Origin of the sequence: Klebsiella sp. K4, from assembly GCF_014596785.2 — a bacterium.
Lineage (GTDB): Bacteria > Pseudomonadota > Gammaproteobacteria > Enterobacterales > Enterobacteriaceae > Klebsiella > Klebsiella pneumoniae.
Map to the genome: position 1 here is coordinate 3,531,903 of NZ_CP115021.1, position 57,406 is coordinate 3,589,308.

The following is a 57,406-nucleotide window of genomic DNA, read 5'->3' on the forward strand; positions in this document are numbered from 1 at the left end:
AAACTGGCAAAAGGAATCCACTCACCTTGCCCTAAATCAAATAATATCAATATATTTAACTGGCTCCGGGATGGCGATTATCTCTAGAATAACGCCGCTTTATTTTTATCGTCATCCCTTATCACGATAAATAAAGACCGGCACGGTCCGCTCGTGCGCGTAAACAATTTAATTGAGGTGGTTATGTTCAGAAAATTAGCAGCCGAATGCTTCGGCACCTTCTGGCTTGTATTTGGCGGCTGCGGTAGCGCCGTGCTCGCCGCGGCTTTCCCCGAGCTTGGTATTGGTTTTGCCGGCGTCGCGCTGGCATTTGGCTTAACGGTATTAACCATGGCGTTTGCGGTCGGCCATATTTCCGGGGGGCATTTCAACCCGGCGGTCACCTTAGGCCTGTGGGCCGGCGGCCGTTTTCCGGCAAAAGAGGTCATTGGCTATATTATCGCTCAGGTGGTCGGCGGAATTATTGCCGCGGCGGTGCTGTACGTGGTTGCCAGCGGTAAAGCCGGCTTTGATGCCGCCGCCAGTGGCTTCGCCTCCAACGGCTATGGCGAACACTCCCCGGGCGGCTTCTCCATGCTGTCGGCTATCGTCATTGAAATTGTCCTGACCTGCGGCTTCCTGCTGGTTATTCATGGCGCGACCGATAAACATGCGCCGGCGGGCTTTGCCCCCATCGCCATCGGCCTGGCGCTGACCCTCATCCATTTGATCAGCATTCCAGTCACCAACACCTCGGTCAACCCGGCGCGCAGCACCGCGGTGGCAATTTTCCAGGGCGGCTGGGCGCTGCAGCAGCTGTGGCTGTTCTGGGTCATGCCAATCGTCGGCGGGATCCTCGGCGGCGTGCTGTATCGCACCCTGCTGGAAAAACGCGATTAACGCTTTTCAAAGCCCGGGTCTCCGGGCTTTTTCTTTCTGGCGACAGCTTTACTCGGCCCGGTGATTTGGGTAGTGTCATGGGCGCTATTCTCATCATGCAAGGGCTGCATCGTTCATGTTTTCGGGACTCTTTATTATTCTGTTGCCGCTGGTCGTCGGCTATTTACTGCCTCTTCGTCACTCCTCCGCGCTAAAGCTGATAAACCGCATGCTCAGCTGGATTGTCTATGTAATCCTTTTTTTTATGGGTATCAGCCTGGCGTTCCTCGACAATCTGGCCAGCAACCTGCTGGCAATATTGCATTACGCCGCGGTGAGCGTGGTTATCATTTTACTGTGTAATATCGCCGCCCTGCTGTGGCTGGAAAGTAAAATGCCATGGCGCAGTCAGCATCGTCAGGAGAAATTACCCTCGCGCCTGGCCATGGCCCTGGAATCGCTGCAGCTGTGCGGTGTGGTCGTGCTCGGTTTTCTGCTCGGTCTGACCAGACTGCCTTTTTTACAGCACGCGACAGAAGCCAGCGAATATACGTTGATCTTTCTCCTGTTCCTCGTCGGTATCCAATTACGCAATAATGGAATGAGTCTGCGACAAATAGTCCTTAACCGCCGGGGAATGATCGTCGCCGTGGTGGTTACGGCCAGTTCATTACTCGGCGGGATACTTAACGCCTTTATTCTCGGTCTGCCGTTAAAGACCGGTCTGGCAATGGCCAGCGGTTTCGGCTGGTATTCGCTCTCCGGTATTTTACTCACCGAATCCTTTGGCCCGGTCATCGGTAGCGCGGCGTTCTTTAACGATCTCTGTCGCGAGCTGCTGGCCATCATGTTAATTCCGGGCCTTATTCGCCGCAGCCGCTCCACGGCGCTGGGGCTGTGCGGCGCCACCTCGATGGACTTCACCTTACCGGTACTGCAGCGTTCCGGCGGCGTCGAAATCGTCCCTGCCGCCATCGTGCACGGTTTTCTGCTTAGTTTGCTGGTCCCGATCCTGATCGCCTTTTTTACCGCCTGAGCACCCGCTGGCGGCAGCCCTCCTGCCGCCAAATTTGCGCTAAATCAATCTCCCTTTAAGTTGTCTGAGAAATACCTTTTCACCCGTTGCCGCGCGGCATAACCTTAAACATGTATATCAAATATAACTTTAAAGGTGTGACCATGTTTTGTGTGCAATGTGAACAAACCATTCGTACCCCAGCCGGCAACGGCTGCTCTTACGCGCAGGGGATGTGCGGTAAAACAGCGGAAACCTCGGACCTGCAGGATCTGCTGATTGCGTCACTGCAAGGCCTGTCCGCCTGGGCGCTTAAAGCGCGCGAATATGGCATTATCGATCATCAGGTCGACAGCTTTGCCCCCCGCGCCTTCTTCTCCACCCTGACTAACGTTAACTTCGATTCCCCGCGCATCGTCGGCTACGCCCGCCAGGCAATTGCCTTGCGTGAGGCGCTGAAAGCGCAATGCCTGGCGATCGATGCCAGCGCCGCGGTCGACAGCCCGGTCGCCGACCTGCAGCTGGTCAGCGACGATCTGGGCGACCTGCAGCGTCAGGCGGCGGACTATACCCCGAATAAAGATAAAGCCGCCATCGGCGAAAATATTCTCGGTCTGCGCCTGCTGTGCCTGTACGGTCTGAAGGGTGCGGCGGCCTATATGGAGCACGCCCACGTGCTCGGCCAGTACGACAACGCTATCTATGCCCAGTACCATAAAATCATGGCATGGCTGGGCACCTGGCCTGCGGATATGAATGCGCTGCTCGAATGTTCGATGGAAATCGGCCAGATGAACTTCAAAGTGATGAGCATCCTCGACGCCGGTGAAACGACCAAATACGGCCATCCGACGCCGACTCAGGTCAACGTTAAAGCCACCGAAGGGAAGTGCATCCTGATCTCCGGCCACGATCTGAAGGATCTGTATAACCTGCTGGAGCAGACGGAAGGCACCGGCGTCAACGTCTATACTCATGGCGAAATGCTGCCGGCTCACGGCTATCCGGAGCTGCGTAAATTCAAACATCTGATTGGCAACTACGGCAGCGGCTGGCAAAACCAGCAGGTGGAGTTCGCCCGCTTCCCGGGCCCCATCGTGATGACCTCTAACTGCATCATCGACCCGACCGTCGGCGCCTACGACGACCGCATCTGGACTCGCAGCATCGTCGGCTGGCCGGGTGTGAACCATCTGGAAGGTGAAGACTTCTCCCCGGTCATTGCCCAGGCGCAGCAGATGACGGGCTTCCCGTACAGCGAAATCCCGCATCTGATCACCGTCGGCTTTGGCCGTCAGACCCTGCTTGGCGCGGCGGATACGCTGATCGATCTGGTCAGTCGTGAAAAACTGCGCCATATCTTCCTCGTCGGCGGCTGCGACGGCGCCCGCGGGGAGCGTAACTACTTCACCGATTTCGCCACCAGCGTGCCGGATGACTGCCTGATCCTGACCCTGGCCTGTGGCAAATACCGCTTCAACAAACTGGACTTTGGCGATATCGAAGGGCTGCCGCGCCTGGTCGACGCCGGGCAGTGTAATGACGCTTACTCGGCGATTATTCTGGCGGTCACGCTGGCGGAGAAACTAGGCTGTGGCGTCAACGATCTGCCGCTGTCGCTGGTGCTCTCCTGGTTCGAACAGAAAGCGATCGTCATCCTGCTGACGCTGCTGTCGCTGGGTGTGAAAAACATCGTCACCGGTCCGACGGCGCCTGGTTTCTTCACCCCGGATCTGCTGGCGGTCCTCAATGAGAAGTTTGGTCTGCGTTCCGTGACCACCGTGGAACAAGATATGCAGCAGCTGCTGAGCGCTTAAGGAGTCCCTGATGACTATGCCAACCTCCCAGTGCCCGTGGCGGATGCAGGTTCACCACATTCACCAGGAAACCCCGGACGTGTGGACCCTTTCGCTGCTGTGCCACGATTACTATCCGTACCGCGCTGGCCAGTACGCTCTGGTTAGCGTGCGTAACTCGGCGGAAACGCTGCGCGCCTATACCCTCTCCTCGACGCCGGGGGTCAGCGAATACATTACGCTGACCGTTCGCCGTATTGACGAGGGTACGGGTTCGCAGTGGTTGACCCGCGAGGTCAAACGCGGTGATTACCTTTGGCTGTCCGATGCGATGGGCGAGTTTACCTGCGACGATAAAGCGGAAGATAAATTCCTGCTGCTGGCCGCCGGTTGCGGCGTGACACCGATCATGGCGATGCGCCGCTGGCTGGCTAAGCATCGACCGCAGGCCGACGTACAGGTGATTTATAACGTGCGTTCGCCGGAAGATGTAATCTTTGCCGAAGAGTGGCGCAACTACCCGGTCACCCTGGTAGCGGAGCACAACGCGACGCACGGTTTTGTCGCCGGCCGTCTGACCCGGGAGCTGCTGCAGAGCGTGCCGGATTTAGCCAGCCGCACCGTGATGACCTGCGGCCCGGCGCCTTATATGGAGAAGGTCGAGCAGGATGTTGCCGCCCTGGGCGTCACCCGCTTCTTTAAGGAAAAATTCTTCACCCCGGTGGCTGAGGCCGCCACCAGCGGGCTGAAATTTACTAAACTGCAGCCGGCGCGCGAGTTTTACGCGCCGGTGGGCACCACGCTGCTCGACGCGCTGGAGAGCAATAAAGTGCCGGTGACCGTCGCCTGCCGCGCCGGCGTCTGCGGCTGCTGCAAAACCAAAGTGGTTTCCGGGAAGTACAGCGTCACCAGCACCATGACGCTGACCGACGCCGAAATCGCCGACGGCTATGTGCTGGCCTGCTCCTGTCATCCGCAGAGCGATCTGGTTCTCGCCTGAGGTCAAAATCCCCGGTGGCGCTACCGCTTACCGGGGCTACAGCGCTGTGCGATTTGGTAGCCCGGAGAAGGCGCAATGCGCCGCCTCCGGGAAAATCCCTGGCGACAATAAACAAACGCTCAGGCGACATGAGATAAACGCTTTCCCGGACTGAAAAAATTGCAAATCGCCAACAGTATCGACTTTACGCCCCAGGACGAATGAGGCATTTTTACCGCCAGGCCGACTGACCGGCCAGCGAATAACGCCCCGCGCCGAGTAGCGCAATCGCCAGTGCGCCAACAAAGAAATAGACCAGATTCTCAATGGCCCACGCTCCCACCGCATCAAGCGCAAACGTCTTATCTAAGCCGACCATCAGCCACGCCACCACCATGGTGAACGCCAGCACCAACGCCGCCGGGCGGGTCAGGACGCCGAGAATTAACAAGCAGGGAGCGACCACTTCCCCCACCAGCACACCGTAGGCGATAAACCCGGGCAATCCCTGCGCCGCCAGCATCCCGCTAATGCCATCCACACCATCTATCAGCTTATGGATTCCATGGAAAAGCATTAAGCCGCCGACGGCAAGTCGTAACAAGAGTTTACCGGCGTCATCATGCGACAGCCTGCGATTTACTGTGTTTAACAATCCTTTAACCATTTGATGTGCATCCTGTTTTGCATCCTGTGTACTTCCAGAGTATGCGCAGCCGGAGAGGAATAAAACCAGCAAAAAATCAGGGGTAATCGGTTACATTGCGGTCAGTTTCATCTAAGCTTGAAGGCGTTATCAAAAAAAGGAGATGGAGATCATGAAACAGACCGTGGCGGCATACATTGCCAAAACGCTGGAACAGGCCGGCGTGAAACGTATCTGGGGCGTCACCGGAGATTCCCTCAATGGATTGAGCGATAGCCTTAACCGCATGGGCACCATCGACTGGATGCCCACCCGGCACGAAGAGGTCGCCGCTTTCGCCGCTGGCGCGGAAGCGCAGCTGACCGGCGAGCTGGCGGTCTGCGCCGGCTCCTGCGGACCGGGCAACCTGCACCTGATTAACGGTTTGTTTGACTGTCATCGCAACCATGTCCCGGTGCTGGCCATCGCCGCCCACATCCCATCCAGCGAAATCGGCAGCGGCTATTTTCAGGAAACCCATCCTCAGGAGCTGTTCCGCGAGTGCAGCCATTACTGCGAACTGGTCTCCACGCCGGAGCAGATCCCGCAGGTGCTGGCAGTGGCGATGCGTAAGGCAGTGATTAACCGCGGCGTCTCGGTGGTGGTGTTGCCCGGCGATGTGGCGCTGAAGGCCGCCCCGGAAAGCGCCAGCAGCCACTGGTATCATGCGCCGCTGCCGACGGTCACCCCGGCGGAAGAAGAGCTGCGCAAGCTGGCGCAGCTTATTCGCTACTCCAGCAATATCGCGCTCATGTGCGGCAGCGGTTGCGCCGGCGCCCACCAGGAACTGGTGGAGTTCGCAGCCAAAATTAAAGCCCCCATCGTCCACGCCCTGCGCGGCAAAGAGCACGTGGAGTACGACAACCCGTACGATGTGGGCATGACCGGGCTGATTGGCTTCTCCTCTGGCTTCCACACCATGATGAACGCCGATACCCTGATCCTGCTGGGCACCCAGTTCCCCTATCGCGCCTTCTACCCAACCGACGCGAAAATTATCCAGATCGACATCAACCCCGGCAGCATCGGCGCACACAGTAAGGTCGACATGGCGCTGGTGGGCGATATTAAATCGACGCTGAAGGCGCTGCTGCCGCTGCTGGAAGAGAAAACCGATCGCCACTTCCTCGATAAGGCGCTGGAGCACTATCGCGACGCGCGAAAAGGGCTCGACGATCTGGCTAAACCCAGCGATAAAGCCATTCACCCGCAATATCTGGCGCAGCAGATCAGTCATTTTGCCGATGAAGATGCCATTTTCACCTGTGATGTCGGCACCCCGACCGTCTGGGCGGCACGCTATCTCAAAATGAATGGTAAACGCCGCCTGCTGGGCTCGTTCAACCACGGCTCAATGGCCAACGCCATGCCGCAGGCCATCGGCGCCAAGGCCACTGCGCCGGAGCGGCAGGTAGTGGCCATGTGCGGCGACGGCGGGTTCAGCATGCTGATGGGCGATTTTCTGTCGCTGGCGCAGATGAAGCTGCCGGTGAAGATTGTCATCTTTAACAACAGCGTGCTGGGCTTCGTGGCGATGGAAATGAAGGCCGGGGGCTATCTCACCGACGGTACGGAGCTCCACGATACCAACTTCGCCCGCATCGCCGAGGCCTGCGGTATCAAAGGTATACGCGTTGAAAAAGCCTCCGAGGTGGATGAAGCGCTGCAGACCGCCTTCCGCACCGACGGTCCGGTGCTGGTCGACGTCGTCGTCGCCAAAGAGGAACTGGCGATCCCGCCGCAGATCAAGCTGGAGCAGGCCAAAGGCTTTAGCCTGTATATGCTGCGGGCGATCATCAGCGGGCGCGGCGATGAGGTCATCGAACTGGCGAAAACCAACTGGCTCAGGTAAAACAGAAGCAATACGTTGAACCAGACCAAGGAAAAGCCGTGATCGATTTACGCAGTGATACCGTTACCCGTCCCGGGCGCGCCATGCTGGAGGCCATGATGGCCGCCCCGGTCGGGGACGATGTGTATGGCGACGACCCTACCGTCAATGAACTGCAGCGCTATGCCGCCGACCTGGCCGGCAAAGAAGCGGCGCTATTTCTACCCACCGGCACCCAGGCCAACCTCGTTGGCCTGCTCAGCCATTGCCAGCGCGGCGAAGAGTATATCGTCGGCCAGGGGGCGCATAACTATCTGTACGAAGCCGGCGGCGCGGCGGTCCTCGGCAGTATTCAGCCGCAGCCGATCGACGCCGCGGCGGATGGTTCGCTGCCTCTGGATAAAGTGGCAGCGAAAATCAAACCCGACGATATCCATTTTGCCCCCACCCGCCTGCTGAGCCTGGAAAACACCCATAACGGTAAGGTGCTGCCGCGCGACTATCTGCAGGAAGCCTGGGCGTTTACCCGCCAGCGCAATCTGGCGCTGCACGTCGACGGCGCGCGCATCTTTAACGCCGTGGTGGCCTACGGCTGCGAGTTACGCGATATCGCCCAATACTGCGACTCCTTCACCATCTGCCTGTCAAAGGGGCTTGGCGCTCCGGTAGGCTCGTTGCTGCTCGGCAGCGAGGCGTACATTCGCCGCGCCGTCCGCTGGCGGAAAATGGTCGGCGGCGGGATGCGCCAGGCGGGCATCCTGGCCGCCGCCGGGCTGTACGCGCTGAAAAATAACGTGCAGCGCCTGCAGGAGGATCATGACAACGCCGCGTGGATGGCGGAGCAGCTGCGCGCTATCGGCGCCGACGTCACCCGTCACGATACCAACATGCTGTTCGTTCGCGTCGGCGAAGAGCAGGCCCCGGCGCTCGGCAAGTTTATGCAGGCGCAGGGGGTATTGATTAACGCCTCGCCTGTTGTCCGTCTGGTCACTCACCTGGATGTCAACCGTCAGCAGCTGAGCGAGGTGGTCGCCCACTGGCAGGCTTTTTTACAACGCTAAGGAGTCAGGCGTGTCGCAATCAGTTCTGGTGCTCGGCGCCAGCGGCTATATTGGCCAGCATTTGGTGCGCGCATTAAGCGCGCGGGGCTATCCGGTGCTGGCGGCGGCACGCCATATCGACCGATTGCAAAAACTCGCTTTGCCCGGCGTTACCTGCCGGTCAGTCGATCTCAATCAACCGCAGGACCTGCCTGCGCTACTCACCGGTATTGATACCCTTTATTATCTGGTCCACGGCATGGGCGAAGGCGGTGATTTTATCGCCCATGAGCGGCGGGTGGCGACGTATGTGCGCGATGCCCTGCGTCAGTCATCAGTGCGCCAGGTGATATTTCTCAGTTCGCTGCAGGCCCCGGCGCAGGAGCAATCCGACCATCTGCGCGCTCGTCAGATTACCGGCGATCTCCTGCGTGAGTCGGGCGTGCCGGTGACCGAGCTGCGGGCCGGGATTATCGTCGGCGCCGGCTCCGCCGCCTTCGAGGTGATGCGCGACATGGTTTATAACCTGCCGGTGCTAACCCCTCCGCGCTGGGTACGTTCGCGTACTACCCCTGTCGCGCTGGAAAACCTGCTCGTTGACCTGGTTGAGCTGCTGAATCATCCCTCCGATGCGCACCGCGTCTTCGAAGCCGCCGGTCCGGAGGTGTTAAGCTATCAGCAGCAGTTCATTCGCTTTATGGCCGTCAGCGGTAAACATCGCCCGCTCATTCCCATTCCCCTGCCGACGCGCTGGATCTCGGTGTGGTTCCTCAATGTCATCACCTCGGTGCCGCCGACCATCGCCAAGGCGCTGATTCAGGGGCTGAAGCACGATCTAATCGCTGACGATCGGGCGCTGCGGGCGCTGATCCCGCAAACGCTGATCCCCTTCGATCAGGCGGTTCGCCGCACGCTGAAAGAAGAAGAGCAGTTAGTAAACTCCAGCGACTGGGGCTACGACGCTCAGGCTTTCGCCCGCTGGCGACCAGAGTACGGCTACTATCCGAAGCAGGCAGGTTGCACCGTCGCCACTCAGGCAAGCCGCCAGGCCCTGTGGCAGGTCGTTAACCAAATCGGCGGTGAAGAGGGGTATTTTTTCGGCAATCTGCTGTGGAAAACCCGCGGCGCGATGGATCTGCTGGTCGGCCACCGGCTGGCCAAAGGGCGGCCGCAGCGCGCTTATCTGCAAACCGGCGATACGGTCGACAGCTGGAAGGTAATTATCGTGGAGGAAGAAAAACAGCTCACCCTGCTATTCGGTATGAAAGCGCCCGGGCTGGGCCGATTAAGCTTTACCATTAACGATAAAGGCGATCGTCGTGAACTGGACGTGCGCGCCTGGTGGCACCCGCACGGTATGCCAGGCCTGATCTACTGGCTGCTGATGATCCCGGCGCACCTGTTTATTTTCCGCGGTATGGCGCAACGCATCGCCCGGCTGGCCGAACAAATCTCAGGCAGAGTCGAAGGATAAGCGTTATTCTTTCATGATTCTCATTGCATAGTCGGGAGAATCACGGAAAAATGCGCACGAAATTCTTTTCTGGGACAGTAGAGTGATATGAAGGTACTGGTTACCGGTGCGACCAGCGGATTAGGCCGCAACGCAGTGGAATATCTGCGCAACAAGGGCATCAGCGTGCGAGCGACCGGGCGCAACGAAGCGATGGGCAAGCTTCTGAGCAAAATGGGGGCGGAATTCATCCCGGCAGATTTAACCGAGCTGGTCTCTTCGCAGGCTAAAGTGATGCTCGCCGGTATCGATACCCTATGGCACTGCTCCAGCTTTACCTCGCCATGGGGCACTCAGCAGGCTTTCGATCTCGCTAACGTCCGCGCCACCCGTCGTCTGGGCGAATGGTCAGTGGCATGGGGAGTGCGCAATTTCGTCCATATCTCTTCGCCATCGCTCTATTTTGATTATCACCATCATCGTGATATCCAGGAAGATTTCCGTCCACACCGCTTCGCCAACGAGTTTGCCCGCAGCAAGGCGGCCAGCGAGGAGGTGATCAACCTGCTGGCGCAGGCTAACCCGCATACCCGTTTTACCATTCTGCGGCCGCAGAGCCTGTTTGGGCCGCACGACAAAGTCTTTATCCCCCGGCTGGCGCAAATGATGCAGCATTATGGCAGCGTCCTGCTCCCGCGCGGCGGCAGCGCGCTGGTCGACATGACCTATTATGAAAACGCCGTACATGCGATGTGGCTGGCGAGCCAGCCGGCCTGCGATCATCTTCCCTCCGCCCGCGCGTGGAATATCAGCAACGGCGAACCGCGCACCTTGCGGAGCATCGTGCAGAAATTGATCGACGAGCTCGGTATCAAATGCCGGATCCGCTCAGTTCCCTATCCGATGCTGGATATTATCGCCCGCAGCATGGAGCGCTTTGGCGATAAAACCGCCAAAGAACCCGCGTTTACCCACTACGGCGTCTCCAAGCTTAACTTTGATTTTACGCTCGATATCACCCGCGCGCAGGACGAGCTGGGCTATCAGCCGGTGGTGACGCTTGACGACGGCATCGTGCGCACCGCCGCCTGGCTTCGCGACCACGGTAAACTACACCGCTAACCCTGGCCATATTTTTCTAACAGCGCCTCGGCTATCGCTTCGGTTTGCGCATCCGCTACCCCATCCCAGCGCTGCGGACGGAAGTGCATCTGGAAGGCGATAATCACCCGCTTCTTCTGCGCGGGGGTCATCTCCGGCGTCACCTGATAGCCATAGCGCGAGAGCAAATCCAGTACGATTTCGGGGTCCACTGGCTCGCTGGCCGGCCGCCCGTTGAGATAAAAGGCCACCCGCTGCTCGTCAGGCCAGGCGCCGATCCCCTGCTGCGCCAGCTGTTGCCAGGGGAATAACGGCCCCGGATCGTCTTTGCGCTGCGGGGCGATATCCGCATGGGCGACCACATTCTGCGGCGCGATGTGGTAGCGGGCGATGATATCGCGCGCCAGCGGGATCAGAGCCGCAATCTGTTCCGGATGAAAGGGGGTAAAACTTTTGACGCCCGCCGTCTTCTGCCAGCCGCGGTTCTCCAGCTCAATGCCAATGGAGGTATCGTTAATGCGCGTACTGCCGCGCCAATAGCTTACCCCGGCGTGCCAGGCTAAATCCTCTTCCGGCACCAGCTGCCAGATCCGCGGTTTATGCTGATAACGCGGGGGCTGTTCAGGAATTAAATAGTGGGAGCTGACCTCTTTATCGGTCAACGTGGCCAGCGAGACATCAAAATTGTCAGCCGTATAGTGGATCACTAACACCTTTATTCGCGGATAGGCAGCCTGCGCCGGATGACGGGTGTCCAGCTGGTATCCGTCGCGATCGATAATGCCCTTTTCCCCAGCGCAGCCGGTTAGCAGCAGCGCCAGCAGCACGATCCGCATCATCCGTTTCATCCCTTCTCCCTTGCCCGGCAGCGTCTCCGGGTTAATAAGACCATTGATTACGTCCTTTATTTTTCGCCTGATACAGCGCACTGTCCGCCCGGGCGATCAGCGTCTCTATCGGGACCGTGCCATCGGAGGCGACGATCCCGATACTCACGGTGACCTCCGACGCCACCGCCGAAGCGGCGTGCGGTAGGCCTGCCTCGCGGATCTTCTGCTGAATGCGCTCGGCAATAGCGGTGGCATGCGCTAAGGACACCCCGGGCAACACGACGACAAACTCTTCGCCGCCGTAGCGAGCCACCAGATCGCCCTCCGCCCGGACCGCCATTTTAAGCACCTGCGCGACAGAAGATAAGCACTCATCACCAGCCTGATGGCCATAGCGATCGTTATAGCGCTTAAAATAATCGACATCGATCATCATCAGCGCCAGCGGCGTTTTTTGCTGCCAGATCGCCGCCAGGTAAGCATTGAGCGCCCGACGGTTAGCGGTTCCGGTTAAGGCATCCTGGTTGGCGATACTTTCCAGCCGCTGAATAAGCTGCATATTCTCCTGGTGGGTATCCCAGGCTTCGTCATACCAGAGCTGCAAAATACGTCGGCCATACAGCAAAATCGCGGTAAAAATGGCCCAGAGGATCAAAAAGCGGATCTCGGTGTGATAGTGGAGCTGTATTCCCGCCAGCAAGGCGGTCACCCATAGCGGCAGCATAAAAGCGGTTATGCCGGGCCAATGGTGATACAGCGCGGTGAGGCCGGTAGTCATTAATATCACCAGCAGCGGCCAGGCAAAGGGCAAGGTCCAGAAAAAAATAAAACAATAATTACTCAGGGACCAACACAGACTGAGCGCCAGCAGCAGCCCGGTGATGATATTCAACGTATATCGTCCCTGCGCCAGTCGCGGCGTGAGGGCAATAATCACTAAAATGGCCGAAATGATAATAACCGCAATCAACGCCGCTTCGATATAAGGAATAACCGCCCGGTGCGTCAGTAGCCTCTTATCAAAATAGGTAAAGATAAAATTGCGGAAGAAAATCATTAACGCAAAAGCGATATTGACAAAGGCCAGCCAGGGCATACTCATGGACAGCGCATGGCGCTGGACATTATCTCTGGTGGCCCACAACGCGGCTCGCTGCTGCCGGGCGCGCTCTCGCTTATTTGTTAACATCTTAACTCCCTGGTGACCTGCATGACCATGGGCGCAGCCCCTGCTTTTCTATATGATAAACCATGTTACCGGGAATGTCTGTCAGCGCACTATCCCCTCAGCTCCGGCCTCTCAGGGTGATTTTCAGCTAACGACCGAAGAAAATAGCCTGGTCCGCTCCCGATGGGTAACCGGCTCAAAAAACAAGCATCAGCACTGCGAAATACGTCATCTTTTCGCTAAAAAGCGTTAACTAACCGTCATTAAATTGCAGCATTTTGCTTACAAAAAGCAGTGTGAGTTCAATCTGAATCATTCATTGGTGAATGCAAACAAGAGCATGATGATAGCGAGATAAACAATAGGGGCTAAGAATATTAAATATGCAGCTTTAGTGGCAGGTACAGCATTGTTTTAAGCGGCCAATGCCGTCTCCGCAGAGATTTTAACAAAACAGCTTTTGATAAAGTCCATACGCAATATACCAAAATCGGCGCCATTTTCTCTACTGGTCAAACCGCATCCAACGATGCCCGTGAAGAGCTGATTAAAAAAACAAATGAACAAGGGGGGCGTCATTGTCCCCTCCTCCGGTAATACGGATAAAAAAATGCACGTCGCCACTCGCATCTATAAGAAGAAATAATTACCCTTATCTTTCAAAAGCCATTTCCCTATTTTACGGGGTAATATTTCTTGTTCACGGGAAAATTAAGTTTATTTTTATACTGCCCTGCCTTTTAGCGCCTGACGGAATTCTGTCATCCCCGTGCCGATTTCCCGCCCTAAGGCTGTAGCCACATCAAGGTCTTAGCTCTTTGCGTCAAGTACAATCCGCACGCTATACGCTATGCTTTAACGGAAACTGAAAACGTAGTTCGCTTATAAGGAAATCATCATGCGCTACAAACTTTTTGCTGTACTTCTCCCTTGCGCGCTGGCGCTCAGCGCCTGTACGACCGTCACCCCGGCCTATAAAGATAATGGCACCCGCAGCGGCCCCTGCGTCGAAGGCGGCCCTGACGACGTAGCGCAAAAATTCTACGACACCCAGATCCAGAATCGTACTCAGGATCCGGCGGCGCTGCGCCCCTATCTGAGCGACGGCCTGGCGCAGTTACTCAATGACGCCCGCCAGGATCCCGCCAACAGCAAATTACTGCAGGCTAATCCGTTCTCCAGCAGCGGCACCCCGGCAGACAGCGCCGTGGTCGCCAGCGCCTCCACCATCCCGAACCGCGATGCGCGCAATATTCCGCTCCGCGTCGATCTGAAACAGGGCACCCAGAGCTGGAAAGATGAAGTGCTGATGATCCAGGAAGGCCAGTGCTGGGCCGTCGATGACGTTCGCTATCTCGGCAACAACAGCCATGCGCCAGCCGGGACGCTGCGACAGAGTCTGGAGAAACGCTGATTCCGGAGTTGAAGCGACGCCGCTGAAACGATAACCCCGGTAAAATGTCGGTATTCGCCCCAGGAATGCCGACATTTGCGCCCCCCTCACCCACCAGGCCATATTTTGTGCTAACTTTAAAGCTAAACGTGGTTTAGATTTAACTTTTAACGCATAAATATTGCATAACTATTCTGCCAAAGGTAGTATTTGCGGCCTCAATAGCTATTCGTATCAGACTGCCCAGATGAGTATTAAACTAAACGGCATTAATTGCTTCTACGGCGCACACCAGGCGCTGTTCGACATCACGCTGGATTGCCCGCAGGGGGAAACGCTGGTGCTGCTCGGCCCCAGCGGTGCCGGGAAGAGCTCGCTGCTGCGCGTACTCAACCTGCTGGAGATGCCGCGGTCCGGTTCGTTATCCATCGCCGGCAACCAATTCGACTTCACCAGAGCGCCGTCCGATAAAGCGATTCGCGAACTGCGTCAGAACGTCGGCATGGTCTTCCAGCAATACAACCTGTGGCCGCACCTGACGGTACAGCAGAACCTGATCGAGGCCCCCTGTCGCGTACTGGGGTTAAGCAAGGATCAGGCGCTGGCTCGCGCAGAGAAGCTGCTGGAGCGCCTGCGTCTGAAGCCGTACAGCGATCGTTACCCGCTGCATTTATCCGGCGGCCAACAACAGCGGGTGGCCATCGCCCGCGCGCTGATGATGGAGCCGCAGGTTCTGCTGTTCGATGAGCCTACCGCGGCGCTCGACCCGGAAATCACTGCCCAGATCGTCAGCATCATCCGCGAGCTGGCTGAAACCGGCATTACCCAGGTTATCGTCACCCACGAAGTTGAAGTGGCGCGCAAGACGGCCAGCCGGGTGGTGTATATGGAAAATGGCCATATCGTCGAGCAAGGGGATGCCTCCTGCTTCACGCATCCGCAAACTGACGCGTTTAAAAACTATCTTTCACATTGATGTTTTTCGGGGAAATGACGATGAAAAAAGTACTGATTGCCGCCCTGCTCGCAGGCATGAGCCTCTCCGCTTCCGCCGCGCAGACCATTCGTTTCGCCACCGAGGCCTCTTACCCTCCGTTTGAGCTGGTGGACGCCAACAACCAGATCGTCGGTTTCGATGTCGATCTGGCGAACGCGTTGTGTAAAGAGATCGACGCCACCTGTACCTTCACCAACCAGGCCTTTGACAGCCTGATCCCGGGACTGAAATTCCGCCGTTTCGACGCGGTCATGGCCGGGATGGACATCACGCCGGAGCGTGAAAAGCAGGTGCTGTTCTCTACCCCGTATTATGACAACTCGGCGCTGTTCGTCGGCCAGCAGGGTAAGTTCACCAGCATTGACCAGCTGAAGGGCAAAAAAGTGGGCGTGCAGAACGGCACCACCCACCAGAAATTCATCACCGATAAACATCCGGAAATCACTACCGTGCCTTACGACAGCTACCAGAATGCGAAGCTGGACCTGCAGAACGGTCGTATCGACGCGGTCTTTGGTGACACCGCCGTGGTGACCGAATGGCTGAAGAGCAATCCGAAGCTGGCGGCCGTGGGCGATAAAGTGACCGACAAAGCCTATTTCGGCACCGGGCTGGGCATTGCCGTACGTCAGGGCAACACCGACCTGCAGCAGAAATTTAACGCTGCGCTGGAAAAAGTGAAGAAAGACGGCACTTACCAGACCATCTATAACAAATGGTTCCAGAAGTAAGACTGAATGAACGAAATTTTTCCATTAGCAAGCGCCGCCGGGATGACCGTCGGCCTTGCCGTTTGCGCGCTCGTCATCGGCCTGGTCCTGGCGATGCTCTTTGCGGTACTGGAGTCAGTGAAATGGCGCCCGGTAGCCTGGCTTGCAACCGGCATAGTGACCATCCTGCGCGGGCTACCGGAAATTCTGGTGGTGCTGTTTATCTATTTCGGCTCTTCCCAGCTGCTGCTGACGCTCTCTGACGGTTTCACCATCCCGCTCGGGTTCACGCAGATCCCGGTGCAGATGCAGATTGAGAACTTTGACGTCAGCCCGTTCCTCTGCGGGGCGATCGCCCTGTCGCTGCTGTATGCCGCTTACGCCTCGCAAACGCTGCGCGGCGCGCTAAAAGCGGTTCCGCAGGGCCAGTGGGAGTCCGGCCAGGCGCTGGGGCTGTCGAAAACGGCCATATTCTTCCGTCTGGTGATGCCGCAGATGTGGCGCCATGCCCTGCCCGGACTCGGTAACCAGTGGCTGGTGCTGCTGAAGGACACCGCGCTGGTGAGCCTGATCAGCGTCAACGATCTGATGCTGCAGACCAAAAGCATCGCCACCCGCACTCAGGAACCCTTTAACTGGTATATCATTGCGGCGGCAATCTATCTCGTCATCACCCTGTTGAGTCAATACATCCTTAAGCGGATTGACCAGCGTGCGACGCGCTTCGAACGGAGACCAGGCTGATGCTCGACTATTTACCCGAACTGCTGAAAGGACTGCATACCAGCCTGACGCTGACCGTGGCGTCGATTATCGTGGCGCTGATCCTGTCGCTGATCTTCACCATTATCCTGACCCTGAAGACGCCGGGGCTGGTATGGATAGTGCGCGGCTATATCACCTTGTTTACCGGTACGCCGCTGCTGGTGCAGATCTTCCTGATCTACTACGGCCCGGGACAGTTCCCTTCGCTGCAGGATTATCCGTGGCTGTGGCATCTTATCTCCGAGCCGTGGCTGTGCGCCCTGATCGCTCTGTCGCTCAACAGCGCCGCCTACACCACTCAGCTGTTTTATGGCGCCATCCGGGCGATCCCCGACGGGCAATGGCAGTCCTGCAGCGCGCTGGGGATGAGTAAAAAGGATACTCTGGCGATCCTGCTGCCGTACGCCTTTAAGCGTGCGCTATCGTCCTATTCCAACGAAGTGGTGCTGGTTTTCAAGAGTACCTCTCTGGCCTACACCATCACGCTGATGGAAGTGATGGGCCACGGCCAGCTGCTGTATGGACGCACCTACGACGTGATGGTGTTCGGCGCCGCCGGGATTATCTATCTCATCGTTAATGGACTGCTGACGCTGCTGATGCGCCTGGTGGAACGCAAAGCGCTGGCCTTCGAGCGACGTAGCTAGCACCTGAGCATATTGCATAAAAAGCAAACAGCAAGGCGGATAAGTCTAACACTTGTCCGTCTTTTTTTATGCCCATAAAAATATTTAATCAAATTTATTGAATATAAATTCATTTAATGGCATTGTCACTCTATGCCGCAGACACGGCGAATAATCATAAGATAGACAGACGGGAGTTCCACGATGAAAAAGTTAGTTCTGGCTGCACTGCTCACCTCTTTCGCGTTCGGCGCTGCTGCCGCGGAAAAAATCAGCTTTGGCGTCTCCGCAACCTATCCGCCGTTTGAATCGATGGACGCTAATAACCAGATTGTCGGCTTTGATATCGATCTGGCCCACGCGCTGTGCAAACAAATGCAGGCAGAATGTACCTTTACCAACCACGCGTTTGACAGCCTGATCCCGGCGCTGAAGTTCAAGAAATATGATGCGGTGATTTCCGGAATGGATATTACGCCGGAGCGGAGCAAGCAGGTGGCCTTCACCGACCCGTACTACGCCAACTCGGCGCTGGTGATCGCCAAAAAAGATGCGTTCCATTCTTTCGATGACCTGAAAGGCAAACGGATCGGCATGGAAAACGGCACCACCCACCAGAAATATCTGCAGGATAAGCATCCTGAGGTGAAGACCGTCGCCTATGACAGCTACCAGAATGCGATTATCGATTTGAAAAATGGCCGTATCGACGGCGTGTTCGGCGACACCGCGGTGGTCAACGAATGGCTGAAAACTAACCCGCAGCTGGGGGCAGCCACGCCGAAAGTGACCGACCCGCAATACTTCGGCACCGGACTCGGCATTGCCGTGCGCCCGGATAACAAGGCGCTGCTGGAGAAACTGAACGCCGCGCTGAAAGCGATTAAGGCCGACGGTACCTACCAGAAAATTAGCAACCAGTGGTTCCCGGAGTAACTTTTTTCGCCGGGTGGCGCTGCGCTTACCCGGCCACCGCTCTTCCACGATGGCCGGGTAAGGCGTAGCCGCCACCCGGCGATTTCTCAAAGTGGCACGAAGAACCTGAACCGCGCCCCGCTTACCGACTCCACCAGTCTGATATCGCCCCCGTGCAGCTCCAGCATTCGTTTCACAATCAGCAACCCTAACCCACCGCGATCCTCCCGCGATGCCTGGGTAGACAACGCCGACGGCCGCTGGAACAGATCGTCACGCAGCGCGGCATCGACGCCCGCTCCGTTGTCTGCCACTTCGACCTGAAGCTGTTGATTCTCCTGCCAGACCGCCAGACGGATCTCCCCGCCGACGGGAGTATGCCGCATCGCGTTATCGAGCAGGTTGGTCACCACCCTCTCAATCATCGACACATCGGCGTTAATCAGCGGCAGCGGTCCCGGTACATCAATATGCAGGTTCACCTCGCGCGTGCGGGCAGTTAATTCAAACTTCTGCGCCACGTCGGAAATCAGCTCCCCCATCGCGAAACGCTCGCGCTGCGGCTTAATGCCTCCATGCTCCAGTCGCGCCAGCTCAAACAGCTGCTGCGAGAGATGGCGCACTTTGTTCCCCTGGCGCAGGGCGATGGTGAGATACTGCCTGCGCTCCTCGGCGGTCAGCCATTCATCCTTCAGGGTCAGCGTTTCCAGATACCCCAGCAGCGAAGTCAGCGGCGTGCGCAAATCGTGAGAGATATTGGCCACAAATTCACGGCGCTGGCGATCGCTGTCGGCCAGCCGATCCCACTGATCGGCAATCTGCCGGGCAAGGTCAATAAAGCGGTTCTCGAGCACCGCCACCTCGTTACCAGGCCGGGGCTCCGGCCTGCGGGCCGCCAGGGTTTTGATGGCGCTGATGCTGTCCTGGCCGCTCGCCGCCACCTGGGCGGTGAGCAGGCGGACCGGCCGGGTGACCCAGAACCATGCCAGCCCCCCTGCCAGCATGCCAAACAGGGCCACCAGCAGCAGCGTCCACAGAACAATGCTCCACAGCGTTTTTTGCCAGGCGTCGGCCGCCAGCTGATTAAACGTCTCCCCCTGCAAAATGATATACAGGTAGCCGCGCAGTTGGCCGTCGACGCGCAGCGGGGCGGCGCTGAAGACTTTTCGTCCGTCGGGACTGCGCGGATCGTCGCCATACACCGGCGACGCACTGCCGGTGAGAAAAGCCTGCACCGGCGCCATGTCGATACGCTGGCGCTGGATATGGCCCGGCGGCGCCGCATCGGCCAGCAGGTCGCCATCCGGCGACAGCAGATAGAGCTCCACGCTGGGATTAAAGGTCATCAGTCGGTCAAACAGCGACTTCAGGGTTTGCCGGTTGACCTCGCCGTGGGCGTCCAGCAACGGCTCGCGGGCGACAATCTGTTGAGCCAGCCCGGACGACAGACGCTGCACCATGGCGTTGCCATACTGCGCGCTGCTGTGTAACTGGACGGCGCATACCGCCACCGCGCATAGCATCAGCAGGGAAACCACCACCAGCGCCAGACGCTGGCTGAGGCTCAGGCGGCGGATCACGGGGCGGCCTCTTGCGTCACCGGGGCGAACTTATAGCCTTTTCCCCAGACGGTAAGAATGATGTCCGGCTCGGCCGGGTCACGTTCGATTTTACTGCGCAGGCGGTTGATATGGGTATTGACGGTATGCTCATAGCCCTCGTGCTGATATCCCCAGACCTGCTCCAGCAGCGCCAGGCGGGAAAACACTTCCCCTGGGTGGCGGGCGAAGTAATACAGCAGGTCGAATTCACGCGGCGTGAGGTCCACCGTCTCGCCGCGCAGCTTCACTTCGCGCGACAGCGGGTCGATGCTCAGGCCATGGCAGGACAGGCGCCCGGCGTCCATCAGCAGATTCTGCCCCATCGCCTCCTGGCGACGAAACAGCGCTTTGACGCGGGCGATAAGCTCCAGCAGTGAAAAGGGCTTCGCCAGATAGTCGTCGGCGCCCATCTCCAGGCCCAGCACGCGGTGCATTTCGCTGGTGCGAGCGCTGATGATAATCACCGGCAGGTAGCGGGTCATCTGGCGGATACGCCGGCAGATCTCCAGACCATCGACGCCGGGCAGCATCAAATCGAGGATCACCGCATCCCAGACCTGCGTCTCCAGCCGGGCGAGGGCCTGGCCGCCGTCGGCTTCATGGACGATCTGATAGCCCTCATCCTGAAGATTGAGCCGCAGCAGCGTGGCTATATCCTCGTCATCTTCCACCAGCAGAATGGTTTTGGCCATTAGATTCCCCCCACCAATAACAAAACATGCTGCGTCAAGCTTACCCGATTTCAGCGGCGCAAAGCCTTCACATTTTGTTTAAACTTCGCGGACCAGCAGGGTCAGCACTTCGTAGTGGGCGGTGTGGGGGAACATATCAAACAGCTGGACCCGCTCAACGCGATAGCCGCTAAGACGAGCGATATCGGTCGCCATGGTGCGGGCGTTACAGCTGGAATAGATAATATAGGGCGGCGCCATGCGGCTTAAATAGTCGCATAGTTCAGCGCCAATACCGCGGCGCGGCGGGTTAACCAGCACCAGCTGCGGGGCATCCGCTTCGTGAGTGGCGAACTGCGTCGAGTCCAGCGCCTGAAAATGCAGATTGCTGAGCCCCAGCTGCGCGGCTGACTGTCTGGCGCAGGCGATGGCTTCCGGGGCGATCTCGATACCGGTCAGGCGCATCGTCGGCGTCGCGCAGTGCAGGCCAAAGCCCCCAACGCCGCAAAACAGATCCCACATATGCTGGACCGGCAGCGCGCGCACCCAGTCGCGGGCCGTGGCGTACAGCCGGCTGGCTACCGTCGGGTTAGTCTGAAAGAAGCTTTGCGGGCGGATCCACAGCGGCACCCCATTAAAGACCTCCCCCAGCGCCTGCTGTTCGGTGAAGAAGATCTCCTGCTCGCCTTCCATGATTGCCATATGCACCGGCTGGATATTCGCCGTGATCACGCTGAGCTGCGGCAGCTGTGCCTGTAGCCACGGCAGCGCGGCGCGCAGCTGAGCCACCTTGGCCTCTGAGCGCAGCACGAAGCGCAGCATCATCTCCCCCTGCTGGCTGGCGGTCAGCAGCAGGTATTTCAGCTCCCCGCGTTTGCGCGCGACGTTGTAAGGTGTTAACCCGGCGCGGGCGATAAAGGGCTTCAGGGCAGCAAAAACCGGGGCAAACTCGGCGGGATAGAGCGGGCAGTCGGTGAGGTCCACCGGAGTGCCATCGCGGTGCAGCATCCCCAGCAGCGGACGCTCAACGCTGCCGCTGACCACCATTTTAGCCTTGTTACGGAAAGCCGCCTCCGGCCCGCTGACCGGCTCGCCCCAGGCTGCGACCGGGATCGCCGCCAGCAGCGTGCGCAGATCGGCCATTTTATCGGCGAGCTGTTGCGGGACTGGCCGCTCCAGCCATTGACAGGAGCGGCAACGGCCGGCGTCGTAGAGTGCGCAATGCATAATTGACCTTCAAAAATCCAGGGGCGGGGATTGTATCACCGTTATTGCAGGCGGAAAAAGCGACGGCAGTTCGCCGGCACGAACAGCAGCGTCAGAACCAGCAGATCCGGCAGTTTTTGCATCACCAGCGAGTGGAAAATTTCTCGTTTTGATTCCCCGGGAATGCTGAACAGCTCCGGATACCCGTAGCCCAGCGATGCCGCCCACAGGTAGCCGGCAGCGATAATCTGCGTCAGCAGATAGATCCAGCGCGCCCAGTTGCGCCCTTTCACCAGCGAGAAGGCGCACCAGATCTCGATAAACACCAGCGCCAGGCTGCCGAGGAAGACCAGCGTCAGGTTCCAGGTCTGAACGCTGCGGTGTATGAATTCGTTCAGCCCCTGCAGGCCCAACAGATTGAGGATCATCAGCAGATCCAGGCCGCGAATCAAAATAATAGCAAAGGCCGCCACCTGCACCAGCGCAGGGACGTTAAGGCGGGCATGCGATGAGCGAGTTTTCGTAAACAATCCCAACGTAATGTCTTCCATGAAAACGGCGCCACAGGGTGGCGCCGACCGGAGGCTGCTGTACCGATTTTAGGTGGTTCAGCCTTGTCTTGCACGCTGGATATCGCGCACTCGCTGCTTTTCTGCGCGGGCCATCAAATACCAGGCGATAAAACCAACAATACCGACCACGCCGAGGATGAGCGTCGCCAGGGCGTTGATCTCCGGGTTGACCCCCATGCGCACGCTGGAGAAGACCAGCATCGGCAAGGTCGTGGCCCCGGGACCGGAGACAAAGCTGGCGATCACCAGGTCATCCAGCGACAGCGTGAAGGCCAGCAGCCAGCCGGAGATCACCGCCGGCATAATCATCGGCAGCGTGATGACGAAGAAGACCTTCAGCGGCGCGGCGCCAAGATCCATCGCCGCCTCTTCAATAGAGTGGTCCAGCTCGCGCAGGCGCGAGGAGATCACCACCGCCACGTAGGCGGTACAGAAGGTGACATGCGCCAGCCAGATGGTCAACATGCCGCGGTCCGACGGCCAGCCGATGGCATGTCCCAGCGCCACGAACAGCAGCAGCAGCGAGAGACCGGTGATCACGTCCGGCATGACCAGCGGCGCGGTGATCATAAACGCGAAGCCGTTGGAGCCGCGAAAACGCCCAAAGCGCACCATCACCACCGCGGCGATGGTACCGAGGATCGCCGCCGCCGTCGCCGCGCAGGCGGCGATGGTCAGGCTCAATCCTACCGCGCTCATCATCGCATCATCGTGGAACAGTTCGCTATACCAGCGCGTCGACCATCCGGCCCAGACCGTTACCAGCTTCGAGCTGTTGAACGAGTAGATCACCAGCATCAGCATCGGGGCGTAGAGGAAGGTGAACCCGAGCACGAGGATCAGAATGCGCCACGGCGAGCGTACTACCGGCAAGTCGTTCATCCCTGCTCTCCCATCTGTTTTTGCTGGTGCTTGTGGAACCACATGATCGGCACGATCAGCAACAGCAGCATGACAATCGCCACCGCCGAGGCGACCGGCCAGTCGCGGTTGTTAAAGAACTCCTGCCACAGCACGCGGCCAATCATGATGCTGTCCGGCCCGCCCAGCAGTTCCGGGATCACGAACTCGCCGACCGCCGGGATAAACACCAGCATGGAGCCGGCGATAATGCCGCCTTTGGTGAGCGGGACGATCACCTGGAAGAAGGTCTTCAGCGGCCGGGCGCCGAGATCCAGCGAGGCCTCCACCAGCGAATAGTCGATGCGGGTCAGCGCGGTGTAGATAGGCAGCACCATAAACGGCAGATAGGCATACACGATACCGATGTACACCGCCAGGTTGGTGTGCAGGATCTCCAGCGGCTGATCGATAACCCCTAACCACAGCAGGAAGTTATTCAACACCCCGTTGCTCTTCAGCAGCCCCATCCAGGCATAGACGCGGATCAAAAACGAGGTCCACGACGGGAGGATCACCAACAGCAGCAGAATATTACGCGTCGACGGCTTGCTGTGCGCCACCGCCCAGGCCAGCGGATAGCCCAGCAGCAGGCAGCAGATCGTCGAGATACCCGCCACCTGCAGCGACTGGAGATAAGCTTCAAAATAGAGCGGATCGTCAGTCAACTGTAGGAAGTTGGCAAAGTTAAGCGTCAGCGTCAGCTGGCCGTCCGCCCACTCCATCAGCTCGGTGTAGGGAGGGATCGCCCGCGCCATCTCGGCAAGACTTATCTTGAACACGATCAGGAACGGTAGCATAAACAACAGGATCAGCCACAGATAGGGCAGCGCAATCACCAGCTTGCGGCCATGCGCCATCTGCAGGCGCGCCGCCCACAGCGCGAAGCCGCCCGGTTTTTTCGCCCCTGACGGGGATTCAACGGTATTCATCGCCCTCTCCTCACACCGTCAGCACAACGCAGCTGTCAGCATCCCAGCATAAACGCACCTCATCGCCCCAGGTGGGCGTCCCTTTCCGATGGCGGTGTTCATTCTGCAGCTGGGCGCTGATCATCTGCCCGCTTTGCAGGCGCACATGATAGATAGAGAGATCCCCCAGATAGGCGATATGAATCACCTCGCCGACGGCAAAATTGTAGCCGTCCGCCGGCGGTTCATCGCACAGCATGATCTTCTCCGGACGCAGCGCCACCCAGACCGGCACGTTGTCCACCACCGAGGCGTCGGGGTCGACCTTCAGCGGATGCATCAGTCCCGGCGAGCTTAGCACCAGACCGTCTTCCAGACGCTCCTTCACCAGCCCTTCAAAGACGTTCACCGAGCCGATAAACTCGGCGCTGTAGCGGGTGGTCGGGTGCTCGTAAATCTCTTCCGGTTCGCCAATCTGCACAAACTTGCCGCGATTCATGATGGCGATACGGCCCGCCATGGTCATCGCCTCTTCCTGATCGTGGGTTACCATCACGCAGGTCACGCCAACGCGCTCAAGAATATCCACCACCTCGAGCTGCATGCGATCGCGCAGCTTTTTATCCAGCGCCCCCATCGGTTCATCAAGCAGCAGCAGCTTGGGCCGTTTCGCCAGGCTGCGCGCCAACGCGACGCGCTGCCGCTGGCCGCCTGAGAGTTGGTGCGGCTTACGTTTGGCAAACTCCTGCATATGTACCAGGGCCAGCATCTCCTGCACCCGGGCGGTGATTTCCGCCTTAGGCAGGCGGTCCTGCTTCAGGCCGAAGGCAATATTCTGCTCAACGGTCATATGGGGAAACAGGGCATAGGACTGGAACATCATATTAATAGGCCGCTGATAGGGCGGCACGCGCGCCAGATCCACGCCGTCGAGCATAATCTGCCCGGCGGTCGGTTGTTCAAAGCCCGCCAGCATGCGTAGCAGCGTCGATTTCCCGCAGCCTGACGCGCCCAGCAGAGCAAAAATTTCGCCTTTGTAGATAGTGAGACTGACGTCGTCGACCGCATGCTGGCCATCAAACGACTTGGTTAAGTTACGGATTTCCAGTAGCGGGGTCAGCGCTTTGGGGGCTTTCGCCTGTGGGCGGGGCATTACGTCGTTCAATCGGGTGCTCTCCGGCAAAAAAACGATCACCATATGGTCCGGTGCCATACTTCGTGCTTAACAGTGCATTTGCACCATCCTGGTGCTTCTACTCGCCGGGCGCGCTGCTATTTCCCGGCGAGTGCAGATCTGATTTGGCCCGTGTTCGACGGGCCATCAGGAATTATTTACCGCTCTTCACTTTGGTCCACGCGCGGGTGCGCACGCGGTCAATCTTCGGATCCTGCACCTTCAGCGTGAACAGTTTGGCGAACACATCCGCTGGCGGATAAATCGCCGGGTTGTTACGGATAGTCTCGCTGACCAGCGGCGTGGAAGCCTTGTTGCCGTTGGCGTAGAACACCTGGTCGCTGATTTTGGCGATGACGTCCGGACGCATCAGATAGTTAAGGAACTGATAGGCTTCATCTTTATTCTTCGCGTCGGCCGGCATGGCAAAGACGTCAAAGAACGCCAGCGCGCCTTCCTTCGGAATAAAGTAGGAGACATTGACGCCGTTCTTCGCCTCTTTCGCGCGGTTGGCCGCCTGCCAGACGTCCCCTGCCCAGCCGATCGCCACGCAGATGTCGCCATTGGCAAGGTCGTTAATATATTGCGAAGAGTGGAAGTAGCGAATGTTCGGCCGCAGCTTCAGCAGCAGATCGGTCGCCGGGCCGGTGTAATCATCCGCTTTGCTGCTGTTCGGATCTTTGCCGAGGTAGTTCAGCACGGTGGCGAAAATCTCTTCCGGCGCGTCGAGGAAGGAGACGCCGCAGCTTTTCAGTTTTTCGAGGTTCTCCGGCTTCAGCACCAGATCCCAGCTGTCCACCGGCGCATCTTTGCCGAGAACGGCTTTCACCTTATCCACGTTGTAGCCAATGCCCGTCGTCGCCCACAGGTAAGGCATGGCGTATTTATTCTCCGGGTCATGCTTGGCGACCAGCTTCAGCACTTCGGGGTCAAGGTTCTTCCAGTTGGGCAGCTTACTTTTATCCAGCGGCTGGAACACGCCCGCCGCCAGCTGGCGTTCGAGGAAGCTTGCCGACGGCACCACCAGGTCGAAACCGGTGCTACCCGCCATTAATTTGCCTTCCAGTACTTCGTTGGAATCAAAAACGTCATACACCACTTTAATCCCGGTCTCTTTTTCGAAATTCGCTACCGTGTCCGGCGCGATATAATCAGACCAGTTATAAACATGCAGGGTTTTTTGTTCGGCGGCGAGCGAACCGGCAGAGACGGCCATCAGCGCACCCGTAACCAGACCTGTTAACCATTTTTTACCAAAGGCGGTCATATCTCTTTTCCTTCTCAACGCCCGTTAACTTACGGGCTCAAATATACGCATTTCTACGCATGCAAAAATCATGCATATTTTTTCATTGCCTGAGAAAAGGAGAGCGGATCTCTCCCGGAGTGGTTGCTCGCAACTGGAAGCATCGCCAGAATAACTGTAGCCAGAATAAGAGGCTATAGCCCAGGTAAAAAAACGCCTTTTATCAAATTTTTATGCAATAACGGTCTACGTGATAAGCCAAAACGGCCTGAATGGCGGTGAATAATGCTTTAAAGAAAGGTTAAATGCAGAATAAAAGCGGGTAATACGCAGCCGCTGCGGTAGTGGCTGCGCTAATTTTAGGCAGGTTTAGTGAAGAAAATGGTATTGTACGTTTTCCGCCGCAGGCTCTTCTTCTTCGCCTTTGTACAGCAGCTGATTTGCGCCGGCTTCGAGGATTACCATCGAGATCTGCTCTTCGCTTTGGCGGAAGAACCAGGCGAACTGCTCCATGGTCACCCCTGGGCCGATAGACAGCGACTGGCAAACCACCAGCTTGGGCAAATTATCGTCCTGAATGTCGATAAACGCCTTCACGGTTAACGAGCTGGCGTTGATGGCCGAGAGATCCGCCGACAGCGCCAGCAGGGCAGACGGCTTCACCTCCGCCAGGGCGGAAAAGAGCACCACGTTGTCCACCAGGTCAATTTTGGCATCAAAAATACCGTCGAAATTTTGCATATGCGGCAGGTGCAATGCCTGACAGGAATCGCACTCAAAAAAGCTGATGCCGATTTCGTCCAGCCAGCGACGTAGCGTATCCAGACCTGGAACGACCAGTGAATCCATAGTGCCTGTGACCTCTTACAGTGGAAAAACGACGCCATAGCTTACGCAAAAAAAGCGCCGCATACCATGGCCGTCTTGCATCCGGCGGTTAGCCGCCTATTTTCAAACAGAATTCCGGCGTCGCCTGGCGCTCGATCCAGGCGATCATCTTGCCGGCGACATCCACGCCGGTGGTGGTTTCCACCCCTTCCAGCCCCGGCGAGGCATTCACCTCCATCACCAGCGGCCCGCGGGCGGCGCGTAAAATATCGACACCGGCGGCGTCCAGCCCGAGAGTTTGCGTTGCCTTGATGGCAATGGCCCGCTCCTCGTCGCTAATCTGCGCCACCGTGGCCATGCCGCCGCGGTGCAGGTTAGAACGGAAATCCCCCTCTTTCGCCCGCCGCTCGATCGCCGCCACCACCTCATTGCCGACCACCAGGCAGCGGATATCGCACCCTTTCGCTTCGGCAATGTATTCCTGCACCAGAATATGAGCGTTCAGTCCGCGAAAGGCGTCGATCACGCTCTCCGCCGCCTGGCGGGTCTCCGCCAGCACCACGCCGATCCCCTGGGTGCCCTCCACCAGCTTCACCACCAGCGGCGCGCCACCCACCATGGCGATCAGATCGCTGGTGTCATCCGGGGAGTGAGCGATGCCGGTCAATGGCAGATCGATGCCCTGGCGCGCCAGCAGCTGCAGCGAGCGCAGCTTATCGCGAGCGCGGGTGATGGCGACCGACTCATTCAGCGGATAGCTTCCCAGGAGCTCAAACTGGCGCAGGGCCGCGGTGCCATAGTAGGTGATCGCCGAGCCAATGCGCGGGATCACCGCATCAAAGTGCGGCAGCTGACGCCCTTTGTAATGGATCGACGAGGCCACCGGGCTGACGTTCATATAACAGGAAAGCGGATCGAGGATCTCGATCTGATGACCGCGCTGTTGCGCTGCTTCGCGCAGGCGCCGACATGAATAAAGCGTTCCATCCCGGGATAATATGGCAATTTTCATCCTGCACCTCTGCGAAAAGACCCGCTCTGGCGGGCCTCAGCTATCGAACACACTTTCACCTTTCCTGCGGCCGGCGGCGGATATCACCTGGCCGGAGCAGCAGTGTACACGTAATCAGCGCGTTGCCCACCCCTGCTTATGCAGATAGTCAAGAATAAACGGACGACTCTCTTTCACGATAGTGCGCCGGATATGGTCGCTCCAGGTATCGCGGCGGGCGTTGCTGCCGCGCGACAGATAATAGTGCGCCAGCTGTTCGTCATACTCCGCCAGCAGCGCGTTATCCAGCGGCTGATAGCGGTTATCATGCACCAGCATGGCCGCCGGCATCCGCGGCTTGATGTCCGGGTTATCCGCCGGCCAGCCAAGGCAAAGACCGAACAGCGGCAGGACGTGCTGCGGCAGCTCCAGCAGCTCTGTGACGGCCTCAATGCTGTTGCGCAACCCGCCGATATAGACGCCCCCTAGTCCGAGGGACTCGGCGGCGATCAGCGCGTTTTGCGCCAGCAGCGCCGTATCGACAACGCCGATCAGCAGCTGTTCCGCCAGCCCCAGCTGCGCCTGTGGGCAGATCTGCAGGTGGCGATTAAAGTCGGCGCAGAAGACCCAAAACTCCGCCGCCTGGGCGACGTGCTGCTGGCCGCCGGTCAGCGGGACCAAACGTTCACGCAGGGCCGGGTCAGTAATACGGATGATGGAGGTGCACTGTAAAAAACTCGAGGTAGATGCCGCTTGCGCGCTGGCGATAATCTCTGCGCGCTGTTCGTCGCTCACGGGGGCATCGGTGAAGTGGCGGATGGAACGGTGGCTGCGCAGCAGCTCAATGGTCGGCGTCATTACGTTTTTCTCTGTCAGACAAGGATTCAGGCTTTGGAGAGTGCGTTAACTGCGGGGCCACGATCTGCGCCATCCGCCACATAACGACGAGGGCGGCGGGGATCATCAGCACGATCCCGGCAAAGAGCATCACCAGCGCCGCGGTCGGGCTGGCAATGGGCGCAGGCAGCTGGACATACTGGTTAAGGGAGAGCCAGGCGAGGGTTAACAGCCCCATCCCGAGGATCTCAACCAGCAGTATGCTTTTCGGCAATGGGGCAAATTTTCGCATCACGCCTCTCCGGTTGATAAACGCGGCGCGCCAGCCAATTCCACCGCGCCGTCGGGCCAGTATACGGGTTTTGACAGTCCGACATTTATCAAACATAGCCGTAAACCATCGAAGTAAAAGGCAGAACCTTCTTTCCCTCCCCGCCCGTTCCAGGCATCATAAGCGCCATTCGCCATCCGGCTGAGGTTTAAGGAGAGAAGCAATGTTTACCGTTATTTTTGGTCGTCCAGGCTGCCCTTACTGCGTTCGCGCTAAAGAACTGGCAGAAAAACTGACCAACGAGCGTGATGATTTCAACTACCGCTACGTGGATATTCATGCCGAAGGCATCAGCAAAGCTGACCTGGAAAAAACCGTTGGCAAACCGGTTGAAACCGTGCCGCAGATTTTCGTCGACCAGAAACACATCGGCGGCTGCACCGATTTTGAAGCCTGGGCAAAAGAGAATCTCGGCCTGTTTGCCTGAGTCAATTTATTTGCTCGATGAATGACTGCGCCAGGTATCAAGCCAGGCGCAGATAAACAAAAAGCACAATGCCCCAAGCGCGCACCAGAACACGGCGCTCAACACCCACGCCATCTCCTGCCAGAACGTCCGGTGGGTCACGAAGAACAGCCGCATCGTCACCATGCAGACCGGCGCCGCCAGTATCGCGCCGAGCAAAGGACGCAGCACCCGCCGTCCGGGAGAGAGACAGCTCGCCGCCGCCCCTGGCAGCAAAAAGAAGAGCAGGCCCAGCTCCGGGTTGCCGCTGGCGCGAAATGCCCCTTTCATATGTAACAACAACGATAAGCACACCACAATGAACAGAACGAAGCCACAGATAATGCCGGCCCAACTACGCTCAGATTTCACCGTATCCTCCTGATGTTGCCTCTAACTCACGTCCACGTCGCCCAGTCAGATAAAGCATTTCGGCAATCCATGCCAATAACTCCCCTACCAGCCTAAAAACGATTGTCACTAGCCGCCGCATCCAGGAAGGATTAAACTAGCGGTATATTTTTGCTGGTTATAACAGGGTGCCAGAATAGGTTCGCGACAACGCGAACGCCTGAGCAACCTTAGACCAAATAACCATTTCCTTCAACAACTTACTAGTAAATGAGAAGTTGGCTTTCGTGAATATAAACGTCGCAGATTTGTTAAACGGGAATTACATCCTGTTATTATTCGTTGTACTTGCATTAGGACTATGCCTGGGAAAACTGCGTCTCGGCTCAGTACAACTTGGTAATTCCATTGGCGTTTTAGTCGTTTCTCTATTATTAGGCCAGCAGCATTTCGCGATTAACACCGATGCCCTTAATCTCGGCTTTATGCTGTTTATTTTTTGCGTTGGCGTAGAAGCCGGGCCCAACTTTTTTTCTATTTTTTTCCGCGACGGGAAAAACTACCTGATGCTGGCGCTGGTGATGGTCGGCAGCGCGATGCTGATCGCCATGGTGCTGGGTAAAGTGTTCGGCTGGGATATCGGGCTCACCGCCGGTATGCTGGCAGGCGCCATGACCTCCACCCCGGTGCTGGTGGGCGCGGGCGACACCCTGCGCCATTTCGGCCTGCCCAGCGATCAGCTGGCGCAGTCGCTTGACCATCTAAGCCTCGGCTATGCCCTGACCTATCTGGTTGGTCTGGTGAGCCTGATCGTCGGCGCCCGCTATATGCCCAAGCTGCAGCATCAGGATCTGCAGACCAGCGCCCAGCAAATCGCCCGCGAGCGCGGCCTCGATACCGATTCCAAACGTAAAGTCTACCTGCCGGTGATCCGCGCCTACCGCGTCGGCCCGGAGCTGGTGGCCTGGGCGGATGGCAAAAATCTGCGCGAACTGGGTATTTACCGCCAGACCGGCTGCTATATTGAACGCATTCGTCGCAACGGTATTCTGGCCAACCCGGACGGCGACGCGGTGCTGCAGATGGGTGACGATATTGCGCTGGTGGGCTACCCGGACGCCCACGCCCGCCTCGACCCGAGCTTCCGCAACGGTAAAGAGGTGTTCGACCGCGATCTGCTCGACATGCGCATCGTCACTGAAGAGATTGTGGTCAAAAACCACAACGCCGTCGGCCGCCGCCTGGCGCAGCTCAAGCTTACCGACCACGGCTGCTTCTTAAACCGGGTTATTCGCAGCCAGATCGAGATGCCTATCGACGATAACGTCGTACTGAACAAAGGCGACGTGCTGCAGGTCAGCGGCGACGCCCGCCGCGTAAAAACCGTGGCCGACCGCATCGGCTTTATCTCCATTCACAGCCAGGTGACCGATCTGCTGGCCTTCTGCGCCTTCTTTATCGTTGGCCTGATGATCGGCATGATCACCTTCCAGTTCAGCTCCTTCAGCTTCGGCATCGGCAACGCCGCCGGCCTGCTGTTCGCCGGCATCATGCTTGGCTTCCTGCGCGCCAACCACCCAACCTTCGGCTATATCCCGCAGGGGGCGCTGAACATGGTGAAAGAGTTTGGTCTGATGGTGTTTATGGCCGGGGTCGGTCTCAGCGCCGGGGCCGGGATCAATAACGGGCTGGGCGCCGTCGGCGGCCAGATGCTGGCGGCAGGGCTTATCGTCAGCCTGGTGCCGGTGGTGATCTGCTTCCTGTTCGGCGCCTACGTGCTGCGCATGAACCGGGCGATGCTGTTCGGCGCCATGATGGGGGCCCGCACCTGCGCCCCGGCGATGGAGATCATCAGCGATACCGCGCGCAGCAATATTCCAGCGCTCGGCTACGCAGGCACCTACGCCATCGCCAACGTGCTGCTTACCCTTGCCGGGACGCTCATCGTGATCATCTGGCCAGGGCTACAATAATTTTTTGAGAAAAAAGCCGTCACAGGCAGAACTTTTTCTCAGGGCATCAGTCATAAGTAATGCCACTGCTTTTCTTTGATGTCCCCATTTTGTGGAGCCCATCAACCCCGCCACTTCGGTTCAAGGTTGATGGGTTTTTTGTTGCCTGCGTTTAGCCATTCCGGGTGAAACGCCGCTTCAGCGCCCCTCTTCCTGCGCCCTCTCCCCCGCCAGCTGCCCGACCAGCAGCCGGATTGCCGCCTTCGACAGCGGCGCGCGGTCGGTGACAAAGTGCAAGGTCATCCCTTCAATAAAGGCGTCGAGACCGCGGGCGGTATCGGGGGCGAACCACTGCTCCAGCGTCTGCTGGCTGCGCCGCATCCAGTTCTGCATCACCGCCTTCAGCGCCGGCTGACTGCTGCAGAACGCGTACAGCTGGTACATCAGCTCCATATTGCGCGCCGTGGTCACCTGGGCGCTGAAGATCAGATCCGCGATGGCATCGCAGGCTTGTTCCCGGTTCGTTACCCCGACGAAGCCTTGCTGATACTGCGCCGACATCTCGGCGGTAAACAGGCTGAACGCCTCCTCAATTAACGCCTCAATGCCGCTGAAATAGTAGGTCAGCGATCCCAGCGGCACATTCGCGCAGGTGGCGATTTTACGGTGCGTCACCGCATGGATGCCGTGCGCCGCGATGGTATCCAGCGTCGCCTGCAGGATGCGCTCGCGGCGCTGCGGATCGTTTGGTCTACGGGCCATGATTTTCCTCTTCCGGTTTATGTACAAATGTACACTTACTTGCTACTGTTGTCTTCACTCTTCTCCTTTAAGGCGTTTACGGATGACGACGCAATCCTCGCGCAGAGCGCTGCAGCTTCGGCTATGGGCGCTGTTTATGTTCTTTTTCATCCCCGGCTTGTTAATGGCCTCCTGGGCCACCCGCACGCCGGCGATCCGCGATCTGTTGGCGCTATCCACCGCAGAGATGGGCGTGGTGCTGTTTGGTCTGTCGGTGGGGTCGATGAGCGGTATTCTCTGCTCGGCGTGGCTGGTGAAGCGCTTTGGTACCCGCAAGGTCATCCGCACCACCATGTCCTTCGCCGTGCTTGGCATGCTGGTGCTCAGCCTGGCGCTGTGGGTCACTTCCGCCCCGCTGTTCGCCTTCGGTCTGGCTATCTTCGGCGCCAGCTTCGGCTCCGCAGAGGTCGCTATTAACGTCGAAGGCGCGGCCATCGAGCGGGAGATGAATAAAACGGTGCTGCCGATGATGCATGGCTTCTACAGCTTTGGCACCCTGTTCGGCGCCGGGGTGGGCATGGCAGTGACCGGATTCGGTCTGCCGGCCGCCCCGCACATCCTGGCGGCTGCGCTGGTGGCTATCCTGCCCATCGCCATTGCTATCCGCGCCATTCCCGACGGCACCGGTAAAAATGCCGCCGAAGTCGCCCACGGTGAGGCGAAAGGTCTGCCGGTGTGGCGCGACGCGCAGCTGCTGCTGATCGGCGTCATTGTCCTGGCGATGGCCTTTGCCGAAGGCTCGGCCAACGACTGGCTGCCGCTGCTGATGGTGGATGGCCACGGCTTTAGCCCCACCTCCGGCTCCCTGATTTATGCCGGTTTCACCCTCGGCATGACGCTGGGCCGCTTTACCGGCGGCTGGTTTATCGATCGCTACAGCCGGGTGGCGGTGGTCCGCGGCAGCGCAGTGATGGGCGCCCTCGGCATAGGCCTGATCATCTTCGTCGATAACCCCTGGGTGGCGGGCATCTCGGTGCTGCTGTGGGGCATTGGCGCCTCGCTCGGCTTCCCGCTGACCATCTCCGCCGCCAGCGATACCGGGCCGGACGCGCCCAAGCGCGTCAGCGTGGTGGCGATCACCGGCTATCTCGCTTTCCTCGTCGGGCCGCCGCTGCTGGGTTTCCTAGGCGAACACTTCGGCCTGCGCAGCGCCATGATGGTGGTGCTGGGTCTGGTGATGGTGGCGGCGCTGGTCGCACGCGCGGTGGCTAAGCCACAATCTGAACCCGTTATGGAGAACAGCTAATGAGCATCAAACTGATTGCGGTGGATATGGACGGCACCTTTTTAAGCGATGCCAAAACTTACAACCGGCCGCGCTTCCTCGCCCAGTACCAGCGAATGCGCGAACAGAATATTCGCTTCGTGGTCGCCAGCGGCAACCAATATTATCAGCTGATCTCCTTTTTCCCGGAGATCGCCCATCAGATCGCCTTCGTGGCGGAAAACGGCGGCTGGGTGGTGAGCGGCAATGAAGACGTCTTCAACTGCCAACTGCCGGTTCACCACTTCAACGCCGTGGTCGACCATCTGCAGACGTTGCCGAATATCGAAATCATCGCCTGCGGGAAGCGCAGCGCCTACACCCTCAATCGCTACAACGACGCGCTGAAGACGGTGGCGGCGAAGTATTATCACCGCCTTGAACTGGTGGATGATTTTAACCATCTCGATGACACCATCCTCAAATTTGGTCTCAACGTGCCAGACAGCCTGATCCCGGAAATTCAGCCGAAGCTGCACGCGGCGCTGGGGGACATGGTCACCGCGGTGGCCACCGGCTACGGCAGCATCGACTTAATTATCCCGGGTGTGCACAAAGCCAACGGGCTGCGCATTTTGCAGCAGCGCTGGGGCATTGAGGATCACGAGGTAGTGGCGTTCGGCGACAGCGGCAACGATATCGAAATGCTGCAGCACGCCGGGTTTGGCTTTGCCATGGCAAACGCCCGGGAAGACGTCAAAGCCGTCGCCCGCTATCAGGCGCCGCATAACAACGAAGAAGGTGTCCTGCAGATTATTGATAAGGTGTTGGATCGCGAAGCGCCGTTCGCCTGATAAGACCCGGATGCGAGCGCATCCGGGTTGAAAACAACTACCCCTGCTGCGAATTGCCGACGCTTTTATCTTTCAGAAAGTAAATCATCAGCCCCAGCCATAGTACCCCACCCAGCAGGTTAAACAGGCTGAACAGCCCGTTGCCGCCCAGCTCGTAAGCATGTTTGCTGAGCTCGATGCCGACGGTGAAGATCAGCATCTGCAGCATTCCCATCGCCGCCGAGACCGTGCCTTTACTCATCTCGCTGGCGAACAGGGTTAAACGCACCAGGCCGGCGTTCGCGAGGCCAATCCCGAAGGCGTAGAAGCTCAGACCGGCAGTCATCCACAGATAAGCGTGGGAAGAGACCACGGTCGCCGCCGCAGAGAGGATCAGGCCAAACATGATCGGCCAACCGCCCATGATAATCAGCGAGCGCACGGTCCGACGCGCAGTCAGGCGCGCCAGCACCAGGTTGCCGGCAATCAGCGCCCCGAAAATCGGCACCTGCAGCATGCCGTACTCATAGCTGGTGGCCTGTTCGCCGCTGATAATAATCACCGGCGACTGGGCAATCCACGCCAGCAGCGGCAGGCTGACAAAGCCGGTGGCCAGCGCGCCGGCGACGAAGCGCAGGTTCTTCAGCACCAGCCGATAGTCGCGGCCCAGCTCTTTCACCGACAGCTTTTCGCCCAGTCGCGTCGCGGTCTCCGGCATCGCCCGCTGCAGGCCGAAGAACGAGATGGCCGCCAGCACGGCGAACAGGACAAACATCATCTCCCACGGCAGGACATGCACCCAGGCGGCGCCCACCAGCGGCCCCAGCAGCGGGGCAATCAGCGCCACGTTAGCCATCAGGGCGGTGATTTTGATACACACCGCCTCCTCAAAGGACTCCTGTATCGCCGCATAGCCTACCGCGCCAATAAAGCACAGGCTGATCCCCTGCAGGAAGCGCAGCAGGGTAAACTGCTCAATGGTCTGCGCCAGCAGCGTCGCCAGGCAGGTGACGATGAACCATACTACGCCGGTCAACATCACCGGACGGCGGCCAATACGATCCGACAGCGGCCCCAGCAGCCACTGTAAAAACATGCCGCCTGCCAGATAGGCAGTCATTGAGGTAGGTACCCATTCGTTGCCCACCTGAAATTCCTGCACCACGGCTAACATGCCCGGCTGAATCATATCGTTGCCGATATAAGTGGAAAACTCGTACAGCACCAGACATAACGGGAACAACAGCGCCTGCCTTCCGAGGCGGCGGCCTGAAAGCGAATAATTTTGCATGAAATCTCTTATCTATCAAAAATCGCGCAAAGTGTAATGAAACTCCCGGCGCGGAGATAGTGAATTGTGGGTGACACCGCACAATATTACGAGCCGTGCGCCATCGTCCTGCCTCTCCCCCTGTTATTCAGCCTGTGTATATATTCCGTTTATGTTTCAGCAATGTGACAAACGATATACTGACGTTTTTCAGGCTGTTAGCCGTAGACTTTATGGTAGTGGATTTCATAACAACCTGATCTTTAAGACAATGCCGCCTTTAACTCCGCACCGCTTTTATTTAGGGTAGGCGGCTTAATTGCTATCGGACCAACGAGCCTGGAAGTCTATGCTGGAAAATATTAACTATGCGCTGTTCGCCCTGCTCAACGCGACGCCTGCCTCGCCGCAGTGGGCCATTGAGATGGCGATCTTCATCGCTAAAGATCTGATTCTGATCGTACCTCTGCTGGTGGTGACATTGTGGCTGTGGGGGCCTGCCCAGCGGCAGATGGTGTTTAAGCTGATGCTGGCGCTGACGATCAGCCTGACCGTGTCGTGGGCGATCGGCCACCTCTATCCGCACGATCGGCCGTTTGTCGCCGGCGTAGGCTATAACTTCCTGCACCACGCGGCGGACGACTCCTTCCCCAGCGACCATGGCACCGTCAGCTTTACCTTTGCCCTGGCCTTCCTGTTCTGGCATCGCCTGTGGTCCGGCGCCCTGCTGATGGCCATTGCCGCCGCCATCGCCTGGTCCCGTGTCTATCTCGGCGTGCACTGGCCGCTGGATATGGTCGGCGGGCTGCTGGCCGGGATGTGCGGCTGCCTTGGCGCGGCGCTGATCTGGCATACGTTCGGCCCGGCGCTATACCATCAGCTGCAGCGGCTGTATCGTCTCTGCTTCTCCTTGCCAATCCGCAAAGGTTGGGTGCGCGGCTAAACGCCGCCGTCGCTGCGGCCACCGCGTGACTAACCCGCAAGCGACAGGTAAAATCCCGCTAACGCCCTGCCCCCGCAGGGCGATTTTAGCGCAGAGGGAATATGGAAACTCGCCGTGACGAACGTATCAGTCAGCTCATTCAGGCACTTAAACGCAGCGATAAGCTGCATCTGAAAGAAGCCGCTTCCCTGCTTGGGGTGTCGGAAATGACCATTCGTCGCGACCTCAATGGCCACAGCGGCCCGGTTGTGCTGCTCGGCGGATACATTGTGCTGGAGCCGCGCAGCGCCACCCATTATCTGCTCAGCGATCAAAAAACCCGGCTGGTCGAGGAAAAACGCCGTGCCGCTCGCCATGCGGCCGCGCTGCTGGAGGCCCATCAGATGGCCTTCTTCGACTGCGGGACCACCACGCCGTGGATTATTGACGCCATTGACGATGCCCTGCCCTTCACCGGCGTCTGCTACTCCCTGAACACCTTTCTGGCCCTGCAGGAAAAACCCCAGTGCCGCGCGGTCCTGTGCGGTGGGGAGTTTCATGCCAGCAACGCGATTTTTATGCCGCTGAGCCTTGAGGATACCCTCAGCCATCTGAGCCCTGATATCGCCTTTTACTCGGCGGCGGGGATCGACTGCGAGCAGGGGGCGACCTGCTATAACCTGGAAGAGCTGCCGGTTAAGCACTGGGCGATGCGTCACGCGCGCTATCACGTGCTGGTGGTCGACCACAGCAAGTTTGGCAAAGTGCGTCCGGCGCGCATGGGGGCGTTAGCGAAATTTGACGTGATCGCCAGCGATATCTGCCCGGATGATGAGCTGGTCGCGCTGGCGAAGGCGCAGCAGATTTCCCTACTGTATTGAAACGTCGCTGCCCGCGCCCCGCAGGGCGCGGGCAGGCATCAGGAGAACCAGCTGCCGAACCAGCCGTGCAGTTTCATCAGCACGAAGTCGATCATCCGGCTGAAGAAGCCGCCCTCTTTTACCGACTCCATGACAATCAGCGGACGCTGTTCAATGGTTTTATCATTTAGCTTAAAGTCGATAGTCCCGACCACCTGCCCCTTCTCCAGCGGCGCGGTAAGCTGCGGCTGATTTAAGGTATAGCTGGCTTTCAGGTTTTTCAGCTGGCCCTTCGGCAAAGTGATAGAGCCCGCCTCGCCAGCCCCCAGTTTCGCTTCATTGCTATCGCCAAACCACACGCGCTGGGTAACGAAGGTGGCATCTGGTTTAATCGGCGTCACGGTTTCAAAGAAGCGGAAGCCCCAGGTCAGCAGTTTTTCTGACTCGTTAAAGCGAATGCGGTCGGTTTTGGTCCCCAGCACCACGGCGATCAAACGCATATCACCCTGAGTGGCCGAGGAGACGAGGTTATAGCCGGCCCCGGCGGTGGTCCCGGTTTTCACGCCATCGGCGTTGAGGTTGCTGCTCCACAGCAGGCGGTTGCGGTTCGGCTGGCGAATTTTATTGAAAGTGAACTCTTTCTCTTTATGTACCGCATACTCTTCCGGTACGTCGTGGATCATCGCTTTGGTCAGCAGCGCCATATCGCGGGCGGTGCTGAACTGCCCCGGCGCGTCAAGGCCGTGGACGGTCATAAAGGTGGTGTTGGTCAGCCCCATTTTTTTGGCGTAGCCGTTCATCAGGCTAACGAAAGCGTCCTGGCTGCCCGCTACGTAGTCAGCAATCGCAATGCTGGCGTCGTTACCGGACTGAATGATGACCCCTTTGTTCAGATCTTCTACGGAAACCTGCATGCCAGGCTTGAGGAACATCACCGATGAGCCGCGCAGCGCCGGGTTGCCGGTCGCCCAGGCATCGCGCCCAACGGTCACCATATCGGTCAGTTTGATTTTTCCCGCTTTTATTGCCTGCCCTACCACGTAGCTGGTCATGATCTTCGTCAGACTGGCCGGGTCGAGTTTTTCATCGGCATTGCCTTCGCTGAGCACCTTCCCGCTGGCATAGTCCATCAGGATCCAGGCGCGAGCGTCAATTGAAGGGGCGTCGGGGAGTTGTTCCGCAGCCTGCACCGCAGGTGCGACAAGAAATAACAGCGCGCAACCTGCCGCGAGGCCGCGAAGGGAAAAAGCGTCATGCATCATAAGAGCCACCCAAGTATCCTTTCCAAACAAAATATGCCGCGCCACTCTGACCGCGCCGCAGCAACCGGTGAGTAAAGCGTACAAATGACCTTAAAGAAACAGCGAGTTGGTAAAGTTTTTAAAGTTTACGCAATAACATGCCGCTGTGCTTTAATCAGAACAATTTTTTTGATCGTAATCGCCTTAATGTTAACTTTATTATGGCAAGAAAAAAATCGCCTTTCAAAACCAATTAGTCACCGAAATTTCAATGACATAGCTCACTTCCCTTCGGGGAAAATGCTACGAAAGAGAGGTCGCAAGCGTGTCTTTCATTGTGGTTTGCCTGGTCATAGATTCACATTATGGCGGGGCCGTGGGGGGTAAGCGAAAGCCTGGCCAGTGATATCCAGTCGCCTCGCCCCTACCCCCCTCACCTGAGAACCGGGGATGGTTGTTACTGCTGATACCCTTCACAAAACTCAAAATGTCGGCCCGGTTGCATTCCATGAGGCCCAGTTCAACTTCCGAACTCACAATAACCACATCTGGCTTGCTGCTGTAGAAGTCTCAGACGCTTAAATATAAACCTGAAGGTTCTGTAGGCCCTATTTACGCCTGAAATGCAGTTGAGAACTCCCGGGCTATGCTTGAGACGGTCATTACGCCCGTCTCAGGAAATTAGCAACAACGCCCGCACTTTTCTCTCCATCGGGCCTGCCTGATCGCCATGTTCAGCAGGGCTTCGATTGCCATAGCATTCCGCCGATGGAGGCGCAATATCCTTGATAAAGCATATCAATCAGCTATCCCCCTATACGCCACCATCAGGGATTGAGGTCAGGAAGGGAGAGCCTCCCGCTAATGATATGAATTATTCGCCCACTGGATAAGCAGGCAGACGGCTTCCCTGTTTTAGTCGGCATATCGGTAAAAAATAGTTTATCGGGCTATTTTCACTTTCCGTATTACACAAGTAAGAAAAATAGCACATCGATAAGGATGGATTCCTGGTCATTAAATACAGTATAGTTTCCCCTGCAATCTTTATGGAAGCGGGTAGCTCACCCGCAGTTATTCCATAAATTAAGATTCGCATATTGTGTTGAAAATGGCATATCCCTTTATGCGTGTAATTACACCCCAGCCTGTCGCTGGGCTTTTTTTTCAAGGCGACTCTGGATGGTGATAAATTTTACAAATACATTCATAACAGCGCATCCACAGCCGTGGCCTTTACAGAAGTATTGCTCTCAAAACCCCGGGCCGCTCTGATTCTGTTGCCCGTTATTAATCACGCCGGTTTGATGAAAAGGTTAACATCTCTTCCCGGGTAATCTCCTACCCTTCTCGTCCGATGCCATATCGAGCTCTACGACTCGCTCTTCCAGACTGCAGTTCGCCAGTGCTTCTTTTATCCCTATTTCGTTTTGCAGGGATGTTTTGATAGCACCGCGATAGTATGCTGGCCATCCTTATCAGTCATTCATTTTAACCGCCTTTTTCAAATCCTTCCGGGGAAAGTAAAGTCCTCTACCAGGCTCTGCTCGTTTAACGCTATAGATTCAAATACTGATTATTGCATTATATACCACTTACCCCCGCAGTGATTACCCAGGTAAGATAAATAGCACAAAAGTAAGGGTGGATTCCTGGTTATTTAATACAGTATATTTCCCATGTAGTCTGTATGGAAGTTGATGGTTACCTTTGGTTAACCCATACTTCGAGACTCGAATATTATCTTGAGAACAGCATGCAACCCTGAGTAAATTTACTCCCCAGTGCCAGTCACTGGGTTTTTTTTGCTATTTTTCAGAATATCTTCCAGCCAGTCGGCGCCTCTCATGGTCTATTTTTTCTGGGTGGGATGAAAAAGATGTATATCCGATCGATAAAAACAACAGTTCATCCCTGTAAAAATATAATTCTTTCACTGACTTTCTATTTATTAATATTAACCTGTGTTCCTCAGATGATTGCGATGCAATAATCAGCATCAAATTATACCCTCAGGCGACATTGAGATTTTAACCGAGACGGAGAGGGAGCGTTTTTATAGATGCGTGCATGATTTAAAACTTTAATTATCAATAAGATACACCATAATCACGCCCTTTCCTTCGTAGCGTAACACCCTATAGATATTACTCCTGTAAAATAGTAAAAACACTTTCCGGGCCCTGTGACCCAGGAGTGCCCCTGGCTGAAGGGAGTAAGCATAAAAACCTTTAATAACAGCCAAATAAAAAAGCTTGCCGGATTTTTAACTTTATCCCAACATGATCGCCGATCGCGCTGCAACGGCAGTGAAACAAACTCAGGAGCGAAAATGATTACACTGTGGGGACGTAATAACTCGACCAACGTGAAGAAAGTACGCTGGGTGCTGGAGGAGCTGGATCTGCCTTATCAGCAGATCCTCGCCGGGCTGGAGTTTGGTCTCAATCATGACCCGGAATATCTGGCGATGAACCCGAACGGGCTGGTGCCGTTGTTAAAGGACGATGCCACCGGGGTAGTATTGTGGGAATCAAATACGATTATTCGCTACCTTGCGGCCCAGTATGGCGTTGACCGTCTGTGGCTTGCCGCGCCGGCGCAGCGCGCGCAAGGGGAAAAGTGGATGGATTGGTCCAACGGCACCCTCTCACCCGCCCATCGCCCGGTATTAATGGGCCTGGTGAGAACGCCACCGGAGCAGCGCGACCCGGCGGCCATCGCCGCGGGGATCAGCGCCTGCGAAGCGCTGTTCGCCATGCTGGATGACGAACTGGCCAAAACGCCGTGGCTCTCCGGCGAGCAGTTCGGCCTTGGCGATATTGCCGTCGCTCCCTTCGTCTACAATCTGTTGTCGATCCTCGACAGCTGGCAACCGCGGCCCCATCTGCAGCGCTGGTATCAGCAGATTAGCCAACGTCCTGCCTGGCGCGAAGTAGTGCAGATCCCGGTGACCTGAGGCTAAGCCTCGGGACTCAACCGCAATAGCTCGCCGTTAGACTCGTCGGTTAAAACGTACAGATAGCCGTCGGGTCCCACGCGAACATCGCGGATGCGTTTTCCGCGCGCCTCCAGTAATCTCCCCTCCTCGCGGACCTGATTACCGTCCACCGCCAGGACAATCAGCGATGTCTCCTTCAGCGCGCCGATAAATAGCTTATGCTGCCACTGGGGAAAGGTCGGCGCCGAATAAAAGGCCATCCCGCTCACCCCGGGAGAGACCGGCCAGACATACAGGGGAGGTTCGGTCCCCGGAACCGTTTTGCCTTTTGCTTCCGGAATGGGCAGGCCGCTGTAGTTAATACCGTGCGTCGCCAGCGGCCAGCCGTAATTTTTCCCCGCCTGCGGAATATTAATTTCATCTCCGCCGCGCGGGCCATGCTCGTTCAGCCACAGCGCCTCGCTCCAGGGATTCATCGCCATGCCCTGCGGATTACGGATGCCGTAAGCCCAGATCTCCGGCCTGGCGTCAGCCCGGCCGACAAAAGGGTTATCCGGCGGTACACCTCCGGTCTCCGTCAGGCGGACCACTTTCCCCTGCAGCTTGCTGAGATCCTGGGCGGTGGCGCGCTGATTATTTTCGCCCAGCCCGATAAACAAATATCCTTTGCCGTCGAACACCAGCCTGCCGCCAAAATGATTGCCGACGGAGAGCTTCGGCTGCTGGCGAAAGACCACGGTAAAGTTCGTCAGCTGCGTGGCATCCTCGCTCAACCGCCCATAGCCCACCGCGGTGCCCGCCTTACCGCTGGCGTCGCTTTCCGCATAGCTCAGCCACACCCGCCGCGACTGGGCGAAATCCGGGGCCAGCGCCACGTCCAGTAGGCCACCCTGGCCGTTGGCCCATACCTGCGGCACGCCGGCTATCGGCGCCGACAGACCTTTACCCGGCTGCCAGCGCTTGAGCTCGCCGCCGCGCAGGGTGATCAGTATGCCCTGATCGTCAGGCAGAAAGGCCATGCCCCACGGCTGGGCCAGCCGGTTTTGCAATACCTCCACCCGCACCGCGGCCTGGCTCAGGGCTGGTAGCGCTAAGGCGCTCAATATCAACAGCAGTGGGATCGGACGCATGGCATTCTCCTTTCGTCAGCTCTGGGCTAAAGGGTAGCCAGCGGGGAAATTTGCGCGGGGATTTTTACATAACCTTTAACAGGGGAAGCATTCACTTCCCCTGGGTTTCAGCCGATCAGGCATGAGTGATTGGCGCCAATTTATTCAATTTATGAATATTTGAGGTCAATCCTGTCAGACAGCGTTCTAGCTTCTCTACGTTAACAGCGATGTATAGCGGACAATCATGATGCCCGCTCATCAGGCATAGTGCAGCGGCGGCGACCGATTCGCCGGCCAGGCGAAGGACATCCCTCTCCTCCGGTGAAATGGCATTCTGCAGGCGCGGCGCCTGCGCACGCATTTCACGGCAAAGCTCAAACAAGTTATCACGCAGATGGTCATTTTCGCTGACTGACATGTAGCCTTTGGCCTTTCGCAGTTGCAGATAGGCGTCAATATCGATATTGGCGTTAATAAGCTTCTGCAGAAGGTGGCGGTATAGTCTGTCAACGGTCATCACGGTTCCTCCTCTGTCGTCCTTTACCCTTTCCATAATACGGTTATTTTTTGTGCAAAATGATGCGCCAGGTCAATAATCCCCAGTTCTTTAACATCATTTACAATGTGGCAACTTTAACGCATTGTAGGGTGTATAACAAAAACAATGTTATACGATCACAATTAATTTCAATCTGAAATTAATAAACAGAAAATGGCAATAAGAGACAAAATTAGTGCAGCAATGATCACAATACCTCATATAACCTGTTGCACCATCGTCAATTAGGATGTCATAACAAATAATTAATGTAATACGTATAACATGTCAGGAAAACAGCGAACGCGGCCCGCGGATCGCTGAAATTCTCTCTGCCCATTTGCAAGGAACTGAAACATGACGTCCGGTAAAAGAAACTACCTTCTGTTGAGTCTTTTCGATTTCCTCTACCTGTTCGCCTGGTCGTCGACCATGGCTTTCTTCGTTATCTGGACCACCCAGCATCTTGGCATCAGCGCCACGAAGACCGGGCTGCTTTACTCGGTCAACGCCTTTATCGCCCTGCTGATGCAGCCTTTCTTCGGCTTTATCTCTGACAAGTTCGGCCTGAAAAAACGGCTTATCTGGCTGCTGGTCGCCCTGCTCCTGCCGGTGGGCCCCTTCTTTATCTACGTTTACGCGCCGCTGCTGGTGCACAACTTTTGGTTTGGCGCCTTGCTGGGAGGGATCTATCTGGGGATCATCTTTAACTCCGGCTGCGGAGTAATCGACTCTTATATCGATAAGATTTCCCGGCGCTATCAGTTCGAATATGGTCGTGTGCGGATGTGGGGCTCGTTAGGCTGGGCAGCGGCGGCCTGGATTGTGGGTAAATATATCGACAGCAATCCTAATCTGGCCTTCTGGCTCGCCAGCCTCGCCATTGTCATCGCCGCCATCTGCTTTATGCTAACCAAAATTGAATTAACCGACGCCGATGTGGCGCGAAGCGAATCGCTGAAGGTCTCTCATGCCCTTGAGCTGGCGAAGAATGGTCAGTTCTGGATGCTGCTGCTCTTTACCCTGTTCGTCACGCAGATTTACGACACCTACGATCAGCAGTTTGCCCAGTACTTCTCGCTACAGTTCCCGACGCCGGAGGAAGGCAACCGCTGGTACGGGATCCTCGCGTCTATTCAGGTCTGCGGTGAAACCCTGTTCCTCTGCCTGATGCCATGGTTTGTTAACCGGACCGGCGCCAAATGGGCGCTGATCATCGCCGGGCTGATCATGTCGGTACGTATTGTCGGCTCAGCCGTGCCCCTCGGCCCGGTGTGGATTGGTGCGGTGAAAATGATGCATGCTCTGGAGAAGCCGTTGATTCTGGTATCGGTCTTTAAATTCATCGCCGCCAACTTCGACCACAAGCTCTCTTCGACGGTCTATTTGCTGGTGCTGTTCGTCGCCTCGATCGCCACCGCTATTTACTCTCCGCTGGCAGGCTATCTGTACGATACCATTGGCTTCGCCAACACCTATCTGATTCTCGGCAGCGTCGCCGGGCTCTTTACCCTGATCTCTATTTTCACGCTGCAGGATAAGCGCGAGCCGAAAAAACCCGGCGCCACCCCCTCTGCAGCCATTAACCCGGCGCAATAAGTCTCTGCCCGGCAGCCACGCCGGGCTTGAGTCGCCTGTGCGCACGGCTTGTCAGAAGCGTGTCCCGCCCCTCTGCTCCGGGGCGTGTGGGATCCGCTTTGGCGGTGGGGGGCGTAAAAGACAGGTCGGGGGCGCTTTTTCACCATTAACCGCGACAGAGCTATACTCTTTTTCGCAAAGATCTGTAGAATTCCTGCCCTGACCATTCCAATAATTGAACACTTTTTAAGCTATGAGCAATGTCACGCATCAGCCGAAAATCGGCTTCGTCTCCCTGGGCTGCCCGAAAAACCTCGTGGACTCAGAGCGTATCCTGACCGAACTGCGCACCGAAGGTTATGACGTCGTACCGACCTACGACAACGCCGATATGGTGATCGTTAACACCTGCGGCTTTATTGATAGCGCTGTGCAGGAATCGCTGGAAGCGATCGGCGAAGCGTTGAAAGAGAACGGCAAGGTAATCGTCACCGGCTGTCTCGGCGCGAAAGAGGATCAGATCCGCGAAGTGCATCCGAAGGTGCTGGAGATCACCGGTCCGCACAGCTATGAGCAGGTGCTGGAGCATGTCCATCATTATACGCCGAAGCCGAAGCACAACCCGTTCCTGAGCCTGGTGCCGGAACAGGGGGTTAAGCTGACGCCGCGCCACTACGCCTACTTAAAAATTTCTGAAGGCTGCAACCATCGCTGCACCTTCTGCATCATCCCGTCCATGCGTGGCGATCTGGTGAGCCGTCCGATTGGCGAAGTGCTGGCCGAAGCCAAACGCCTCGCTGACGCCGGCGTGAAAGAGCTGCTGGTGATTTCGCAGGACACCTCCGCCTACGGCGTCGACGTCAAGCACCGCACCGGCTTCCACAACGGTATGCCGGTGAAGACCAGCATGGTCAGTTTGTGCGAAGAGCTGGCGAAGCTCGGCATCTGGGTACGCCTGCACTATGTCTACCCGTACCCGCACGTTGACGATGTGATCCCGCTGATGGCGGAAGGCAAGATTCTGCCGTACCTCGATATTCCGCTGCAGCACGCCAGCCCGCGTATTCTGAAGCTGATGAAGCGTCCTGGTTCTGCGGACCGTCAGCTGGCGCGCATTAAGCAGTGGCGTGAAATTTGCCCGGATCTGACCCTGCGCTCCACTTTTATTGTGGGCTTCCCGGGCGAAACGGAAGAAGATTTCCAGATGCTGCTCGACTTCCTGAAAGAGGCGCGTCTCGACCGCGTCGGCTGCTTCAAGTACAGCCCGGTTGAAGGCGCTACCGCCAACGAGCTGGCGGACCAGGTGCCGGAAGAGGTGAAAGAAGAGCGCTGGAACCGCTTTATGCAGCTGCAGCAGCAGATCTCTGCCGAGCGTCTGCAGGAAAAAGTGGGGCGCGAAATCCTGGTGCTGGTAGATGAAGTTGATGAAGAAGGCGCCATTGGCCGCAGCATGGCCGACGCTCCGGAAATCGACGGCGCGGTGTACCTGAACGGCGAAACCCGCGTTAAGCCGGGCGACGTGGTGCGGGTGAAAGTCGAGCACGCCGACGAATACGACCTCTGGGGTACCCGGGTCTAGTCCAGCTTCCCGGATAGCGGCTTAGCGCATTCCCCAGCCTACGGGGTCCTCCCGTAGGCTCCCCCCAGGTCCGCGCAAGCGCAGCGCCGCCGGGTAATTTATCAGTCATCATGCCTTCATATTGCCGGGTGGCGGCTAACGCCTTACCCGGCCTACAGTTCGTGCGGCCTGCCGTTAATTTATTCACCATTGTTGCTGAAACAGCCGATGCTGGCGGCCTCAACATCGCTGAGACATTCCCGAAAGGCCGGGGCAGGCCGCATGGATGCGGGCTGAGGGCCGTGTTTTGCACGGACGCTGCCTCGGCCCAACCCGAAGCCTGCAGGGAAAAGTCGAAGGCACCACGCAGTGGCGATGTTGCTGGCCGGAGCCCGGGGGTACAGGGGGCGGCGGCGACTGGCCGCCCCCTGTGCGCTCCCTGCGCCATAAGAGACATAACGCAGACGATTAACCGGGAGCGCAAACTACGCTGAAGCCACAGATAACATAAAGGACTTTCCAGCGATGCTTCGCCTCACCCTGGCCCTCTCCCGGGAGGAGAGGGAACCGTCCGGCGGTCGTTTCCGCCTCACACCGCTCCCTGCGCCATGAGAGACCTAACGCAGAAAATTATCCGGAAGCGCAATGTGCGCTGAAGCCGCAGATAACATAAAGGACTCCCGGCGGAGCTTTCCCTCATCCTACCCCTTTAACTTCGGATCCAGCGCATCGCGCAGGCCATCTCCCAGCAGATTAAACGCCAGCACGGTCACGAAAATCGCCACCGCCGGAAAGAGCGCCACGTGCGGAGACATCACCATATCCGCCCGCGCTTCGTTGAGCATCGCGCCCCACTCCGGGGTGGGCGGCTGCGCGCCGAGGCCGAGAAACGACAGACTGGCCGCCGAAATAATCGATACCCCAATGCGCATGGTGAAATAAACCACGATCGATGACACCGTCCCCGGCAGAATATGGTTGAACAGAATGGTGGCGTCGCTGGCGCCGATGCTGCGCGCCGATTCAATAAAGGTCTGCTGCTTCAGAACCAGCGTATTGCCGCGCACCAGACGAGCAAACGCCGGGATCGAGAAGATCGCCACGGCGATGATCACGTTGGCCATCCCGCTGCCCATGACGGCGACCACCGCGATCGCCAGCAGGATCCCCGGAAAGGCGAACAACACGTCGCAAAGTCGCATAATGAGCCGGTCCCACCAGCCCTCATAGTAGCCAGCCAGCAGCCCAAGCACCGTGCCGATGGCCGCGCCAATCAGCACCGCCAGTACCCCGGCGGCCAGCGAGATCTGCGCCCCGACCAGCACCCGGCTGAAAATATCCCGTCCCAGGGAGTCGACTCCGAACCAGTGCACCAGCGAAGGTCCCTCGTTCAGACGGTCGTAGTCGAAATAATTTTCCGCATCGTACGGCGCTATCCATGGGGCAACGATGGCTACCGCAATCAGCAACAGCACGAAAATACCAGCGCCCATCGCCACCGGCTGGCGACGAAAGCGCCGCCAGAACTCATGCCAGGGGGTATGGATCTCGCCGGGTCTGATGCCCGGCATGGCGTTCAGCGCCGCCTGCCTTCTCCAGTTAAGCAATCGCACCTTACTTATACCTGATAGCCGGGTTTATGGCCGCGTACAGCACATCCACCACTAAATTGATAAGAATAAACTCCAGCGAAAAGAGCAGCACTTCCGCCTGAATCACCGGGTAATCGCGCATCTCCACCGAATCGACCAGCAAGCGCCCAAGCCCCGGCCAGTTAAACACCTTCTCCACAACGATCGACCCGCCGAGCAGAAAGCCGAACTGCAGCCCCATCATGGTCACCACCGGGATCATCGCATTGCGCAGACCATGCTTGAGCACCACCCGCGTTTCGCTCACCCCCTTCGCCCGGGCGGTACGCATATAGTCTTCATGCAGCACATCGACGAATGACGCGCGGGTAAAGCGCGCCATGACCGCCGCCACCGCCGCGCCAAGGGTCAACGACGGCAAAATATAGTGCCGCCAGCTGTCGGCCCCCACCGTCGGCAGCCAGCCCAGCTCAACCGAAAACACCTGCATCAGCAGCATACCAAGGGCAAAAGCCGGAAACGAAATACCGCTCACCGCCAGCGCCATTCCCAGACGGTCGGGCCAGCGATTGCGCCACACCGCGGCCGCAATCCCCGCCGCCATCCCGAACAGTACCGCCCAGCTCATGCTGGCCAGCGTCAGCCACAGCGTGGGCATAAAGCGACTGGCAATCTCACTGGCAACGGGACGCCGCGAGGCCATGGAAATGCCAAAATCGCCGCGCAGCACGTTGGTGATGTAGTGCCAGAACTGGACATGCAGCGGCTGGTCAAGCCCCAGCTGCTGGCGCACCATCGCCACCACCTGGGCATCGGCCTCAGGTCCGGCAATCAGCCGCGCCGGGTCACCGGGCAGCATATGGACGAACAGAAACACCAGCACCGCGACGATAAGCAGAGTAGGGATCAGGCCCAGCAGGCGCTTAATCACATAATTCAGCATCGCTCCCTCCCATTCCGGGAGAGAGGACGCATGAAGATGAACATGATCACGGCGTCAGGTCCGCCTGTTCGAAGCTAAAGCCGGTATCCGGCTGGATATAGAAACCGGTGAGATTCTTGCTGTGGGCGGAGACCAGTTTCTCGACCACCAGCGGCACCCACGGCGACTCTTTCCAGATAATATCCTGCGCCTCTTTATAGAGTTTGGTTTTCTGTTGCGGATCGGTGGTTTTCAGCGCCTCGCTCAGCGCGTTATCCACCTGCGGGTTGCTGTAAAACGCGGTATTAAACAGCGTCGGCGGCCAGTTTTGCGAGGCGAACAGCGGCGACAGCGCCCAGTCGGCTTCACCGGTGGAGGCGGACCAGCCGGTATAGAACATCCGTACCCCGCTCTCTTTCTGCCCTTTACCTTCCACTTCCGCCGCCCGCTGACCAGCGTCCATCGCCGTCACCTGCGCCTTAATCCCCACCTGCGCCAGCTGCTGCTGGGTGAACTGCAGTACTTTCTGCGCGGTGCTGTGATTATGTGATGACCACAGCGTGGTGCTGAAACCGTTAGGGTAGCCCGCCTCTTTCAGCAGCTGGCGCGCTTTCGCCGGATCGTATGGCCAGGCGGGGTAGGTCTGGGCATAGGCGATCGACGGCGGCACCACTCCGGTCGCCGGGGTGGCGTAGCCGGCGAACGCTACCTTCACCAGCGCCTGACGGTTAATCGCATAGTTGATGGCTTCCCGTACCTTCGGATTATCGAACGGCTTCTGCGTCACGTTCATGCTGATGTAGCGCTGCATGATCGACGGGCTGGCCACCAGCTCCAGTTTGCTGTTTTTCGCCAGCAGCGGCGCCTGTTCGTAAGGGATCGGGAAGGCGAACTGCGCCTCGCCGGTCTGCAGCATCGCCGCCCGGGTATTGTTATCCACCACCGGACGCCAGGTGATAGAATCCAGCTTTGGCAGCCCCGGCTGCCAGTACCCATCGAACTTGCTGACCTTCACAAAATCCGTCTGGTTCCAGGTGTCGAGCTTATACGGCCCGGTGCCCACCGGGTGGAAGCCGATATCCTTACCATATTTTTTCAGCGCCGCCGGCGAAATCATCGCTGTCGCCGGATGGGCGAGAATGTTAATAAACGCCGAGAAGGGCTGCTTCAGGGTAATTTTGACCGTAGTCGGATCGACCGCCTCGGTACTGGCAATATTTTTATACAGGTTATAGCGCTTGAGATGGTTATCCGGGTTACTCGCGCGATCGAGGTTAGCCTTTACCGCCTCGGCGTTAAAGTCAGTGCCATCCTGGAATTTCACCCCGCTGTGCAGCTTAATGGTGTACACCAGGCCGTCCGGTGACACGGTATAGCTCTCAGCAAGAACGTTTTGCAGCTTCATCTCTTTATCAAGGCCGAACAGGCCTTGATAAAAGGACTTCGCCACCGCCTGCGACAGGGTATCGTTGGCATCATAGGGGTCGAGGGTCGTGAAGTTAGACCCGACCGCCACCACCACATCTTTGGCGGCAAAGGCGGGAGCGCTCGCCAGGGCTGCCGCGATACTCAGCGCCAGCCACCATTTGCGTGAAACAGGTTGTGTCATCGTGTTCTCCTGAAAAGATGCGTTATGTGTTGTTATGTTCTGCCCAGCACATCGGCGGATTCGCGGGCGACGAAGTGGCCCGGCCCGACCTGCTGCAACGGCACGCTGGCGATCTCCTCGCCCCGCTTATAAATATTGCCCGGGACGTCATCAGACAGCAGAACCCGCTGCGGATGACGGTGGCCCGGGTCGGCCACCGGTACGGCGGCCATGAGCTTACGGGTATAGGGGTGCTGCGGGTTTTCAAACACCGCGCGGCGCGGGCCTATTTCGACAATGCGACCGCGATACATCACCGCCACGCGGTGGCTGATGCGCTCCACCACCGCCATATCATGGGAAATAAATAGAAACGCGATGCCCATCTCGCGCTGCAGGTCGAGCATCAGATTGATAATCTGCGCCCGAATGGAGACATCCAGAGCCGACACCGACTCGTCGGCTATCACCACCTTCGGATTCAGCGCCAGCGCGCGGGCAATGCAGATCCGCTGCCGCTGGCCGCCGGAAAAGGCATGGGGATAGCGCCAGGCATGCTCCGGCTGCAACCCCACGCGCTTCAGCAGCCAGGCGACCCGCTCACGCGCTGCTTCCCCACGCAGCAGGCCATGCACCCGCAGCGGCTCCATAATCGAATCGCCGACCGTCTGACGCGGATCAAGCGAGGCGTAAGGATCCTGAAAAATAAACTGAATATTGCGCCGCAGAGCCTGCAGCTTGCCGCCGGCGAGGGTATCGATCCGCTGACCGTCGAAGGTAATGGTGCCTCCCTGGGTCTCTACCAGCCTCAGCAGCGCCCGGCCGGTGGTCGACTTGCCGCAGCCGGACTCGCCCACCAGCGACAGGGTCTCTCCCGGCCAGAGATCAAAACTGACCTTCTCCACCGCATGCACTTCGCGCGTCACGCGATTGAGCAGCCCGCCGCGCACCGGAAAACGGGCCACCAGGTCACGCACCTGCAGGATCGGCTCGCCGGCGACTACCGTATCGGGCGTTTCGCTCTCCGCCAGCGGCTGGCCCGGCAGCGGAAAACGGCGCGGCAGATCCTGGCCACGCATCTCCCCCAGCCGCGGGACCGCCGCCAGCAGCGACTGCGTATACGGGTGCTGCGGCGAACGAAAGATCTCCTCAACGCTGCCGGTCTCTACCGCCTCACCGCGATACATCACCAGCACCCGATCGGCGATATCGGCCACGACGCCCATATCGTGGGTGATAAAGATCACCCCCATCGCCATCTCCTTTTGCAGGACGGCAATGAGTTGCAGAATTTGCGCCTGGATGGTGACATCCAGCGCCGTGGTTGGCTCATCGGCTATCAACACCGCCGGCCGACAGGAGAGCGCCATGGCGATCATCACCCTCTGGCGCATGCCGCCGGAGAGCTGGTGCGGATAGCGCGAGAGCATCTCTTCCGCCTGGGGAATACGCACCTGATCGAGCATCTTTTTCGCCGCGCGCAGCGCCTCTTCGCGCCCCAGCCCCTGGTGCAGGCGCAGGGATTCGGCAATCTGCTCGCCGATGGTAAAAACCGGATTCAGCGAGGTCATCGGCTCCTGAAAAATCATGGCCAGATCCGCGCCGCGCACCCGGCGCATCTCAGCGTCCGTTTGCTCATTGAGCGCGATCACCTGCCGGTTACGCCGCCGCAACCACAGCCCCTCGCTGTTCACCTCGCTGCTGGCCGCGTCTAGCAGACGCATCAGCGCCAGCGCGGTCACCGATTTTCCCGAACCGGACTCACCCACTATCGCCAGCGTCTCGCCGCGGCGCAGGCTGAAGGAAAGCTGACGCACGGCCTGCACCTCCGGCGCATCCTGCTGGCGGAACGCCACGTTCAGGTTGCGCACCACCAGCACTTCGCAGGTATCGGTTTCGTGAGTTTGCGACACTCGCCCTCTCCCTTGTTCTATTCGCGATAAATGCCAATGGTCGGCGTATCGCCGGCATAGCACCAGGCGCGGTACATGCCTTCACTGTTAAACGGTAAAACGACGTTGCCTTCGCGATCGACGGCTATCAGCCCGCCGCTGCCGCCGAGAGCCGGCAGTTTCTCCATCACCACCCGCTCGCAGGCGGAATAGAGACTGAGCTGCCCATACTCCATCAGGGCGGCGATATCGTAGGCCGCCAGGGTGCGCATAAAGACTTCGCCGGTGCCGGTACAGGAGACCGCCACGCTGGCATTATTGGCATAACACCCCGCGCCCGGCAGCGGGCTGTCGCCGACGCGTCCGGGCAGTTTGTTGGTCATGCCGCCGGTGGAGGTCGCCGCCGCCAGATTGCCGGCCAGATCGAGCGCCACCGCGCCGACGGTGCCCATTTTCTGGCGTTCGTCGAGGGGAGCGGCGTGGTGGTCGAGGATAATCTCCCCGCCCGCTTTCGCCTCCTGCAGCTGCAGCAGCCTTTCAGGAGTGGAAAAGAGATCGTTATCCACGCGCGCCATCCCGTGGGAGATGGCAAAATTTTCCGCCCCCTCGCCGATCAGTAATACGTGCGGACTCTTCTCCAGCACCAGACGCGCCGCCAGCACCGGATTACGCAAATGTTTGACCCCGGCTACCGCGCCCGCCTGCAGGCTGTAGCCGTCCATTACGCAGGCGTCCAGCTCGTGGGTTTGATCGCGGGTAAATACCGCGCCCATTCCGGCGTTGAACAACGGACACTCCTCCAGCAGCCGAACGGCCTCGGTCACGGCATCCAGCGCGCTGGCGCCCGCGGCCAACATTTTCTGCCCGCTTTCGACGATAGTCGACAGCGCCGCCACATACTCTCGCTCCCGCTCCGGCGTCATTTGCGCGCGAGAAATCGCCCCTGCGCCGCCGTGAATTGCTATAACCGCCTTGCCCATTTCGCCAGTCCTTAACGATGAAGTGGATCGCCCCTGCCCTGTCGTACCGCGGCGCGGCGCCGGTCACGTCATGAATAAGGGTATTGATATCATTATATTGCTGAATGTCTTATACAATTTTTGAATATAGAAAGAGCGGCGGGCGATGTAAAGCCTCGTACCCAGGTGGCATACAGCCCGCGCCGCTTTTCTGCCATAATAGGCGTTTTCGCTGTTTTGCCCGCAGGAGTGACCCATGGATTTTACCGCCGGACTGATGCCGCTCGACACAGCCCTCGCCCAGATGCTCGATCGTATTACGCCGCTGAACGCGACGGAAACTGTACCGCTGTTGCAGGCCTTCTCGCGTGTGACCGCCCATGACATCGTCTCCCCGCTGGATGTGCCCGGCTTTGATAACGCGGCGATGGATGGCTATGCCGTCCGGCTGAACGACCTTCGCGACGGCGCGGCGCTGCCGGTCGCCGGTAAGGCCTTCGCCGGCCAGCCGTTCAACGACGCCTGGCCGTCGGGCACCTGTATCCGCATCATGACCGGCGCGCCGGTGCCGGAAGGCTGCGATGCGGTGGTGATGCAGGAAGAGACTGAACAGACCGAGGCCGGCGTGCGCTTTATCGCGCCGGTAAAAGCCGGGCAGCATATTCGCCGCCGCGGAGAAGATATTGCCCACGGCGCGGTGGTCTTCCCGGCGGGGACACCCCTGACGGTGGCCGAGCTGCCGGTGCTGGCCTCGCTGGGCATTGCCGAGGTCGAGGTGGTGCGCAAGGTACGCGTCGCGGTCTTCTCAACCGGCGATGAGCTGCAGCTGCCGGGTCAACCGCTCGGCGACGGCCAGATTTACGATACCAACCGCCTGGCAGTGCACCTGATGCTGCAGCAGTTGGGCTACGAGGTCATTAACCTCGGCATTATTCCTGACGACCCGGCGAAGCTGCGCGACGCCTTTATCGCCGCCGACCAGCAGGCCGATGTGGTCATTAGCTCAGGCGGCGTCTCGGTGGGTGAAGCCGATTACACCAAAACTATCCTCGAAGAGCTGGGGGAGATCGGCTTCTGGAAGCTGGCGATTAAGCCGGGGAAACCCTTCGCCTTCGGCAAGCTCAGCAGCAGCTGGTTCTGCGGCCTGCCGGGTAACCCGGTGTCTGCCACCGTCACCTTCTGTCAGCTGGTGCAACCCCTGCTGGCGAAACTCTCGGGCAAGCACGGCCCGCTTCAGGCGCCCCGCCTGCGGGTCCGCGCCGCCACGCGCCTGAAAAAGTCGCCTGGCCGCCTCGATTTTCAGCGCGGTATTCTGCAGCGCAACCCGGACGGCGAACTGGTGGTGAACACCACCGGCCATCAGGGCTCGCACATTTTCAGCTCCTTCAGCCTCGGCAACTGCTTTATCGTGCTGGAGCGTGAGCGCGGCCATGTTGAAGCAGGTGAATGGGTCGAGGTCGAACCCTTCAGTCACCTGTTTGGGGGGCTGTAATGACCGTTGAGCTGAGCGATGAAGAGATGCTGCGCTATAACCGGCAGATCGTCTTGCGCGGTTTTGATTTTGACGGCCAGGAGCGGTTAAAAGCCGCTCGCGTGCTGGTGGTCGGCCTCGGCGGGCTCGGCTGCGCCGCCGCGCAGTATCTGGCCGCCGCCGGGGTCGGGCAGCTCACCCTGCTCGATTTCGACACTGTCTCGCTCTCCAACCTGCAGCGCCAGACGCTGCACAGCGACGCCACCCTCGGCCAGCCGAAGGTGGATTCCGCCCGCGAGGCGCTGGCGCGCATTAACCCGCACGTCCGTCTGGTCCCGCTCAATGCCTTGCTGGATGAGGCGGCGCTGGCGGCGCAGATTGCCGATCACGATCTGGTGCTCGACTGCACCGACAACGTCGACATTCGCAACCAGCTTAACGTCGGCTGCTTTCAGCACAAAACCCCACTGGTCTCCGGAGCGGCGATCCGTATGGAGGGGCAAATCAGCGTCTTTACCTATCAGGATGGCGAACCCTGCTACCGCTGCCTGAGCCGTCTGTTCGGCGAAAATGCCCTCACCTGCGTCGAAGCCGGGGTAATGGCCCCGCTGGTAGGCACCATCGGTTCGCTGCAGGCGATGGAGGCGATTAAGCTGCTGAGCGGCTACGGCACCCCTGCCAGCGGAAAAATCGTCATCTACGATGCCATGACCTGCCAGTTTCGCGAAATGAGGCTGATGCGTCACCCGCAGTGCGAGGTATGCGGCTCGCACTGACCCCCACACCGGCGACGAGAGTCGCCGGTGGTTTTGTGACCGCTCTCGTTATTTTCTCCTCTCTGACTTATCCCCATCCCGCTTGTTGATTTGCGTCAACATAACTTTCATTCGAAAGTGTTTTTATATTCATACGCAAACAAGAGGATAAGCCATGATCTTCAACATCCAGCGCTATTCCACCCATGACGGCCCAGGGATCCGCACCGTCGTCTTCCTGAAAGGCTGCTCGCTGGGCTGCCGCTGGTGCCAGAACCCGGAGAGCCGCGCCCGTAGCGAAGATCTGCTGTATGACTCGCGGCTGTGCCTGGCCGGCTGCGAGCTGTGCCAGCAGGCGGCGCCGGCGGTTATCACCCGCACCCTCGATGGCCTGATCATTCACCGGCAAAACGTTAACGACAGCCATATCGCCGCGCTGCGCGACTGCTGCCCCACCACCGCGCTCACGGTGTGCGGCGAGGAGAAGAGCGTCGAGGAGATCATGGCGACGGTGCTGCGTGATAAACCATTCTACGATCGCAGCGGTGGCGGCATCACTCTTTCCGGCGGCGAACCCTTTATGAACCCAACGCTGGCGCAAGCGCTGTTCGAAGCCAGTCATCAGGCAGGCATTCACACCGCCGTGGAAACCTGCCTGCACGTGCCGTGGAAATACATTGAACCGTCTTTACCCTTTGTCGACCTGTTTCTCGCCGATCTGAAGCACGTTGACGAGGCCGTTTTTCAGCAGTGGACCGACGGCAGCGCCCGCCGGGTGCTGGATAACCTGCAGCGTCTGGCGCAGGCGGGGAAAAAAATGATTATTCGCGTGCCGTTGATCCAGGGATTCAACGCCAGCGAAGCCGACATTGCCGCGATCACCGATTTTGCCGCCGATCGCCTGCAGGTCAGCGAGATCAATTACCTGCCGTACCACACGCTGGGAATGAACAAATACCAGTTACTCAGTCAGCCCTACACCGCACCGGACAAACCGCTGGACGCTCCTGAGCTGCTCGTCTTCGCGCAGGATTATGCGCAAAGCAAGGGGCTAACGGCGATATTACGAGGATAACCCTATGACTACCCTGAAGCTCAACACCCTCAGCGCCCGTATCCAGGCCCATAAAATGGCGCTGGTGCATATCGTCAAGCCGCCGGTCTGTACCGAGCGCGCCCGCCACTATACGG

General features: G+C 58.2%; 54 protein-coding genes (1 of these 54 running past the window's edge). 27 read left to right on the plus strand and 27 right to left on the minus strand.

Translation table 11 applies throughout. The annotated features are described in order from the left end of the window. The first annotated feature begins 183 nt into the window (after positions 1-183). The 4 genes from aqpZ to hcr all read left to right on the plus strand — a co-directional run bounded on the left by aqpZ (position 184) and on the right by hcr (position 4,669). Positions 184-879, plus strand: a complete 696-nt coding sequence (gene aqpZ, locus IB144_RS17635; protein WP_002896434.1) for an aquaporin Z — start codon at positions 184-186, stop codon at positions 877-879. Positions 880-994: 115 nt separating this feature from the next. Continuing rightward, positions 995-1,894 carry a lysine exporter LysO family protein gene (locus tag IB144_RS17640; protein WP_004147773.1) on the plus strand — a complete coding sequence of 300 codons (900 nt, stop codon included), beginning with the start codon at positions 995-997 and terminating at the stop codon, positions 1,892-1,894. Between the two features lie 143 nt (positions 1,895-2,037). Continuing rightward, positions 2,038-3,690 carry a hydroxylamine reductase gene (gene hcp / locus IB144_RS17645; RefSeq protein WP_023283510.1) on the plus strand — a complete coding sequence of 551 codons (1,653 nt, stop codon included), beginning with the start codon at positions 2,038-2,040 and terminating at the stop codon, positions 3,688-3,690. A gap of 10 nt (positions 3,691-3,700) precedes the next feature. After that, on the plus strand, positions 3,701-4,669 hold the full coding sequence (hcr, locus tag IB144_RS17650; protein ID WP_004147771.1) for an NADH oxidoreductase: 969 nt from the start codon (positions 3,701-3,703) through the stop codon (positions 4,667-4,669). A gap of 211 nt (positions 4,670-4,880) precedes the next feature. Here hcr and IB144_RS17655 read toward each other — a convergent pair whose 3' ends face one another. Beyond that, a complete protein-coding gene (locus tag IB144_RS17655; protein ID WP_002896408.1) occupies positions 4,881-5,315 on the minus strand; it encodes a DoxX family protein in 435 nt (144 codons plus the stop codon). A gap of 151 nt (positions 5,316-5,466) precedes the next feature. Here IB144_RS17655 and poxB point away from each other — a divergent pair, with 151 nt between their 5' ends. From poxB to IB144_RS17675, 4 genes are all read left to right on the plus strand, one after another. Then, complete coding sequence (gene poxB, locus IB144_RS17660; protein WP_004176700.1) at positions 5,467-7,185, plus strand: ubiquinone-dependent pyruvate dehydrogenase; 1,719 nt, start codon at positions 5,467-5,469, stop codon at positions 7,183-7,185. Positions 7,186-7,223: 38 nt separating this feature from the next. Next, positions 7,224-8,225, plus strand: a complete 1,002-nt coding sequence (gene ltaE, locus IB144_RS17665; RefSeq protein WP_004176702.1) for a low-specificity L-threonine aldolase — start codon at positions 7,224-7,226, stop codon at positions 8,223-8,225. Positions 8,226-8,235: 10 nt separating this feature from the next. Beyond that, a complete protein-coding gene (locus IB144_RS17670) occupies positions 8,236-9,678 on the plus strand; it encodes an SDR family oxidoreductase (RefSeq protein ID WP_002896401.1) in 1,443 nt (480 codons plus the stop codon). A gap of 87 nt (positions 9,679-9,765) precedes the next feature. Further along, entirely contained in the window at positions 9,766-10,779 is a 1,014-nt protein-coding gene (locus IB144_RS17675) for an NAD(P)-dependent oxidoreductase (protein WP_002896399.1), read from the plus strand. Here IB144_RS17675 and IB144_RS17680 read toward each other — a convergent pair. Next, positions 10,776-11,606 carry an N-acetylmuramoyl-L-alanine amidase gene (locus IB144_RS17680; RefSeq protein WP_004209681.1) on the minus strand — a complete coding sequence of 277 codons (831 nt, stop codon included), beginning with the start codon at positions 11,604-11,606 and terminating at the stop codon, positions 10,776-10,778. The genes IB144_RS17675 and IB144_RS17680 overlap by 4 nt on opposite strands. Positions 11,607-11,637: 31 nt before the next feature. Continuing rightward, the gene (locus tag IB144_RS17685) at positions 11,638-12,777 is read right to left on the minus strand and encodes a GGDEF domain-containing protein (RefSeq protein WP_149358936.1); all 1,140 of its coding nucleotides are present in this window, start codon (positions 12,775-12,777) and stop codon (positions 11,638-11,640) included. Between the two features lie 877 nt (positions 12,778-13,654). Between IB144_RS17685 and IB144_RS17690 the strand changes: the two genes are divergently transcribed. The 6 genes from IB144_RS17690 (at position 13,655) to artJ (ending at position 18,183) form a co-directional block, all read left to right on the plus strand. Beyond that, on the plus strand, positions 13,655-14,170 hold the full coding sequence (locus IB144_RS17690; protein ID WP_149358935.1) for a lipoprotein: 516 nt from the start codon (positions 13,655-13,657) through the stop codon (positions 14,168-14,170). A gap of 226 nt (positions 14,171-14,396) precedes the next feature. After that, positions 14,397-15,125: an arginine ABC transporter ATP-binding protein ArtP gene (gene artP, locus IB144_RS17695; RefSeq protein ID WP_002896392.1), complete on the plus strand. Its 729-nt coding sequence runs from the start codon at positions 14,397-14,399 to the stop codon at positions 15,123-15,125. Positions 15,126-15,145: 20 nt separating this feature from the next. Beyond that, on the plus strand, positions 15,146-15,877 hold the full coding sequence (gene artI, locus IB144_RS17700) for an arginine ABC transporter substrate-binding protein ArtI (RefSeq protein WP_002896390.1): 732 nt from the start codon (positions 15,146-15,148) through the stop codon (positions 15,875-15,877). A 6-nt stretch (positions 15,878-15,883) separates the two neighbouring features. Then, a complete protein-coding gene (gene artQ / locus IB144_RS17705) occupies positions 15,884-16,600 on the plus strand; it encodes an arginine ABC transporter permease ArtQ (protein WP_040216713.1) in 717 nt (238 codons plus the stop codon). Next, complete coding sequence (artM, locus tag IB144_RS17710; RefSeq protein WP_020323879.1) at positions 16,600-17,268, plus strand: arginine ABC transporter permease ArtM; 669 nt, start codon at positions 16,600-16,602, stop codon at positions 17,266-17,268. The genes artQ and artM overlap by 1 nt, the downstream gene beginning before the upstream one ends. Positions 17,269-17,451: 183 nt before the next feature. Then, entirely contained in the window at positions 17,452-18,183 is a 732-nt protein-coding gene (gene artJ / locus IB144_RS17715; RefSeq protein WP_002896384.1) for an arginine ABC transporter substrate-binding protein ArtJ, read from the plus strand. 86 nt (positions 18,184-18,269) lie between these two features. Here the strand turns inward: artJ and IB144_RS17720 are convergent, their stop codons facing one another. The 12 genes from IB144_RS17720 to IB144_RS17775 form a co-directional block, all read right to left on the minus strand. Continuing rightward, complete coding sequence (locus IB144_RS17720) at positions 18,270-19,742, minus strand: ATP-binding protein (protein ID WP_032419146.1); 1,473 nt, start codon at positions 19,740-19,742, stop codon at positions 18,270-18,272. Continuing rightward, positions 19,739-20,455: a response regulator transcription factor gene (locus tag IB144_RS17725; protein ID WP_002896380.1), complete on the minus strand. Its 717-nt coding sequence runs from the start codon at positions 20,453-20,455 to the stop codon at positions 19,739-19,741. Before IB144_RS17725 ends, IB144_RS17720 begins: the two co-directional genes overlap by 4 nt. A gap of 78 nt (positions 20,456-20,533) precedes the next feature. Further along, positions 20,534-21,661: a 23S rRNA (uracil(747)-C(5))-methyltransferase RlmC gene (gene rlmC, locus IB144_RS17730; RefSeq protein ID WP_040216711.1), complete on the minus strand. Its 1,128-nt coding sequence runs from the start codon at positions 21,659-21,661 to the stop codon at positions 20,534-20,536. Between the two features lie 41 nt (positions 21,662-21,702). Beyond that, a complete protein-coding gene (locus IB144_RS17735) occupies positions 21,703-22,191 on the minus strand; it encodes a YbjO family protein (RefSeq protein WP_002896376.1) in 489 nt (162 codons plus the stop codon). 57 nt (positions 22,192-22,248) lie between these two features. Next, the gene (gene potI, locus IB144_RS17740; protein ID WP_002896372.1) at positions 22,249-23,094 is read right to left on the minus strand and encodes a putrescine ABC transporter permease PotI; all 846 of its coding nucleotides are present in this window, start codon (positions 23,092-23,094) and stop codon (positions 22,249-22,251) included. After that, the gene (gene potH, locus IB144_RS17745; RefSeq protein WP_002896371.1) at positions 23,091-24,044 is read right to left on the minus strand and encodes a putrescine ABC transporter permease PotH; all 954 of its coding nucleotides are present in this window, start codon (positions 24,042-24,044) and stop codon (positions 23,091-23,093) included. The genes potI and potH overlap by 4 nt, the downstream gene beginning before the upstream one ends. A gap of 10 nt (positions 24,045-24,054) precedes the next feature. Beyond that, positions 24,055-25,188: a putrescine ABC transporter ATP-binding subunit PotG gene (gene potG / locus IB144_RS17750; protein ID WP_002896370.1), complete on the minus strand. Its 1,134-nt coding sequence runs from the start codon at positions 25,186-25,188 to the stop codon at positions 24,055-24,057. Between the two features lie 163 nt (positions 25,189-25,351). Then, positions 25,352-26,464 carry a spermidine/putrescine ABC transporter substrate-binding protein PotF gene (gene potF, locus IB144_RS17755; protein WP_002896368.1) on the minus strand — a complete coding sequence of 371 codons (1,113 nt, stop codon included), beginning with the start codon at positions 26,462-26,464 and terminating at the stop codon, positions 25,352-25,354. Between the two features lie 348 nt (positions 26,465-26,812). Then, positions 26,813-27,292, minus strand: coding sequence for a YbjN domain-containing protein (locus tag IB144_RS17760; protein ID WP_002896365.1), 480 nt, complete (start codon positions 27,290-27,292; stop codon positions 26,813-26,815). An 88-nt stretch (positions 27,293-27,380) separates the two neighbouring features. Beyond that, the gene (gene rimK, locus IB144_RS17765; protein WP_002896363.1) at positions 27,381-28,283 is read right to left on the minus strand and encodes a 30S ribosomal protein S6--L-glutamate ligase; all 903 of its coding nucleotides are present in this window, start codon (positions 28,281-28,283) and stop codon (positions 27,381-27,383) included. A gap of 114 nt (positions 28,284-28,397) precedes the next feature. After that, complete coding sequence (nfsA, locus tag IB144_RS17770) at positions 28,398-29,120, minus strand: nitroreductase NfsA (RefSeq protein WP_040216708.1); 723 nt, start codon at positions 29,118-29,120, stop codon at positions 28,398-28,400. Further along, on the minus strand, positions 29,104-29,391 hold the full coding sequence (locus tag IB144_RS17775; protein WP_004179132.1) for a YbjC family protein: 288 nt from the start codon (positions 29,389-29,391) through the stop codon (positions 29,104-29,106). The genes nfsA and IB144_RS17775 overlap by 17 nt, the downstream gene beginning before the upstream one ends. Before the next feature lie 202 nt (positions 29,392-29,593). Between IB144_RS17775 and IB144_RS17780 the strand changes: the two genes are divergently transcribed. Beyond that, complete coding sequence (locus IB144_RS17780; RefSeq protein WP_002896352.1) at positions 29,594-29,857, plus strand: GrxA family glutaredoxin; 264 nt, start codon at positions 29,594-29,596, stop codon at positions 29,855-29,857. A gap of 6 nt (positions 29,858-29,863) precedes the next feature. On the opposite strand, the gene ybjM is transcribed toward IB144_RS17780, so the two are convergent. Beyond that, the gene (ybjM, locus tag IB144_RS17785) at positions 29,864-30,247 is read right to left on the minus strand and encodes an inner membrane protein YbjM (protein WP_002896351.1); all 384 of its coding nucleotides are present in this window, start codon (positions 30,245-30,247) and stop codon (positions 29,864-29,866) included. Positions 30,248-30,513: 266 nt separating this feature from the next. On the opposite strand from ybjM, the gene IB144_RS17790 reads away from it, so the two are divergent. Beyond that, positions 30,514-32,199, plus strand: coding sequence for an aspartate:alanine antiporter (locus IB144_RS17790; protein ID WP_004179131.1), 1,686 nt, complete (start codon positions 30,514-30,516; stop codon positions 32,197-32,199). Positions 32,200-32,376: 177 nt separating this feature from the next. Here IB144_RS17790 and IB144_RS17795 read toward each other — a convergent pair whose 3' ends face one another. Beyond that, the gene (locus tag IB144_RS17795) at positions 32,377-32,940 is read right to left on the minus strand and encodes a TetR family transcriptional regulator (protein WP_021441473.1); all 564 of its coding nucleotides are present in this window, start codon (positions 32,938-32,940) and stop codon (positions 32,377-32,379) included. An 82-nt stretch (positions 32,941-33,022) separates the two neighbouring features. Between IB144_RS17795 and IB144_RS17800 the strand changes: the two genes are divergently transcribed. Together IB144_RS17800 and IB144_RS17805 are read left to right on the plus strand one after the other, a co-directional pair. After that, the gene (locus IB144_RS17800; RefSeq protein ID WP_004151719.1) at positions 33,023-34,225 is read left to right on the plus strand and encodes an MFS transporter; all 1,203 of its coding nucleotides are present in this window, start codon (positions 33,023-33,025) and stop codon (positions 34,223-34,225) included. Beyond that, on the plus strand, positions 34,225-35,037 hold the full coding sequence (locus IB144_RS17805; RefSeq protein ID WP_004141971.1) for a Cof-type HAD-IIB family hydrolase: 813 nt from the start codon (positions 34,225-34,227) through the stop codon (positions 35,035-35,037). The genes IB144_RS17800 and IB144_RS17805 overlap by 1 nt, the downstream gene beginning before the upstream one ends. Positions 35,038-35,074: 37 nt before the next feature. On the opposite strand, the gene kdeA is transcribed toward IB144_RS17805, so the two are convergent. Then, entirely contained in the window at positions 35,075-36,307 is a 1,233-nt protein-coding gene (kdeA, locus tag IB144_RS17810) for a multidrug efflux MFS transporter KdeA (RefSeq protein WP_004151718.1), read from the minus strand. A 328-nt stretch (positions 36,308-36,635) separates the two neighbouring features. Between kdeA and ybjG the strand changes: the two genes are divergently transcribed. Further along, complete coding sequence (gene ybjG / locus IB144_RS17815; protein WP_004141974.1) at positions 36,636-37,229, plus strand: undecaprenyl-diphosphate phosphatase; 594 nt, start codon at positions 36,636-36,638, stop codon at positions 37,227-37,229. A 101-nt stretch (positions 37,230-37,330) separates the two neighbouring features. Next, positions 37,331-38,089, plus strand: coding sequence for a DNA-binding transcriptional repressor DeoR (gene deoR, locus IB144_RS17820; RefSeq protein ID WP_004151717.1), 759 nt, complete (start codon positions 37,331-37,333; stop codon positions 38,087-38,089). A 38-nt stretch (positions 38,090-38,127) separates the two neighbouring features. Here deoR and dacC read toward each other — a convergent pair whose 3' ends face one another. Then, positions 38,128-39,330, minus strand: coding sequence for a serine-type D-Ala-D-Ala carboxypeptidase (dacC, locus tag IB144_RS17825; protein WP_004191175.1), 1,203 nt, complete (start codon positions 39,328-39,330; stop codon positions 38,128-38,130). Positions 39,331-39,982: 652 nt separating this feature from the next. After that, the gene (locus IB144_RS17830) at positions 39,983-40,111 is read right to left on the minus strand and encodes a hypothetical protein (RefSeq protein ID WP_032414235.1); all 129 of its coding nucleotides are present in this window, start codon (positions 40,109-40,111) and stop codon (positions 39,983-39,985) included. A 1,530-nt stretch (positions 40,112-41,641) separates the two neighbouring features. Here IB144_RS17830 and IB144_RS17835 point away from each other — a divergent pair. Next, positions 41,642-42,268 (plus strand): glutathione S-transferase family protein, encoded by a 627-nt coding sequence (locus IB144_RS17835; RefSeq protein WP_004176727.1) that lies wholly within the window; start codon positions 41,642-41,644, stop codon positions 42,266-42,268. Between the two features lie 2 nt (positions 42,269-42,270). Here IB144_RS17835 and IB144_RS17840 read toward each other — a convergent pair whose 3' ends face one another. After that, complete coding sequence (locus tag IB144_RS17840; protein ID WP_004141981.1) at positions 42,271-43,380, minus strand: PQQ-dependent sugar dehydrogenase; 1,110 nt, start codon at positions 43,378-43,380, stop codon at positions 42,271-42,273. Positions 43,381-43,495: 115 nt separating this feature from the next. Then, positions 43,496-43,879 (minus strand): biofilm formation regulator BssR, encoded by a 384-nt coding sequence (gene bssR, locus IB144_RS17845; RefSeq protein WP_004151712.1) that lies wholly within the window; start codon positions 43,877-43,879, stop codon positions 43,496-43,498. 378 nt (positions 43,880-44,257) lie between these two features. Here bssR and IB144_RS17850 point away from each other — a divergent pair, with 378 nt between their 5' ends. Then, positions 44,258-45,499 carry an oligosaccharide MFS transporter gene (locus IB144_RS17850; protein ID WP_016947476.1) on the plus strand — a complete coding sequence of 414 codons (1,242 nt, stop codon included), beginning with the start codon at positions 44,258-44,260 and terminating at the stop codon, positions 45,497-45,499. 232 nt (positions 45,500-45,731) lie between these two features. Further along, positions 45,732-47,057: a 30S ribosomal protein S12 methylthiotransferase RimO gene (gene rimO, locus IB144_RS17855; protein ID WP_004141985.1), complete on the plus strand. Its 1,326-nt coding sequence runs from the start codon at positions 45,732-45,734 to the stop codon at positions 47,055-47,057. Positions 47,058-47,737: 680 nt separating this feature from the next. Here the strand turns inward: rimO and gsiD are convergent. Genes gsiD through iaaA form a run of 5 tightly spaced genes read right to left on the minus strand, consistent with a single transcriptional unit; the run spans position 47,738 to position 54,010 of the window. After that, positions 47,738-48,649 (minus strand): glutathione ABC transporter permease GsiD, encoded by a 912-nt coding sequence (gene gsiD / locus IB144_RS17860; protein WP_004147729.1) that lies wholly within the window; start codon positions 48,647-48,649, stop codon positions 47,738-47,740. Between the two features lies 1 nt (position 48,650). Then, positions 48,651-49,571 carry a glutathione ABC transporter permease GsiC gene (gene gsiC / locus IB144_RS17865; protein WP_002892997.1) on the minus strand — a complete coding sequence of 307 codons (921 nt, stop codon included), beginning with the start codon at positions 49,569-49,571 and terminating at the stop codon, positions 48,651-48,653. Between the two features lie 46 nt (positions 49,572-49,617). Further along, positions 49,618-51,159, minus strand: coding sequence for a glutathione ABC transporter substrate-binding protein GsiB (gene gsiB, locus IB144_RS17870; RefSeq protein WP_004147728.1), 1,542 nt, complete (start codon positions 51,157-51,159; stop codon positions 49,618-49,620). A gap of 32 nt (positions 51,160-51,191) precedes the next feature. Next, complete coding sequence (gsiA, locus tag IB144_RS17875; RefSeq protein ID WP_004151710.1) at positions 51,192-53,051, minus strand: glutathione ABC transporter ATP-binding protein GsiA; 1,860 nt, start codon at positions 53,049-53,051, stop codon at positions 51,192-51,194. Between the two features lie 17 nt (positions 53,052-53,068). After that, positions 53,069-54,010, minus strand: coding sequence for a beta-aspartyl-peptidase (iaaA, locus tag IB144_RS17880; protein WP_004147725.1), 942 nt, complete (start codon positions 54,008-54,010; stop codon positions 53,069-53,071). A gap of 235 nt (positions 54,011-54,245) precedes the next feature. Here iaaA and moeA point away from each other — a divergent pair, with 235 nt between their 5' ends. The 4 genes from moeA to IB144_RS17900 form a co-directional block, all read left to right on the plus strand. Next, a complete protein-coding gene (gene moeA, locus IB144_RS17885) occupies positions 54,246-55,481 on the plus strand; it encodes a molybdopterin molybdotransferase MoeA (RefSeq protein WP_004176735.1) in 1,236 nt (411 codons plus the stop codon). Continuing rightward, entirely contained in the window at positions 55,481-56,236 is a 756-nt protein-coding gene (gene moeB, locus IB144_RS17890; RefSeq protein WP_038808303.1) for a molybdopterin-synthase adenylyltransferase MoeB, read from the plus strand. Before moeA ends, moeB begins: the two co-directional genes overlap by 1 nt. Before the next feature lie 154 nt (positions 56,237-56,390). Continuing rightward, positions 56,391-57,290 (plus strand): glycyl-radical enzyme activating protein, encoded by a 900-nt coding sequence (locus tag IB144_RS17895; protein ID WP_065888828.1) that lies wholly within the window; start codon positions 56,391-56,393, stop codon positions 57,288-57,290. 4 nt (positions 57,291-57,294) lie between these two features. After that, on the plus strand, positions 57,295-57,406 hold the 5' end (the start) of the coding sequence (locus IB144_RS17900) for a formate C-acetyltransferase/glycerol dehydratase family glycyl radical enzyme (protein WP_004893251.1). The gene runs 2,321 nt beyond the window's last position; 112 of the gene's 2,433 nt are visible here — the first part of the coding sequence; it begins with the start codon at positions 57,295-57,297; its stop codon lies beyond the right edge, outside the window.

What these genes read in the sequence shown, in the direction of transcription:
- aqpZ (WP_002896434.1), top strand. Translation starts at nt 184, where the DNA reads ATGTTCAGAAAATTAGCAGCCGAATGCTTCGGCACCTTCTGGCTTGTA.
- IB144_RS17640 (WP_004147773.1), top strand. Translation starts at nt 995, where the DNA reads ATGTTTTCGGGACTCTTTATTATTCTGTTGCCGCTGGTCGTCGGCTAT.
- hcp (WP_023283510.1), top strand. Translation starts at nt 2,038, where the DNA reads ATGTTTTGTGTGCAATGTGAACAAACCATTCGTACCCCAGCCGGCAAC.
- hcr (WP_004147771.1), top strand. Translation starts at nt 3,701, where the DNA reads ATGACTATGCCAACCTCCCAGTGCCCGTGGCGGATGCAGGTTCACCAC.
- IB144_RS17655 (WP_002896408.1), bottom strand. Translation starts at nt 5,315, where the DNA reads ATGGTTAAAGGATTGTTAAACACAGTAAATCGCAGGCTGTCGCATGAT.
- poxB (WP_004176700.1), top strand. Translation starts at nt 5,467, where the DNA reads ATGAAACAGACCGTGGCGGCATACATTGCCAAAACGCTGGAACAGGCC.
- IB144_RS17675 (WP_002896399.1), top strand. Translation starts at nt 9,766, where the DNA reads ATGAAGGTACTGGTTACCGGTGCGACCAGCGGATTAGGCCGCAACGCA.
- IB144_RS17680 (WP_004209681.1), bottom strand. Translation starts at nt 11,606, where the DNA reads ATGAAACGGATGATGCGGATCGTGCTGCTGGCGCTGCTGCTAACCGGC.
- IB144_RS17685 (WP_149358936.1), bottom strand. Translation starts at nt 12,777, where the DNA reads ATGTTAACAAATAAGCGAGAGCGCGCCCGGCAGCAGCGAGCCGCGTTG.
- IB144_RS17690 (WP_149358935.1), top strand. Translation starts at nt 13,655, where the DNA reads ATGCGCTACAAACTTTTTGCTGTACTTCTCCCTTGCGCGCTGGCGCTC.
- artP (WP_002896392.1), top strand. Translation starts at nt 14,397, where the DNA reads ATGAGTATTAAACTAAACGGCATTAATTGCTTCTACGGCGCACACCAG.
- artI (WP_002896390.1), top strand. Translation starts at nt 15,146, where the DNA reads ATGAAAAAAGTACTGATTGCCGCCCTGCTCGCAGGCATGAGCCTCTCC.
- artQ (WP_040216713.1), top strand. Translation starts at nt 15,884, where the DNA reads ATGAACGAAATTTTTCCATTAGCAAGCGCCGCCGGGATGACCGTCGGC.
- artM (WP_020323879.1), top strand. Translation starts at nt 16,600, where the DNA reads ATGCTCGACTATTTACCCGAACTGCTGAAAGGACTGCATACCAGCCTG.
- artJ (WP_002896384.1), top strand. Translation starts at nt 17,452, where the DNA reads ATGAAAAAGTTAGTTCTGGCTGCACTGCTCACCTCTTTCGCGTTCGGC.
- IB144_RS17725 (WP_002896380.1), bottom strand. Translation starts at nt 20,455, where the DNA reads ATGGCCAAAACCATTCTGCTGGTGGAAGATGACGAGGATATAGCCACG.
- rlmC (WP_040216711.1), bottom strand. Translation starts at nt 21,661, where the DNA reads ATGCATTGCGCACTCTACGACGCCGGCCGTTGCCGCTCCTGTCAATGG.
- IB144_RS17735 (WP_002896376.1), bottom strand. Translation starts at nt 22,191, where the DNA reads ATGGAAGACATTACGTTGGGATTGTTTACGAAAACTCGCTCATCGCAT.
- potI (WP_002896372.1), bottom strand. Translation starts at nt 23,094, where the DNA reads ATGAACGACTTGCCGGTAGTACGCTCGCCGTGGCGCATTCTGATCCTC.
- potH (WP_002896371.1), bottom strand. Translation starts at nt 24,044, where the DNA reads ATGAATACCGTTGAATCCCCGTCAGGGGCGAAAAAACCGGGCGGCTTC.
- potF (WP_002896368.1), bottom strand. Translation starts at nt 26,464, where the DNA reads ATGACCGCCTTTGGTAAAAAATGGTTAACAGGTCTGGTTACGGGTGCG.
- IB144_RS17760 (WP_002896365.1), bottom strand. Translation starts at nt 27,292, where the DNA reads ATGGATTCACTGGTCGTTCCAGGTCTGGATACGCTACGTCGCTGGCTG.
- rimK (WP_002896363.1), bottom strand. Translation starts at nt 28,283, where the DNA reads ATGAAAATTGCCATATTATCCCGGGATGGAACGCTTTATTCATGTCGG.
- nfsA (WP_040216708.1), bottom strand. Translation starts at nt 29,120, where the DNA reads ATGACGCCGACCATTGAGCTGCTGCGCAGCCACCGTTCCATCCGCCAC.
- IB144_RS17775 (WP_004179132.1), bottom strand. Translation starts at nt 29,391, where the DNA reads ATGCGAAAATTTGCCCCATTGCCGAAAAGCATACTGCTGGTTGAGATC.
- IB144_RS17780 (WP_002896352.1), top strand. Translation starts at nt 29,594, where the DNA reads ATGTTTACCGTTATTTTTGGTCGTCCAGGCTGCCCTTACTGCGTTCGC.
- IB144_RS17795 (WP_021441473.1), bottom strand. Translation starts at nt 32,940, where the DNA reads ATGGCCCGTAGACCAAACGATCCGCAGCGCCGCGAGCGCATCCTGCAG.
- IB144_RS17800 (WP_004151719.1), top strand. Translation starts at nt 33,023, where the DNA reads ATGACGACGCAATCCTCGCGCAGAGCGCTGCAGCTTCGGCTATGGGCG.
- IB144_RS17805 (WP_004141971.1), top strand. Translation starts at nt 34,225, where the DNA reads ATGAGCATCAAACTGATTGCGGTGGATATGGACGGCACCTTTTTAAGC.
- kdeA (WP_004151718.1), bottom strand. Translation starts at nt 36,307, where the DNA reads ATGCAAAATTATTCGCTTTCAGGCCGCCGCCTCGGAAGGCAGGCGCTG.
- ybjG (WP_004141974.1), top strand. Translation starts at nt 36,636, where the DNA reads ATGCTGGAAAATATTAACTATGCGCTGTTCGCCCTGCTCAACGCGACG.
- deoR (WP_004151717.1), top strand. Translation starts at nt 37,331, where the DNA reads ATGGAAACTCGCCGTGACGAACGTATCAGTCAGCTCATTCAGGCACTT.
- dacC (WP_004191175.1), bottom strand. Translation starts at nt 39,330, where the DNA reads ATGATGCATGACGCTTTTTCCCTTCGCGGCCTCGCGGCAGGTTGCGCG.
- IB144_RS17835 (WP_004176727.1), top strand. Translation starts at nt 41,642, where the DNA reads ATGATTACACTGTGGGGACGTAATAACTCGACCAACGTGAAGAAAGTA.
- IB144_RS17840 (WP_004141981.1), bottom strand. Translation starts at nt 43,380, where the DNA reads ATGCGTCCGATCCCACTGCTGTTGATATTGAGCGCCTTAGCGCTACCA.
- bssR (WP_004151712.1), bottom strand. Translation starts at nt 43,879, where the DNA reads ATGACCGTTGACAGACTATACCGCCACCTTCTGCAGAAGCTTATTAAC.
- IB144_RS17850 (WP_016947476.1), top strand. Translation starts at nt 44,258, where the DNA reads ATGACGTCCGGTAAAAGAAACTACCTTCTGTTGAGTCTTTTCGATTTC.
- rimO (WP_004141985.1), top strand. Translation starts at nt 45,732, where the DNA reads ATGAGCAATGTCACGCATCAGCCGAAAATCGGCTTCGTCTCCCTGGGC.
- gsiC (WP_002892997.1), bottom strand. Translation starts at nt 49,571, where the DNA reads ATGCTGAATTATGTGATTAAGCGCCTGCTGGGCCTGATCCCTACTCTG.
- gsiB (WP_004147728.1), bottom strand. Translation starts at nt 51,159, where the DNA reads ATGACACAACCTGTTTCACGCAAATGGTGGCTGGCGCTGAGTATCGCG.
- iaaA (WP_004147725.1), bottom strand. Translation starts at nt 54,010, where the DNA reads ATGGGCAAGGCGGTTATAGCAATTCACGGCGGCGCAGGGGCGATTTCT.
- moeA (WP_004176735.1), top strand. Translation starts at nt 54,246, where the DNA reads ATGGATTTTACCGCCGGACTGATGCCGCTCGACACAGCCCTCGCCCAG.
- moeB (WP_038808303.1), top strand. Translation starts at nt 55,481, where the DNA reads ATGACCGTTGAGCTGAGCGATGAAGAGATGCTGCGCTATAACCGGCAG.
- IB144_RS17895 (WP_065888828.1), top strand. Translation starts at nt 56,391, where the DNA reads ATGATCTTCAACATCCAGCGCTATTCCACCCATGACGGCCCAGGGATC.